Annotated in this window: 48 protein-coding genes (1 of these 48 only partly in view); 7 read left to right on the top strand and 41 right to left on the bottom strand. The window is 65.8% G+C overall.

What is annotated here, in order from left to right; all coding sequences use genetic code 11:
* Positions 1 to 358 precede the first annotated feature (358 nt).
* The 5 genes from G7Y50_RS08010 to ruvC form a co-directional block, all read right to left on the bottom strand.
* A complete protein-coding gene (locus G7Y50_RS08010) occupies positions 359 to 562 on the bottom strand; it encodes a cold-shock protein (protein WP_165054268.1) in 204 nt (67 codons plus the stop codon).
* A gap of 216 nt (positions 563 to 778) precedes the next feature.
* The gene (locus G7Y50_RS08005) at positions 779 to 1,165 is read right to left on the bottom strand and encodes a hypothetical protein (protein WP_165054271.1); all 387 of its coding nucleotides are present in this window, start codon (positions 1,163 to 1,165) and stop codon (positions 779 to 781) included.
* 2 nt (positions 1,166 to 1,167) lie between these two features.
* Positions 1,168 to 2,268 (bottom strand): Holliday junction branch migration DNA helicase RuvB, encoded by a 1,101-nt coding sequence (gene ruvB, locus G7Y50_RS08000; RefSeq protein WP_165054274.1) that lies wholly within the window; start codon positions 2,266 to 2,268, stop codon positions 1,168 to 1,170.
* Positions 2,269 to 2,274: 6 nt separating this feature from the next.
* Positions 2,275 to 2,871 carry a Holliday junction branch migration protein RuvA gene (ruvA, locus tag G7Y50_RS07995; RefSeq protein ID WP_165054277.1) on the bottom strand — a complete coding sequence of 199 codons (597 nt, stop codon included), beginning with the start codon at positions 2,869 to 2,871 and terminating at the stop codon, positions 2,275 to 2,277.
* Complete coding sequence (ruvC, locus tag G7Y50_RS07990; protein WP_165054280.1) at positions 2,871 to 3,482, bottom strand: crossover junction endodeoxyribonuclease RuvC; 612 nt, start codon at positions 3,480 to 3,482, stop codon at positions 2,871 to 2,873. The genes ruvA and ruvC overlap by 1 nt, the downstream gene beginning before the upstream one ends.
* A gap of 905 nt (positions 3,483 to 4,387) precedes the next feature.
* Here ruvC and G7Y50_RS07985 point away from each other — a divergent pair.
* Positions 4,388 to 7,240, top strand: a complete 2,853-nt coding sequence (locus G7Y50_RS07985; protein WP_165054283.1) for a metallophosphoesterase — start codon at positions 4,388 to 4,390, stop codon at positions 7,238 to 7,240.
* A 178-nt stretch (positions 7,241 to 7,418) separates the two neighbouring features.
* Here the strand turns inward: G7Y50_RS07985 and G7Y50_RS07980 are convergent, their stop codons facing one another.
* The 5 genes from G7Y50_RS07980 to G7Y50_RS07960 form a co-directional block, all read right to left on the bottom strand.
* On the bottom strand, positions 7,419 to 7,910 hold the full coding sequence (locus G7Y50_RS07980; protein ID WP_165054285.1) for a hypothetical protein: 492 nt from the start codon (positions 7,908 to 7,910) through the stop codon (positions 7,419 to 7,421).
* Positions 7,911 to 7,964: 54 nt separating this feature from the next.
* The gene (locus tag G7Y50_RS07975) at positions 7,965 to 8,750 is read right to left on the bottom strand and encodes a carboxypeptidase regulatory-like domain-containing protein (protein WP_165054288.1); all 786 of its coding nucleotides are present in this window, start codon (positions 8,748 to 8,750) and stop codon (positions 7,965 to 7,967) included.
* Positions 8,751 to 8,755: 5 nt separating this feature from the next.
* Complete coding sequence (locus G7Y50_RS07970; protein ID WP_165054291.1) at positions 8,756 to 11,374, bottom strand: molybdopterin-dependent oxidoreductase; 2,619 nt, start codon at positions 11,372 to 11,374, stop codon at positions 8,756 to 8,758.
* Positions 11,375 to 11,611: 237 nt separating this feature from the next.
* Positions 11,612 to 12,514, bottom strand: coding sequence for a LysR substrate-binding domain-containing protein (locus G7Y50_RS07965; protein ID WP_165054294.1), 903 nt, complete (start codon positions 12,512 to 12,514; stop codon positions 11,612 to 11,614).
* Between the two features lie 356 nt (positions 12,515 to 12,870).
* Positions 12,871 to 13,725, bottom strand: a complete 855-nt coding sequence (locus G7Y50_RS07960) for a DegV family protein (protein ID WP_165054298.1) — start codon at positions 13,723 to 13,725, stop codon at positions 12,871 to 12,873.
* A gap of 190 nt (positions 13,726 to 13,915) precedes the next feature.
* Here G7Y50_RS07960 and G7Y50_RS07955 point away from each other — a divergent pair, with 190 nt between their 5' ends.
* Positions 13,916 to 14,536, top strand: a complete 621-nt coding sequence (locus G7Y50_RS07955) for a DUF1836 domain-containing protein (RefSeq protein WP_241156490.1) — start codon at positions 13,916 to 13,918, stop codon at positions 14,534 to 14,536.
* A gap of 257 nt (positions 14,537 to 14,793) precedes the next feature.
* On the opposite strand, the gene G7Y50_RS07950 is transcribed toward G7Y50_RS07955, so the two are convergent.
* The 11 genes from G7Y50_RS07950 to G7Y50_RS07895 all read right to left on the bottom strand — a co-directional run bounded on the left by G7Y50_RS07950 (position 14,794) and on the right by G7Y50_RS07895 (position 29,237).
* A complete protein-coding gene (locus G7Y50_RS07950) occupies positions 14,794 to 15,594 on the bottom strand; it encodes a YebC/PmpR family DNA-binding transcriptional regulator (protein ID WP_165054301.1) in 801 nt (266 codons plus the stop codon).
* Between the two features lie 226 nt (positions 15,595 to 15,820).
* Positions 15,821 to 17,272, bottom strand: a complete 1,452-nt coding sequence (pyk, locus tag G7Y50_RS07945; protein ID WP_165054304.1) for a pyruvate kinase — start codon at positions 17,270 to 17,272, stop codon at positions 15,821 to 15,823.
* 271 nt (positions 17,273 to 17,543) lie between these two features.
* Positions 17,544 to 18,050, bottom strand: coding sequence for a cyclic pyranopterin monophosphate synthase MoaC (gene moaC, locus G7Y50_RS07940; RefSeq protein WP_165054308.1), 507 nt, complete (start codon positions 18,048 to 18,050; stop codon positions 17,544 to 17,546).
* A gap of 48 nt (positions 18,051 to 18,098) precedes the next feature.
* Positions 18,099 to 19,100, bottom strand: a complete 1,002-nt coding sequence (gene moaA, locus G7Y50_RS07935; RefSeq protein ID WP_165054311.1) for a GTP 3',8-cyclase MoaA — start codon at positions 19,098 to 19,100, stop codon at positions 18,099 to 18,101.
* 360 nt (positions 19,101 to 19,460) lie between these two features.
* On the bottom strand, positions 19,461 to 20,237 hold the full coding sequence (locus G7Y50_RS07930) for a hypothetical protein (protein ID WP_165054314.1): 777 nt from the start codon (positions 20,235 to 20,237) through the stop codon (positions 19,461 to 19,463).
* A 992-nt stretch (positions 20,238 to 21,229) separates the two neighbouring features.
* The gene (locus G7Y50_RS07925; RefSeq protein WP_165054317.1) at positions 21,230 to 22,342 is read right to left on the bottom strand and encodes a sulfate/molybdate ABC transporter ATP-binding protein; all 1,113 of its coding nucleotides are present in this window, start codon (positions 22,340 to 22,342) and stop codon (positions 21,230 to 21,232) included.
* Between the two features lies 1 nt (position 22,343).
* The gene (gene modB, locus G7Y50_RS07920) at positions 22,344 to 23,816 is read right to left on the bottom strand and encodes a molybdate ABC transporter permease subunit (protein WP_165054339.1); all 1,473 of its coding nucleotides are present in this window, start codon (positions 23,814 to 23,816) and stop codon (positions 22,344 to 22,346) included.
* Between the two features lie 129 nt (positions 23,817 to 23,945).
* Positions 23,946 to 24,842, bottom strand: a complete 897-nt coding sequence (locus G7Y50_RS07915; RefSeq protein WP_165054342.1) for an extracellular solute-binding protein — start codon at positions 24,840 to 24,842, stop codon at positions 23,946 to 23,948.
* Between the two features lie 209 nt (positions 24,843 to 25,051).
* On the bottom strand, positions 25,052 to 27,352 hold the full coding sequence (gene ligA, locus G7Y50_RS07910) for an NAD-dependent DNA ligase LigA (RefSeq protein ID WP_241156491.1): 2,301 nt from the start codon (positions 27,350 to 27,352) through the stop codon (positions 25,052 to 25,054).
* Positions 27,353 to 27,449: 97 nt separating this feature from the next.
* Positions 27,450 to 28,157: an HdeD family acid-resistance protein gene (locus tag G7Y50_RS07900; protein WP_165054345.1), complete on the bottom strand. Its 708-nt coding sequence runs from the start codon at positions 28,155 to 28,157 to the stop codon at positions 27,450 to 27,452.
* 192 nt (positions 28,158 to 28,349) lie between these two features.
* A complete protein-coding gene (locus tag G7Y50_RS07895) occupies positions 28,350 to 29,237 on the bottom strand; it encodes an NAD(P)H-hydrate dehydratase (RefSeq protein ID WP_165054349.1) in 888 nt (295 codons plus the stop codon).
* Positions 29,238 to 29,327: 90 nt separating this feature from the next.
* Between G7Y50_RS07895 and G7Y50_RS07890 the strand changes: the two genes are divergently transcribed.
* Together G7Y50_RS07890 and G7Y50_RS07885 are read left to right on the top strand one after the other, a co-directional pair.
* Positions 29,328 to 29,552, top strand: coding sequence for a hypothetical protein (locus G7Y50_RS07890; protein WP_165054351.1), 225 nt, complete (start codon positions 29,328 to 29,330; stop codon positions 29,550 to 29,552).
* A gap of 196 nt (positions 29,553 to 29,748) precedes the next feature.
* A complete protein-coding gene (locus tag G7Y50_RS07885; protein ID WP_165054354.1) occupies positions 29,749 to 29,967 on the top strand; it encodes a helix-turn-helix domain-containing protein in 219 nt (72 codons plus the stop codon).
* A gap of 33 nt (positions 29,968 to 30,000) precedes the next feature.
* Here the strand turns inward: G7Y50_RS07885 and G7Y50_RS07880 are convergent, their stop codons facing one another.
* The 14 genes from G7Y50_RS07880 to glmS form a co-directional block, all read right to left on the bottom strand.
* Entirely contained in the window at positions 30,001 to 31,077 is a 1,077-nt protein-coding gene (locus G7Y50_RS07880; RefSeq protein ID WP_165054357.1) for an NAD-dependent epimerase/dehydratase family protein, read from the bottom strand.
* A 75-nt stretch (positions 31,078 to 31,152) separates the two neighbouring features.
* Positions 31,153 to 32,541 (bottom strand): lipopolysaccharide biosynthesis protein, encoded by a 1,389-nt coding sequence (locus G7Y50_RS07875; protein ID WP_165054360.1) that lies wholly within the window; start codon positions 32,539 to 32,541, stop codon positions 31,153 to 31,155.
* A 7-nt stretch (positions 32,542 to 32,548) separates the two neighbouring features.
* Complete coding sequence (gene menD / locus G7Y50_RS07870; protein WP_165057023.1) at positions 32,549 to 34,348, bottom strand: 2-succinyl-5-enolpyruvyl-6-hydroxy-3-cyclohexene-1-carboxylate synthase; 1,800 nt, start codon at positions 34,346 to 34,348, stop codon at positions 32,549 to 32,551.
* A 66-nt stretch (positions 34,349 to 34,414) separates the two neighbouring features.
* The gene (locus G7Y50_RS07865) at positions 34,415 to 35,524 is read right to left on the bottom strand and encodes a polysaccharide pyruvyl transferase family protein (RefSeq protein ID WP_165054366.1); all 1,110 of its coding nucleotides are present in this window, start codon (positions 35,522 to 35,524) and stop codon (positions 34,415 to 34,417) included.
* A complete protein-coding gene (locus G7Y50_RS07860) occupies positions 35,514 to 36,629 on the bottom strand; it encodes a glycosyltransferase (RefSeq protein ID WP_165054369.1) in 1,116 nt (371 codons plus the stop codon). Before G7Y50_RS07860 ends, G7Y50_RS07865 begins: the two co-directional genes overlap by 11 nt.
* A complete protein-coding gene (locus G7Y50_RS07855) occupies positions 36,626 to 37,882 on the bottom strand; it encodes an O-antigen ligase family protein (RefSeq protein ID WP_165054374.1) in 1,257 nt (418 codons plus the stop codon). The genes G7Y50_RS07860 and G7Y50_RS07855 overlap by 4 nt, the downstream gene beginning before the upstream one ends.
* 1 nt (position 37,883) lies before the next feature.
* On the bottom strand, positions 37,884 to 39,086 hold the full coding sequence (locus G7Y50_RS07850; RefSeq protein ID WP_165054377.1) for a glycosyltransferase: 1,203 nt from the start codon (positions 39,084 to 39,086) through the stop codon (positions 37,884 to 37,886).
* Positions 39,083 to 39,850: a sugar transferase gene (locus G7Y50_RS07845; RefSeq protein WP_165054380.1), complete on the bottom strand. Its 768-nt coding sequence runs from the start codon at positions 39,848 to 39,850 to the stop codon at positions 39,083 to 39,085. The genes G7Y50_RS07850 and G7Y50_RS07845 overlap by 4 nt, the downstream gene beginning before the upstream one ends.
* Before the next feature lie 205 nt (positions 39,851 to 40,055).
* On the bottom strand, positions 40,056 to 40,724 hold the full coding sequence (locus G7Y50_RS07840) for a transcription termination/antitermination NusG family protein (protein WP_165054383.1): 669 nt from the start codon (positions 40,722 to 40,724) through the stop codon (positions 40,056 to 40,058).
* A 179-nt stretch (positions 40,725 to 40,903) separates the two neighbouring features.
* Positions 40,904 to 41,476, bottom strand: coding sequence for a transcription termination/antitermination NusG family protein (locus G7Y50_RS07835; RefSeq protein WP_165054386.1), 573 nt, complete (start codon positions 41,474 to 41,476; stop codon positions 40,904 to 40,906).
* 316 nt (positions 41,477 to 41,792) lie between these two features.
* Positions 41,793 to 42,899, bottom strand: a complete 1,107-nt coding sequence (locus tag G7Y50_RS07830) for a macro domain-containing protein (protein WP_165054389.1) — start codon at positions 42,897 to 42,899, stop codon at positions 41,793 to 41,795.
* Between the two features lie 18 nt (positions 42,900 to 42,917).
* Positions 42,918 to 43,547 carry a DUF4433 domain-containing protein gene (locus G7Y50_RS07825; RefSeq protein ID WP_165054392.1) on the bottom strand — a complete coding sequence of 210 codons (630 nt, stop codon included), beginning with the start codon at positions 43,545 to 43,547 and terminating at the stop codon, positions 42,918 to 42,920.
* A 155-nt stretch (positions 43,548 to 43,702) separates the two neighbouring features.
* Complete coding sequence (acpS, locus tag G7Y50_RS07820) at positions 43,703 to 44,350, bottom strand: holo-ACP synthase (protein ID WP_165054396.1); 648 nt, start codon at positions 44,348 to 44,350, stop codon at positions 43,703 to 43,705.
* A 381-nt stretch (positions 44,351 to 44,731) separates the two neighbouring features.
* A complete protein-coding gene (glmS, locus tag G7Y50_RS07815) occupies positions 44,732 to 46,603 on the bottom strand; it encodes a glutamine--fructose-6-phosphate transaminase (isomerizing) (RefSeq protein WP_165054399.1) in 1,872 nt (623 codons plus the stop codon).
* A gap of 413 nt (positions 46,604 to 47,016) precedes the next feature.
* Here glmS and G7Y50_RS07810 point away from each other — a divergent pair, with 413 nt between their 5' ends.
* The 3 genes from G7Y50_RS07810 to G7Y50_RS07800 all read left to right on the top strand — a co-directional run bounded on the left by G7Y50_RS07810 (position 47,017) and on the right by G7Y50_RS07800 (position 48,888).
* Positions 47,017 to 47,472: a PadR family transcriptional regulator gene (locus G7Y50_RS07810; protein ID WP_165054403.1), complete on the top strand. Its 456-nt coding sequence runs from the start codon at positions 47,017 to 47,019 to the stop codon at positions 47,470 to 47,472.
* Positions 47,473 to 47,627: 155 nt separating this feature from the next.
* On the top strand, positions 47,628 to 48,320 hold the full coding sequence (locus G7Y50_RS07805; protein ID WP_165054406.1) for a flavin reductase family protein: 693 nt from the start codon (positions 47,628 to 47,630) through the stop codon (positions 48,318 to 48,320).
* Positions 48,321 to 48,336: 16 nt separating this feature from the next.
* Complete coding sequence (locus G7Y50_RS07800; RefSeq protein ID WP_165054409.1) at positions 48,337 to 48,888, top strand: methylated-DNA--[protein]-cysteine S-methyltransferase; 552 nt, start codon at positions 48,337 to 48,339, stop codon at positions 48,886 to 48,888.
* 112 nt (positions 48,889 to 49,000) lie between these two features.
* On the opposite strand, the gene G7Y50_RS07795 is transcribed toward G7Y50_RS07800, so the two are convergent.
* From G7Y50_RS07795 to G7Y50_RS07770, 6 genes are all read right to left on the bottom strand, one after another.
* Positions 49,001 to 49,450: a GNAT family N-acetyltransferase gene (locus G7Y50_RS07795; RefSeq protein WP_165054412.1), complete on the bottom strand. Its 450-nt coding sequence runs from the start codon at positions 49,448 to 49,450 to the stop codon at positions 49,001 to 49,003.
* 157 nt (positions 49,451 to 49,607) lie between these two features.
* Positions 49,608 to 50,633: a DUF169 domain-containing protein gene (locus G7Y50_RS07790; protein ID WP_165054415.1), complete on the bottom strand. Its 1,026-nt coding sequence runs from the start codon at positions 50,631 to 50,633 to the stop codon at positions 49,608 to 49,610.
* A gap of 151 nt (positions 50,634 to 50,784) precedes the next feature.
* Positions 50,785 to 52,107: a radical SAM protein gene (locus G7Y50_RS07785; protein ID WP_206214807.1), complete on the bottom strand. Its 1,323-nt coding sequence runs from the start codon at positions 52,105 to 52,107 to the stop codon at positions 50,785 to 50,787.
* Between the two features lie 100 nt (positions 52,108 to 52,207).
* Positions 52,208 to 53,071, bottom strand: a complete 864-nt coding sequence (locus G7Y50_RS07780) for a DUF2064 domain-containing protein (protein WP_165054418.1) — start codon at positions 53,069 to 53,071, stop codon at positions 52,208 to 52,210.
* A 12-nt stretch (positions 53,072 to 53,083) separates the two neighbouring features.
* The gene (locus G7Y50_RS07775) at positions 53,084 to 55,387 is read right to left on the bottom strand and encodes a molybdopterin-dependent oxidoreductase (RefSeq protein WP_165054421.1); all 2,304 of its coding nucleotides are present in this window, start codon (positions 55,385 to 55,387) and stop codon (positions 53,084 to 53,086) included.
* A gap of 4 nt (positions 55,388 to 55,391) precedes the next feature.
* Positions 55,392 to 55,394, bottom strand: partial view of a heterodisulfide reductase-related iron-sulfur binding cluster gene (locus tag G7Y50_RS07770; RefSeq protein ID WP_165054424.1) — the end only. The gene runs 927 nt beyond the window's last position; only the last 3 of its 930 coding nucleotides appear in the window; the start codon falls outside the window, past its right edge; its stop codon occupies positions 55,392 to 55,394.

Genomic DNA, 55,394 nt, shown 5'->3' with positions numbered 1-55,394 from the left:
ATCCTCGAGACAGCCCTCGGGCGTCGGACACAGTGCGAGCCACCGCGCCGTCCCCGCAACGTAGGTTACCGCCCTTCCGGCTCGGTGGAAGCGGAAGGGCGAGACCCGTAACGATTATCAGTGACACAACGCAAACGGCCCGCGCCTGCACGGAGCACACCCGTGCCCCACGCGGCACCACGCACGCACCACACCGCATGGGTGAAAGCATCGCACCCCCGCGTCATCCTAAGCGAGCAGCCTCCCCCCCCGTGTCATCCTGAGCGAGCGAAGCGAGTCGAAGGATCTGGCCCCGAGCGCAAAAAAGCGGGCCTGCGACTTACCGCAGGCCCGCTTGCGTCTGTGATCGAACTTGAGTTTACAGCTTGACGACGTTGCTCGCCTGGAGCTTGCCGTTCTGACCCGTCGTTACGTCGAAGGACACCGCAGCACCCTCGTCGAGCGTCTTGAACCCGTCCATCTGGATCTCAGAGAAGTGGACGAAGAGATCCTCGCCGTCTGCCTGAGAGATGAAACCGTAACCCTTCTCCGGGTTGAACCACTTAACAGTACCTTCCGCCATCTTTTCCTCTTTCCTCTCCCCGGAATTGGGGAGATATGTACACGTGCTGCATGGCGGCAACACTTGTCCTCTCTTCTTTTGGACATGCTCTCACTATACGCTACTTCGACTCGTTTCCTGCGGGGAATCATCGTAAACAATATGTGTTTTTTTGCGAAGCCTCCGGGGTTTCTCGACTCCCCAAAATGAGCGTCTGACGTGGGTCTTTGAGCAAGCTTAAAGTTTGATGTCAGCCTCGAAGTCAAACGCTGCGGAGAGGTCGTGGCCGTAGGCGTCGGCGACGGCGAGCGCCTGCCCGCGGCGCAGCTCAGCGAGCTCCGCCTCGCCTGCCTGGGCATGGTATTCGGACGCGAGCAGAAGCGAGCGCGCCACGTATTCGGTGACGTGCGGGTCAGTCCCCGACACCTCGAGGATGCTCGCGATGGACTCCGGCGAGAGCGACAAGAGCACGCCGCCGTCAATGTCGACGGCGCTGCCGATCGCCTCCTCGAGCATGCGCGCCGCGCCGGACGGGTCCTGCTGGCCGCCTGCGCGCTCGATGGAGCGGCGGATGGCCGCCGCGAAGTCCACGAGCATGCGAAGCAGATAGTCTTGCTCGAACATGGCTACCTCCCCTCCCCGGGCGGGATGAGCCCGAGGTGCTCCCACGCGCGTGCGGTGGCCTGGCGCCCCTTCGGCGTGCGCATCATGAGGCCCTGCTGCATGAGGTAGGGCTCGTAGACGTCCTCCACCGTGTCGGGGTCCTCCGAGAGCGCCGAGGCCAGCGTGGTGAGGCCCACGGGGCGTCCCGAGAACTGGACGCAGAGGATCTCCAGGATGCGGTTGTCCACTGCGTCGAGGCCCAAGTTGTCCACTTCGAAGAAGCTCAGGGCCTGGGCTGCCACGTCTTCGGTGATGACGCCGTCCGCGCAGACCTGCGCCCAGTCGCGCACGCGCTTGAGCATGCGGTTGGCCAGGCGCGGCGTACCGCGGCTGCGGCGTGCGATCTCGAGCGCGCCCTCCTGGTCGATGTCGACGTCGAGGATGGCCGCCGAGCGGCACACGATGGCGCTGAGCTCCTCAGGCGTGTAGTACTGCAGGCGGAACGAGATGCCGAAGCGGTCGCGCAGAGGGCCGGTGAGCAGGCCCGTGCGCGTAGTGGCGCCGATGAGCGTGAAGCGCGGGATGTCGAGGCGGATGGAGCGCGCCGCCGGGCCCTTGCCCACCACGATGTCGAGCGCGAAGTCCTCGAGCGCGGGGTAGAGCACCTCCTCCACCATGCGATTCAGGCGGTGGATCTCGTCGATGAACAGGACGTCGCCCTCCTCGAGGTTGGTGAGGATGGCCGCGAGGTCCCCCGTGCGCTCGATGGCGGGGCCGGAGGTGGTCCGGATGCTCGAGCCGAGCTCGTTGGCCACCACGGTGGCGAGCGTCGTCTTGCCGAGGCCCGGCGGGCCCGAGAACAGGATGTGGTCGGCCACGTCATGGCGCGCCTGCGCGGCCTCGATGAGGATGGCCAGCGACTCCTTGACCTTGGTCTGGCCCAGGTAGTCCTCGAGGCGCTTCGGGCGCAGGGAGCGGTCGAGCGCCAGGTCGTCCTCCACGAGCTCGGGCGTCACCGTCCGCGCGCGCGCGTCAGCACCCGCCGCAGCCTCGCCGCGCGCACCGTCCGAACCGCCTGCCGCGGCCTCGAACACCATTCCCTCTATGCGTACGCTGTCGTCCATAAACCCCTATCGGCTTCCCAATCGCTTCAACGCATATTGTAGCAGCACCGCCTCGGTGGCCCCCTCGGGCGCTCCCTTGAGCGCGAGGTCCGCCTCGGCCGACGTGAAGCCCATCGACAGCAGCGCCTCGGCAGCCCCGCTCAGGCGCGCCTCGACCACCGACTTCTCATCAGATGCCGTGCTGAACAGGCTCTCGGCCCCCGCGTCGAGCGAGCCCTTGAGCTCGAGGATGATGCGCGAGGCGGTCTTCTTGCCCACGCCGGGAATCTTCGCCACCAGCGAGGTGTCCTGGGCGGCGACGGCGTCAGCCAGGGCGCGCGGCGAGAAGGTTGACAGCGCCGCGAGCGCCACCTTCGGCCCCACGCCGCTCACCGTGATCAGCCGCTCGAACAGCGCCTTCTCCTCCTGCGTGAGGAATCCGAAGAGCGCCGCCCCGCTCTCGCTCACCTGCAGGTAGGTGAGCACGGACACGCTCTCGCCCACGTCAGGCAGCTTCGCGAGCGCCGCCGCCGACATGGAGACGGCGTATCCCACGCCGCTCACGTCGACATACGCCATGCTGGGGGTCTTCCCCGCCAGCCTTCCGCTTAAAAAGGCAATCATCACGCCCCACCTTCCCCGCCTGCCGCGCCGCTGCGCTGCCGCGCCCGACGCGCCTGCGCATCGCGCGCCGCCTGCGCCGCCTCCGCCTTCACCACCAGCTCGTCGAAGCGCCTCTCGGCGCGCGCGAACCCGTCGTGCGTGGTGTAGCAGATGGCGGCCGCCAGCGCGTCGGCCGCATGGTCGGGCTGCGGCGCCTGCTCGAGCTGCAGAAGCTGGCGCACCATGTACTGCACCTGCTCCTTCTCGGCCGAGCCCGTGCCCACCACCGCGAGCTTGATCTGGCGCGGGGTGAACTCCCCCACCGCGAGCCCGCCTTCCGCGCACGCCACGAGCGCCGCGCCGCGCGCCTGCCCCGTGGCGAAGGCCGCCGTGATGTTCTGGCCGAACCACACGGTCTCGATGCCCACGCAGGTGGGGCCGAAGCGCCGCACCACCGCCCCGACCTGGTCGTGGATCTTCAGGAGGCGCTCCGCGAGCGGCTGGCTCGCAGGCGTGGAGACGCACCCGTACGCCACACAGGAAAGCCGCGCGCCGCGCTGCTCGACGATGCCCCAGCCCGTGTTAGCCAGACCCGGGTCAATGCCCAGTATGACGCGCTCAACCGACGCCACGATCACAACCCCGCTTTCTCAACAAGTGAGGCTATGATAGAACAAGCGTTTGCCAAAAGCAAGGGCGCGAGCAAACAAATGTTTCACGTGAAACATTTTGCACATTCCCTGATGCTTTCGTTCTGCGCTCGGGGGTGAATCCCTCAATGCTTTCGTTCTGCGCTCGGGGGTGAACCCCTCAATGCTTCCGCTTTTCGCCCGGGGCCAGATCCTTCGACTTCGCGCCCTCCGGGCGCTCCGCTCAGGATGACACGAGAGGGTGCTTCGCTCGCTCAGGACGACACGAGAGAGGAGGCTATTCGCTCAGGATGAGAGGAGAGGCTACTCGCTCAGGATGAGACAGCCCTCGGGCGTCGGACACAGTGCGAGCCACCGCGCCGTCCCCGCAACGTAGGTTACCGCCCTTCCGATTCGGTGGAAGCGGAAGGGCGAGATCCCGTAACGATTATCAGTGACGCAGGGAGGGTGCTTCACTTGCTCAGGACGACACGAGAGGAGAGGCCACTCGCTCGGGATGGCGTAGGACGGGAGGTTCGCGCGCTCAGGACGGCATGGAAGGAAGGTTCGTGCGCTCATGATGATACGGGAAGGCGAAAACGTCGAAGAAGCTGAGGCGGACGACAGGCGCTTCCTGCTCCTCTTACGAGAACCCCACGCACGGCACGCGCTCTTTACGCGAACTTTGCCCCTGCCTTGGAGCGTATTTTCGCTCCCCTGAATTCACCCTGACGTTCCCTCCCTACGATGTTTCCACGCTGCGCGAAGGCGAGGCAGGCGCGATCAAAGCGCCTGAGGCGCACGCGTTTGGTGCCTCTGCCAGAACACGCACGGCAGACTCATCCGACATCCCGTTCGAAGAAAAGAGAAGAGCAAAGGAGACGCACGTGAAGGAGAAGGGCACTGCCATGAATGATCTCGAAGCTGCATACGATCAGGGAACGTTCGGCGTGTCACGCCGAACGTTCCTCAAGCTGGCCGCCGTCACCGGCGTTTGCGCTGCTGGGGGACTCTTGGTCTTCCCCGACCAGGATGCCGCAGCTGCGTTCACGGCACCGAGCTCACCACGATGGCCGACGCTCTCCGGCAGCAAGGTGCGCTTTACCGTACACAGCGACACGCATGTGGGCGCTGAGGTGGAAAACGCCTACTCCGAGAAGGTGCCCGCCGCCTTCAGCGCCATCTACAGCATGGCACCGCAGTTCAACGGCCACTTCTTCGTGGGCGACTCGGCAGACCGAGGCAAGGCGGGCGAATACGACGAGCTGGCCAAGCTGCTGAACGCGCATGCGAAGAGCCCGGTGGGCATCGTCATGGGCAACCACGAGTACTACGAGCATGAAGGCGACAAGGAGAAGGCTCAGGCAGAGTTCAAGGAGTTCCTGTCGTCGAAGCTGAAGGTGACGGGCTCGTTCCAGATCCCCGGCGGTGCCAACGAGGGCCAGATAGATTGCGACTTCGTCGTGGGCGGCACCGAGGCTCCTGGCAGTGGCTACCATGTGATCGCCCTCTCGCCGTCTCCGGGCGGCGCTGACAACAGCTGGTACGGCGACCGTCAGAACTGGGTGCGCGAGCGCGTTGCCGCCGCAGTGGCAGAAGATGCGAACAAGCCCGTCTTCCTGATGACGCACCACCCCTTCGGCAACACGGTCTGGTACAGCACGGGCGGCAGCTGGAACGGGCAGTTCGGCACCGACAGCTCTGACGGAAGCGGCGACGACAACGCCTTCTACCAGGAGCTTGCCGGGAAGTACCATCAGATCATCCACTTCTCGGGGCATACGCACATTCCGATGGCCGACCCGCGTTCCATCTACCAGGACGACGGCTTCACGCTCATTCAGACCGCCACGTTCTCGAACAACTTCTGGATGAGCGGCGACGGTCTGGACGAGATGGGAGACGGCGGCGGACACCCCGCCGCCGGGCAAGACGCCAGCCAGTGCGAGCTGGTGGAGATCGACACGACAACGCATGCCGTCACGATCCACCGCCTGGACTTCCGCAACGGCGCCGCCCTTGGGCAGCCTTGGGTGATCGTTCCCTCCAAGGGCCGCGACGGCTTCCAGTACACGCATGCCGGCATGAAGCAGGCGGCCAAGCCGCCCCTGGTAAAGGAAGGCGCCTCCGTCTCGGTACCCGAGGAGACCATCAGCGACAAGGGCGCCTCGTTCGCGCTGACAGCTGACAAGGTGTCCGCCGACGCCTCGGGCGTGAGCGACGACGTAATCATCTCCTACCGCGTCACGGTCGCGAGCGCGTCTGCCCCGGACGCTCCCGTGTTCGACGCGCGCTTCATGTCCGACTACTACAAGGCGGACGTCAACCAGCCGGCCGTGTTCGAACGTCCGCTGTTCGGCGCGGAGCTCGAGGAAAACACCGCATACGTGCTGCGCGCCTACGCCGTCAGCGCGTTCGGAAAGGAATCGCTTGTCGGCGAGACGGAGTTCACGACCGCCGAGAAGGTCGTGTCCGCGCTGGCCGCCCCGCTGCTTCACCTTGACTTTGCCACCGGCGCGCACGATGACCGTGCCGCCAAGCCGCATGCCGCCGTGCCCTTCGGCAAGCTGACCTACGAGACAGACAGCGCCTTCGGGGTTCCGGTTGCGCTGTTCGACGGCGAGTCGGCCGTAGGGTATGAGTTCGCCGACAAGGACTACGCCGCCATCGCGCAGACCGAGACCATCGAAGTGCTGTTCCAGTTCACGGCGAATCCGACGAACGGCTACTTCGACCTGTTCTCCAGCGCGTCGGACGTGGGACAGGACTTGAGCTACTACGCCCCCAAGCTTCAGCACTACACCAACGTGGGAAATGGAAACAACTACGTCTGCACCGAGGGAGAGGTGCCGCTGAACACGTGGACGCACGTGATGGCGACCTACGACGGCGAGACCATGAAGTACTACCTGAACGGCCAGCTGGTATCGCAGAAGCGGAATGTGGGCTCCATCCCCGCGCCCAAGGCCGACATCAAGCGTTGGTTCGTGGGGGCCGACGTGAACGCCACGGGCGCCATGGAGCACCCGATGGTGGGCAAGGTCGCCTTCGCCAAGCTTACGCCCGACATTGCCAACCGGAAGCAGGCAGCCCTGCTCTACATGGCCTCGGCTCCCGTAGCGCAGGCCGCGGAGGCTCCGAGCGCCGAGGAGATGGGCACCGCCACCGTAGGCCAGGCCTACCTTGTGCCGGACGTACTGTTCACCGATGCTGCCGGCACGAAGCTCCAGGCAGTGCCGGAAGTGACGGACCCCAACGGGCAAGCAGTTGAGTTGATGAGGACGGCGGCTGGAGCTGCTGCGATTGCCGAGGGTGCGCTGCTGGCGTCTGTCCATGCAAGCTACCGCTTCGTTCCTGCCATCGAGGGCACCTACGTCGTGACGTACCTTGCCGGATACGCTCAGCGGCCGACCGCCGAGGTCGTCGTTTCCTCAGCTTCTGCGCCCGAGCCCGGTGAGGGCGGCGACGCGGGCGGCGGTAATACGGGCGGCACGGGTGGCGGCGGCAGCACGCCCGATACCGGCACGACGCCCGATGCTGGCACGACGCCCGACACCAACTCAGGCTCGGGTGCGGGTGCGAACGGCGGCAAGGAGACGGTGACGCTCAAGCCGGCCGGCACGAAACTCGCCAAAACCGGCGATGAGCTCCCCGTCGCCGCCAGCGCCCTGATCGGCCTTGCGGCAACCGCCGGCGCTGCCGCATGCGTGGTGCGAGGCTTCCTGAAGGGCGAGTTCTCCGAAGACGGCGGAAACGCGTAGGCAACGACGGCGTCGGCGCGGCGGCAGGGCGCGGACCTTGCCAAAAGGCGCCCCGCTTGCAAACGCGCCCTCACGCACGAGGCGGAGAGCCGGTGAGAGAGAAAGCGAGCCCGAGGGGGCTCGCTTTCTCGTCGGGGCTTTTGCCGCAGCCCCAGCCGCCTTGCTTCCGAGCCCGATGCTACTCGGCCTGAGGGGGCATCTTCGTGGGATCGAAGCCGCTGATGGCAGCAGCGGCCTTCATCGCCAGCGGCACGCACGTGGCTATCGCCACGAAAGCCGCCGCCAACACGATGGGATAGCCCATGACGAAGAAGCCGAGCACGCCCTGGATGCCGCCGACGGACAGCACGTTGACCAGCGAGCAGAAGAACAGGATCAGGGTGCCCATGAAGAAAGCCAGCACCGCGCTGGAAATCAGATGGGTCCCGAGGCTTCCCGGCTTCAAGCCAAGCTTCGCGGCCAAGGCCCGGCCCCAGTCCATCGCAGGAACGAGGTCGCTTACGGTATAGCCGACGGCGAAGCTCAAAACGCAGCTGGTGAGCATTCCGTCTACCGTAATGGGAGCATGGAGCACCAGCACGTTCAGACACACGGTGATGACGATGCCCATGACGACGTTCATGATGATGTAGACGATACGCTGGAAACCGGCAGGACCTTTAAAGACCATTACGATCACTCCTTCTCATGGGGTGCGGTCGATGCCAACCGCACCCGTTCGCCTTTACGCGCTCAGATCAATAGTGCCGAGATTGAGGTCCAGCGCGCGGACGTCGGCATCAAGGGCCCTCTTGCTGAACCCGTGCGCCTTTACCTCCACGCGATAAGCCTCGGGCTCCACCTGCTTGAAGATGAAGTCGCCGAAATCGTCGGTACGTGCAAGGGAGACGACCTTTCCAGCTTCGTCCTTCAAGTACACTTCAGCGCCGATGACCACCTCGTCTGCCTCCAGGTCGACGACCGTGCCCCCGATGAAGCGCTTCGGGAAGTTCAAGTAGTACACATGGGAGTCCTCGTCGAGCTTCGTCGCCTGCGCGATCTCATCCGCGAGGTCGTCCTCGTCGCCGAAGCGCAAGGCGTCGGTCGGGCATGCGTCGACGCAGCGAGGGACGGTCCAGCCGTTGTCCAGCAGGTGGGCGCAGCCCGTGCACCCCTGCGGAATCTGAAGCTCGGCGTTCCAGTAGACGCCTTCGAACTTCTCGGCGATGTCCTCGCGGCCTTTCGCCTTCTCGGGATCGATGACGATCAGGCCGTCTTCGCGAGGCAGCAGGACCTCGCCCGCATACTCCCTGAGGGCCTCAGTCTGGGCGCCGATGTGCGGGATGTAGCTGATCCTCGTCAGCGGCACCGTGCCGCGCACGCGCTCCTCGACGCTGCACCAGAACTGGCCGGTATCGGGCTGGGTCTTCGCATACGGCGACCAGTCGTTGCCGCAGTGCTCGTCCTTGCAGACGATCTGGCAATTGTGGCAACCGTTGCATTTCGCGATGTCGATTACAAAGGCTTTCATGCCGTCTACCCCTCTTCCTTCTCAATGCGCGCGCTGGCGACAAGGCCGCAAGCCGGGTCGTATTCGCGGCCAAACGCCTCGGCGTACTGCTCTGCGAGCTCGAAAACGTCCACCTTCTTGATGCCGACCAAGAAGCTGTTGGTGACTTCACCGGCGCAGTTCTTGGAGGTGGTGGCCGACGGGCAAATCATGTTGTTCGCGCCACCGCGGTCAAGGCCGCCCGTGCCGGGGACGATGGTGTCGACGCGGGCGCCGTGGTCCTGGTAAAGGGCGCCGGGCATGATGCGCTCGGTGACGATGATGCCGCCCAGGACGCGACCGCGCTCGTTGAACAGCTCGGCGATGTCGCCGTTTCTCAGGCCCTTCTCCTCAGCATCGGCAGGGTTGATCCAGATGGGCTCGTACGCGTAGCCGTCGGGGCCGACGACCTTGCAGGTCTGGATCTCGCGGAGCCAGATGCAGTCATCATGCTGGGCGTGAACGCGCCAGCGAGGATGGTTGGACATGAGCAGATACGGATACTCCTGGGCGCGGTCGGAGGTGATGCGCTCGTGGTGGAGCGGGCTCTCCTCCACCCAATGAGGCACGGGGCCGCGCTCCACGTCATCGGGGAAGTTGTCGGCGATCAGCGAGGAGTAGATCTCGATCTTCCCGGACGGCGTGGAGAAGGGATGGGCCTCGGGGTCTTCGTAGAAGCCGATGAGGCCAGCGGGCTCGTCCTCCCAGCCCTTGACCGTAGGGGAGATCCAGAGCTTCTGCTGCTTGAACTTCTCCCAGGGCATCTGGTTCAAGGGAATGCCCGACATCTCGTAGCCGCGCTTGATGAGCTCCTCGTCGGTGAGGCCCTCGGTGATCTTGTCGTGCAGGCCGGCGTAGATTCCGCCGAAGCGCTCAAGGCTCTTCGCGACCCCGCAGACGATGGCGTAGTCGCTGCGCGCGTCGCAGAAGGGCTCGATGGCGGGCTCTTCGAGGTACATCATGTTGAACTGGCCGCTCTCGATGTCGTTGTTCAGGTCGTATTCCTCGACCTTGGTGGTAACGGGCAGGATGAGGTCGGCGAAGTTGGTGTCGTTCTCCATCCACTGGTGCTGGACGATGTAGCACTCAACGGCCTCGGAGCGAATGACGTCTTGGAATCGGAAGCCGCCGTTCCAGCAGGTTTGCCAGCAGGGGCCCGTGGACCAGACCATGTGGATGGGCTGGTTGCCCGGGTTGGGGAACTGGAAGGGCTTGAGCTGGTCGGCGATGCCGAAGGTGCACATGGTGTGGCCGTACCAGTCGAACTTCTCGCCGCCGATCGCATTGGGGATGAGGGTCTGCGGGACGAAGTTCTTCCCGAGCATCTGCTCGTCGAGCAGAGCGCCCTTGAAGCACGCGAAGGTGGAGGGAATGACCTCGGGGCGCGGATAGGGGTTCACCGTCGGGTCGTAGAACAGGGACTTCTCGAGGAACTTGAACTGGTTGGCGCCCGGCTTGCCGACGCCCTGCATGGCCAGCAGGCAGATCTCGAGGCGAGCGGGCTCATGGGAGAAGCACGAGCGGATGTAGCCGCCCCCGTTGCCGTGGCCGATGGATACGCTGTGCTTCGCCCAGTAGCGGGCCAGGGCCTTGATGGTGTACGAGGGGACGTGGCACTTCTCCTCCGCCCACTTCGGGGTCTTGGGGACGCCGTCCTCCTCGCCCAGGACGTAGCGCTCGAGCTGGTCGTAGCCGACGGTGTGCGTCTCCAGGTACTCGCGGTCGAAGGTGCCCTCGGTCATCCACACGTAGGCGATGGCCAGCTGCAGCGCAGCGTCGGTGTTGGGCAGCACGGGAATCCACTTGTCCGCGTGGATCGCCGCAGAGTAGTTCAGCTCAGGGCAGATGAAGATCTGCTTGATGCCGATCTCGGTGAACCAGTACGCGGTTCGGCTCGACAGCTGGCCGCCCCAACCCCAGGGGGTCGTCTCCAGGTCGCAGCCCCAGTGCAGCACGGCGTCGGAGTTCTCGGCGATGTCCTTGAGGACGTTGGTCAGCTGGACCTGCTCGCCGACGGGGTCGTTGCCCCACACGTACTTGCCGCCCCAGTACCAGCCCTCCCAGCTGTCGGCGTTGCGCGCCTGAACCACGCAGCCCGTGCCCAGCGTGTTGAACATCGCGGTCTGAACGCCATGGGTCCCCGTTGCGTTCTTGGTCTCCGCATGCCCGCCGCCTTGGCACAGGATGGACGCGGGGCCGTACGTGTCGTGGATGCGCTTGATCTCATCGGCGACGATGTCCAGGGCCTCGTCCCAGGAGATGCGCTCGTACCCTGACTCGCCGCGCGTCTCCGGATGGCGCTCGCCGCTCGGATCCCAGTCCACGCGCTTCAGCGGGTAGGGAACGCGGTTCTTGGAGTAGATCCTGTTCTTGTAGGTCAGGGACAGAGGCGGAAGCAGCGATTTCATCCCCGGCTCAAACTGGGAACCGCGAGCCTTGATGGTCCAGTAGTTGAGCTCTTCCTTGGTGTAGAGCTCGTCGTAGTGCACGGGCCTGATGCGAACCACCTTGCCGTCTTTCACGTCAATGTTCGCGATATTCGCACCGTCGCCAACTCCGCAAAAGCCCATGGACTTATAGACGGTCTTGTCCGCGATAAAGCTCATGACTCTCCTTTCTCGCTTGCTCTCAACAGAGATCTCGAGCGATTTCGGGCGCGCATCCGGCACCAGGGCAAAGCAGTCCCAAGACCGCAGGTGCGCGGCCGAATTCGTTGTTGAGCTGTCACGTGACTTCCCCTCGAGTAGTCTCATTATAGGAGCGTCTGATGGCATTCTGCATTTCGGCCCGCTGTTCCCTTTTGGAAACAACGGGCCGAGAGCAGCGCGGTTTTCGAGAAAGCCCTATCGATCCTCTTGGCATCGCTCGAATCGGGACTTCATGCAGCGCGTGAACTCGAGCAGCTCGCTCGTCTCGTTGTCCTTTCGCCACGCGAGAACCACCACGGGCTTCTCCTCCACGTCGGCGAGGGGAACGAAGGCGAAATGCTCCCCGAGGCGGCGGGCGATATGCCCCACGGAGAAAACCGCGTCCGCGCCCATCGCAAGCGCCGGGCAGATCGACCCGATGTCCCTGATCTCGGGCACGACCTCCAGATCGCCGCCATGCACGGAGAAGTACCTGCTGACGATCTTCTCGTGCAGCGGAAGGTAGCGCGGATGAGGCCCGAAGAGCGACATGCCCCTCAGGTCGTCATAGGTCAAGCTCTCTCGCTGGGCATACGGATGCGCGGCGGTCACGACGATGCCGAACCGATCCTCGAAGAGCTCGATGTAGTTGCACTTGTGGGGAATGCCGTCAGCCATGCTGATCGTCAGGCCCAGGTCGATCTCGCCCTTCGTCACGCCCCTCCAGATCTCCTCCACCTCCATCGAGCGCAGCTCCAAGCGAACGTTGCTCTGGGTCCCGAAATCGGCGCAGATCTGCGGGAATATCTCCCCGGCGGTCGCGAAGAGGTAGCCCACCTTGAGCTTTTCGACGTCCTCTGCCGCCACGGACCTCGCCGTCTCCACGGCTTCATGGTACGCGAAGAGAACGGCTCTCGCCTTTTGCAGGAACGCCCGCCCGGCGCGCGTCAGCGAAACCGACCGGTTGTTCCTCTCGAGCAGCTGCACCCCCAACTCGCTCTCCACCGCCTGAATGTGCTTCGTGAGCGAGGAGCGCGAGAGAAACAGCCTGTCGGCCGCAGTTGTGTAGTTCAGCTCTTCAGCGAGGACGATAAACTCCCTCAGATCGCCTATCTCCATCGCATCCCCCTAACGACTGGTTGCCCCATAAACATAGCATCATCGGGCCTCCAAAACGCTCTTCTGCGATTTCAATAATCGAAACACAGCCGGAAACAACGGCCTGCCAGGGCCTTCTGCCCAGCCGTTGCGGCTGACGGGCGCACGCACCTGTCAGCCGCAACGGCTGCTGCGCTCAGCCGGCTGAGCTTGCAAGATGGGGGTTGCGCGGCGTCTGTTTCACGTGGAACATTTCGCACCTTCCCTGATGCTTCCGTTTTGCGCTCGGGGCCAGATCCTTCGACTCGCTTCGCTCGCTCAGGATGACACAGGAAAGCAAGGAAGGCGAAGGCGCCGCGCTGGGAGAGGCTGAGGGCTTAGGCGCCTTGCACGCCGATGCCGATGAGGCCGGGGCCGGTGTGGACCACGAGGGCGGGGCTCACGTTCCCCTCGTACCAGATGGTCGCGTTCGCGATCTTCCCCTTGAGCTCGCGCAGCACCTCGGCGGCCTCGGACGCCGCGTCGCCCTCCACCACGGTCATGACGCACTCGTCGAACTGCGCGGCGAACTTCTCGGCGCAGCTCATGGCGCGCTTGAGCGAGAGCTTGCGGCCCTTCGCCTTCGACACGGTGTAGTACACGCCCTCCTCGTTGCAGCTGATCACGGGGCGCATGTCGAGCAGGCTGCCCACCCGGTAGGTGACCTTGCCGATGCGCCCGCCGCGCAGCAGGTAGTCGAGCGTGTCAACGCAGAAGAACACCTTCGTGTTCGCGACGATGCGGTCCGCCGCCGCCTCGAGCTCCTCGAGCGTGGCGCCCGCCTCCACCATGCGCGCGAGCGCGAGCACCACGAGCCCCGCCCCCATGCCGATGTTCTTCGTGTCGACCAGAAGCGTGCGCAGGCGGGACATGCCCGACGACACCGAGCGCAGCAGGTCGTGCGTGGACGACAGCCCGCTCGAGATGGTCACCACCACCGCCTGCTCGTAGCCGTCGGCCACCACGCGGCCCAGCACCTCGGAGACGATGGCGGGCGTCGGCGTCGAGGTGCGCGGGACCTCCACGGCGAGGCGGTCGTAGACCTCCTGCGGCGTGATGTCCACCTTGTCGAGGTAGCTGCCGTCCTCGTAGTTCACCTGCACCGGCACCACGTACATGCCGTAGCGCTCGATTTCGGCCGGCGGCACGTCCGTGCACGAGTCGATGACGATGGCGATGTCCTTCTTGCCCATGGTCCCCCGCTTTCGCTGTGTCCCAGCTATGCTCTAGCTGCGCCCTATCTCGTATTGAAAACCAGATTATGTATTATTCGGCATTTTGTCAACTAGTTGAAGTATTTGACCATCAAGCGTCAATCTGCTATTTTCTTGCCTGTATAACCACCACATCGCGCAACGCGCAGAATCGAAGGGAGGGGCATCCGTGCAGCCAGCCGAGCAGAACGCGTTCGCCCAGAACATCGCCTCGCTGCGCCTGCCGCGCTACGCCGAGATCCCCCACATCGAGCTGTACATGGACCAGCTCGTCGGCTACCTGCAGGGGGCGCTGCGCCCGCTGTACCAGCCCGACGACAAGATCATCACGCCCTCCATGGTGAACAACTACGTGAAGCTGGGCGTGATCGCGCCGCCGCGCGCCAAGAAGTACACGCGCGAGCAGGTTGCCCAGCTCATCGTGATCGGCATCCTGAAGCACACGTTCTCCATCGGCGAGATCACCCACCTCATCGAGCAGCAGATCACCAGCTTCGAGACGGACGTCGCCTACGACTACTTCTGCACCGCGCTCGAGAACGCCTGCCGGGCGCTCTTCTCGCCTGAATCCGCCGCGCCCGCCACGCTCACGAGCGGGACCGAACCAGGCGACTTCGAGCGCGACCTGGTGATCGCCTCGTCGGCGGCCGTCGCCTACACGCTCTACCTGCGCGCCTCCATCGCCGCGACGTCCGGCGCCGCGCGCGCGAGCGGCGCGGAGGCGGACACGGGTCGCGCGGGTCGCGCGGGCGCAGACGGGAGCCGCAAGCGGGACAAGCGCGGCAAGTAGCGGGCGCAGGTCGCGCGGGCGCGAGCGCGGCAAGTAGCGGGCGCGGGCCGCGCGGGCGCAGGCGCGGACCGCAAGCGAGGCAGATGCGGCGCGCATCACGGGCAATCCCCATTCCCCAGGCAGCAAAAAAGGAGGGCGAGGAACAGAGTCCTCGCCCTCCCGTAAATCTCCCGCAAGCTTGCCCTCGCGCAGCAGGTAAAGCCAGCACAAGGCCCGGTCGCACCCCGCCCGCCTCCTCGAGGGCAGGCGAAGACGAGCTACTCGTCGAGCGCCGCGGCGATCTCGTCGGTGATGTCCATGGTGTGGTAGACGTTCTGCAGGTCCTCGAGCTCCTCGAGCTTGTCGATGAGGCGCATGACCTTGCGCGCGTCGTTCACGGTGACCGTGGCGGGCGTGGTGGGCTCCATGGTCATCTCGGCGCCCTTCGTCTCGATGCCCTGTTCCTCGAGGCCCTTCTTCACGGCCATGAGGTCAGACGGCGCGGTGTAGACGATCCACTCATCGTCGGCGTCCTCGTAGTCGTCTCCGCCGGCCTCGGCGACGGCCATCATGAACTCCTCCTCGTCAGCGGCGGCGCCGTTGGGCTTCACGGGGTTCTTCTTGTCGCCGGTCTCGACCTCCTTGGCCACCACGACCTGGCCCTTGCGCTCGAACATGAACGCGACCGAGCCCGAGGTGCCCAGGTTGCCGCCCGCGTGCGAGAACGCGCTGCGCACGTCGGCGGCGGTGCGGTTGCGGTTGTCAGTCAGGGCCTCGCAGTACACCGCGATGCCCGCCGGGCCGTAGCCCTCGTAGATGACCGTCTCGTAGCTCGCGGCGTCCTTGCCGCTGCCGAACGCCTTGTCGATGGCGGTCTTGATCTTGTCCTTCGGCAGCGAGTTGGCCTTGGCCTTCTCGATGGCGGCCGCAAGGGAGGCGTTGTTGTCGGGGTTGGGGTCGCCACCCTCCTTGGCTGCAACGGTGATGTTGCGCGACAGCTTGGAGAACAAGGCGGAGCGCTTAGCGTCCTGCGCGGCCTTGCGATGCTTGGTTGTTGCCCATTTTGAGTGCCCTGACATATACGTCCCTTCCAGATGTTGTAATACCAACCGCACATGTTAGCACAACAGTCAAGATGCAAGGAGCCGCTCCGGAAAAAGCTGCGGAATGCGAGGGCGAGCGCCCGAAGGTGCCTGCCGCCGCAGGCGCGACGCGGGCGAGAGCCGAAGACGCCCGCCGTCGTAGGCGCGACGCAGACGAGCGCGAGAGGCACCTGCCGTCGCAGGCGCGACGCGGCCACGAGCTCTACTTGAACTCCACCACGTACAGGGCGTTGGTGGGGCCCATCGCCGACTGCCCTCCCCCGACGTCCTCGAGCGGGCTCGTGTGCGGGTCCCCCACCGTGAGCACGCCGACGTCGCCGGCGTCCACCAGGCCGTGGGCGCGCACGGACTCGCGCGCCTGGTCGATCACGCGGCGCATGTCGCCCTGGGTGTCGCCGAGCAGCGCCGTCACGCCCCACGAGAGCTGGAGCTGGCGCATGACGTGCGGATGCGGCGTGACCGCGTAGATGGGCACGCGCGGGCGCAGGTTCGAGATGAGGCGCGGGGTGCGGCCCGACAAGGTGGGCGTCACGATGCACGCCGCGTCGAGCGCCTCCGCCGTGGTGACCGCGGCGATGCCCACGGCGAGCGAGGGCCGCGCGTGCGTGCGGCTGCGGTCGGGGAAGCACTCCTCGAACAGGTGCGCCTCGTTCTCGCACGCGATGTGCGCCATGGCGCGCACGGCGCGGACTGGGTGCGCGCCCACTGCCGTCTCGCCGGAGAGCATCACGCAGTCGGTGCCGTCGTAGATGGCGCCGGCCACGTCAGCCACCTCAGCGCGCGTCGGGCGCGGGTTGCGGACCATGGAGTCGAGCATCTGGGTGGCCGTGACGACCGGCTTGCTCTCGCGGTTGCACGCGCGGATGATCTGCTTCTGGATGTGGGGGATGCGCCACGCGGGCACCTCCACGCCCAGATCCCCGCGCGCGACCATGACGGCGTCGGCAGCGTCGATGATCTCGGCGGCGTTGCGCACCGCGTCGGCGTTCTCGATCTTGGCGACGATGCGGATGTCGCCCCCGCCGTGCTCGGACAGAAACGCGCGCACGGCGCGCACGTCCGCGCCGTCGCGCACGAACGACGCCGCCACGTAGTCGAAGTCGTTCTCGATGCCGAAGAGGAGGTCGGCGCGGTCCTGCTCGGTGATGGCGGGCAGCGGCACGCGCACGCCGGGGACGTTGACCGACTTGCGCTCGCCGAGCAGGCCCGCGTTCGCCACGCGGCAGACGATGTCGTCGCCCTCCACGCGCTCGACGGAAAGCTCGATCAGGCCGTCGTCAAGGAGGATGGAAGAGCCCGCCTGTACGTACGAGGGAAGGATCGCGGCCGTCTGCGAAACGCGCTCTGCCGTGCCCGGGCACTCCTCGGCGGTGAGCGTGAAGAGCGCGCCCTCCTCGAGCGCCACGGGGCCGCCGCCCGCGAGCGTGCCGGTGCGGATCTCGGGGCCCTTGGTGTCGAGCAGGAGCGCGCACGGCACGTCGAGGCGCTCGCGCACACGCTTGAGGCGGTCGATGCGCACCTGGTGCTCCGCATGGCTGCCGTGGCTGAAGTTCAGGCGCGCCACGTTCATGCCCGCCTCGATGAGCTCGACGAGCGTCTGCTCGTCGTCGACGGCCGGTCCTAGCGTGCAGATGATCTTCGTGCGCTTCTCCATGGGACGCTCCTCGGGCTCAGATGGACTCAAAGGGGCTCAACGGGCTCGGAACAGCCGCTCATCTCATGATAGCGTTATTCAACCGCGGGAATGATACCGTTCGCTGCCAATTCACGGGAAACGAAAAAGAGGGGCGCGGGGCGCGTGCGGAGCACGCGGGCAGGCAGCACGCGCAACGCATGCGGGCCGGGCGGCGCGGGCGGGCCGGGAGCGCGGAGCGCCCCGCGCCGGCAAACCCGCCAAAAGCGCCGGGCGCCTGGCACGAAACAGCCTACTGCTCCTCGCGCAGCCAGAGGCCCGTCTTGCCACCGTCCTTCTTCAGCAGGCGCACGTCCATGATCTCCATGCCGCGGTCGACCGCCTTGCACATGTCGTACACCGTGAGGCACGCCACGCTCGCCGCGGTGAGGGCCTCCATCTCGATGCCCGTCTTGCCGGTGACGCCGCAGGTGGTGGTCACGTGGATGCCCACGCGGCCGTCGGCGCGCTCGCCGGCGAACACCGGGGTACACTCCACCTTCGCCTTCGTGATGTTGAGTGGGTGGCACATCGGGATGAGGTCGCTCGTGCGCTTGGCGGCCATGACGCCGGCCACGCGCGCGCAGGCCAGCACGTCGCCCTTCTTGGCCGTGCCGCCCGCGATCATCTCGAGCGTGGCGTCGTGCATGGCGATGAAGCCTTCGGCCACGGCCACGCGCTCGGTGTCGGCCTTCTGCGACACGTCCACCATGCGGACGTCGCCCTTCTCGTCGATATGGGTCAGCTGCTGGTCAGTCATCGGTATCTCCTTCGTAGGTGAATGCAGGCAGGACGGGCGAAGCCGGAGCTACCCTCCGATTTGCGACATGCCGCGCTCGGTCCCCACCTTGTCGTGGTGGTCGTCAGGCTTGGCGCCGAGCGCCTCGAACAGCACGGCGCGCACCGCCTCCTCGCCGCCCTCGCGCAGGGCCGCGCGCACGTCGTACTCGGTGTCGCTGAACAGGCACGGGCGGATCTTGCCGTCGGCCGTCAGGCGCAGCCGGTTGCACTCGCTGCAGAAGTGGCGGGACAAAGGCGAGATGAAGCCCACCGTACCCTGCGCGCCCGGGAACTGGAAGTAGCGCGCCGGGCCCCAGCCGAGCGGGCGCCCGCTCCCCGCGTCCACGAGCTCGGGCAGGCCCTGCGCCCGCGCGCGCTCGTTGATGAGGGCGTAGAGCTCCTCGCTGGGGATGACGTCGTCCTTGCCCCAGCCGCAGCCGTCTGCGCCCGAGCTTTCGCCCACGGGCATGTACTCGATGAAGCGCACGTGCAGCGGGCGGTCGACGGAGAGCTTGGCATACTCGAGGAAGTCCTGGTTGAGGCTGCGCACCACCACCGCGTTGATCTTCACCGGGTTGAGCCCCGCGGCGAGCGCGGCCTCGATGCCCGCGAGCGCGTCGTCGAGGTTGCCGCAGCGCGTGACCATGCGGAACTGGTCGGCGTCGAGCGTGTCAAGCGAGATGTTCACGCGCGAGAGGCCCGCCGCCTTCAGGTCGTCCACCATGCGCGGCAGAAGCACGCCGTTGGTGGTCATGGACACGTTCTCGATGCCGGGGATCTTGGTGATGGCGCCCACCAGGTCGACCACGCCCTTGCGCACGAGCGGCTCGCCGCCCGTGAGGCGGATGCTCTTGATGCCGATGCCCGCGGCGATGCGCACGAGCTCCTCGATCTCCTCGATGCGCAGGATGTCCTCGTGCCTCAGCTGGCTCACGCCGTCTTCGGGCATGCAGTAGATGCAGCGGAAGTTGCAGCGGTCCGTGAGCGATATGCGCAGGTAGTCGATGGTGCGGCCGTGTGAGTCCTTCAAGATGCTTCCCTTTCCCGTTCTATCGCCGATCATTATACACGAACGCGATTAGTTCTCACACGGGATCATCCCGCACCCCGGGAGGGCAAAGGGAAGCGCAGGCAGGTGGCAAAGCCAGCGCGCTCGTGGTCAGAAGCCTCCACATGATGGCGCGCCGCCCCCGATCGAGTCGCGCAAGCGAATGGGCGCACGTCACCTGCACGCTGCTCGCGCCTTCGGCAACCAGTATGCGCGCCACGCCCAACCTCCTCGCACGTCCCAAAAGAGTCGCAAGCCTCAAGCTCCGGCTCACCGCGACCCATTGTCGCACGAGCGTGTCACGAATCTGTCATGGCACAGGAGGACAAGGCAAGCGGCACGTCAGATCAGGTGCATGCCTGCTCTCGCGCTCCTGCCGCGGCGTTGGATGTCAGCCAAGCTCGTCCTGAGCGCCAGCTTGCGCGCATCATAGTCATCGAGCGACACCCTCGTGCGAACGCCGAGCCGCCGCGCAATGCTCGAGGCGATCCGATCCGTCTCGCGGAGAGACTTGAGTTCCGCGTTCGTCACCGTCACGACATCGTACCCCAGAGCCTTCAAGTCGTTTCGGCGACGAGAGTCGCGCACGAACCTCTCGTCCCCCGAATGCCACTCGTCGCTTTCGTATTCCAAGGCAAGGCGCGCACCCCTCCAGAGCATGTCAGGGGTGATTGCCTCCCGCCCGATCAGCTTCTTCTGAGGCTCGGTGAGCACGATATGCTCGTTCAGCGCGGGCTTCGGCAGGGCGTATCCGCCCATGCGCAGAGGAAGCGTGAGCATCATGTCGACGTCCGTCTCTCGAGGCGAGGCCGACCTCTCGGAAGCGCGACCGACCAGCAAGCGCATCTCCCGAACGCCGCGCATGCCCGAGGCGCTTTTCGCAAAGCTGCTCACCCGCGACAAATTCGTGATCGGCTGACAACCGCTGAATCCGCGCGCGTCATTCTCGTTAAGCACGTAGCAGCCACACAGCTCGTAGAGCAAGCGAAGGAACTCGATCCTCGTCAGACGCGCCGCCATTCTGAGCGCCAGGTACTCGGGGGAAGCCACGTACACGCCCTCATTGAGCCGGACGAAAGAGCCCGCCGGCAGGACGCCGCCGAAAACCCGATACGACACGTCGCAAGCCCTTCGAACGTCAGACGCACGCGCCACCAAAACGCAAACCGGCTCGTCGGGCACACGAAAATAGTCACACGCCGCCACTATGTCACCTGGGGGCGGTGACCCTTCGGGAACGGCCTTCAGGCGCGCCGGGGCAAACTGGCTGAGCTGCGAACCGCCACTCGCCCTCCAACGCCAAAACCACATCGCTGTGTCGTCTGTGAGCAATATCGCCATGAGGGCACTCTACTCCTCGCGAGCCGCACGACGATGCAGAACTTCTCGGGATAGGATATCCCTATCGAAACCCTGTGCGATTTAGCGCCCCCGCGCAATTCGCAGTCTCCTCCGCACGCTCCGAGGGCCCCCCATACACACGGCTTGCAGACCCCCTCGCAGCCTGCGGATCTCCCTATGCAAAGCTGCGCCCAAGCCCGCGCCCGCGCCCGCGCGATTTTCGGGCATCCCACGTAGCATCGCGTTTCCCCTCGCATGTTTTTGGGCTCTCCATGGGGAGCGTGCAAAAAACTGAAGCAATTTTGGCAGAAATCTTCAGATATTGGTCAATCCAGGTGCTCAAAAAACCGCCCAGAGCCGCCATCGAACACTTCTCGAGAAACGACAGCAACAGCGACCAGGCGTTTTGCGCAAAGACACGCTGTCGCAACCGGTCAAGCAACCCCTAACACCCCACGAAAAGACAAACAACTGCAGATTTCTGCCAAAATCACCCGCGTAATCTGCACGGCCCGCGAAAATGCCGGGAAGAAGCGGCATTGCGAGCCTCAGCGTGCCCTGGCGCATGGGCGGGACCGCGAGGCACGAGAACGCAGGGGTGCGGGGGTGCGGGAGTGCGGGGGTGCTGGAGGGAACGGGAGGGTACGGGAGCCCGCGAAGGTGGGTGCGGAGGGCGAAAGGGAGGCGCAGGCGGGTGGCGAAAGGGCGAACCGCGAGGCGCCAAGCCCGCCACCCGCTTGCCGCCCGCCCGCGCCCCGCCGCCCGGGCGGCTACTTCGTCACCAGGTAGATGCGATCCTTCGGGATGTGGACCCAGACCTCGTCGCCGGCGTCGAGCAGCCGGGCCGGGCTCACGTCCACCTTCCCCACGCGCCAGAACATGTGCTGGTGCAGGTACTTCATCTCGTCCTCGGTGTGCGCCACCGTGGGCACCGCCGACTCGTCGCGGTCGACGAACCCCAAAAGCAGCGTGCGCTCGAAGCGCGAGTCGCTCGCGCGGTCGACGCGCATGCGGTAGTTGTTCTCGCCCGGCCCCTCGGCGCGCTCGACGTAGCGCGCGCGCACGCCGAGGTACTTCACGTCGGCCGGCACCTCCTCGTCGGTGGCCACGTGCACACCCCACTTCGGCAGCCACACGCAGTGGTCGCCCGCGCGCTCGGCCGGCGTGGCGTTCTTGCAGCCCGACAGCTTCAGCGCCGCGGAGGACCGCGGGCGGTTCACCAGGTCGTCGCCGGTGTCGATCTCGAGGATGTGCCCGGACTCCACCACCGCGATGCGATCGCAGAAGCGCAGCGCCTCGTCGATGTCGTGGCTCACGTACAGGATGGTGCCGTCGAACGCGTCGAACAGGCTCACGAGGTTCTGCTCGAGCACGCCCTTGAGGTGCGCGTCGAGCGCCGAGAACGGCTCGTCGAGCATGAGGATGCCCGGGCGCGCCGCGAGCATGCGCGCGAGCGCCACGCGCTGCTGCTGGCCGCCGGAGAGCTGCGCGGGGTAGCGCGCGTCGAAGCCCTCCAGGCCGAAGCGCTTCAGCTCGCTCTGCACGATGGCCGCCGCGTCGGGCTTCGGCACGTCGCGCCCGATGCCCGCCGCCACGTTCTGCGCCACCGTGAGGTTCGGGAACAGCATGTAGTTCTGGAACAAAAGCGCGGTCTTGCGCTGCTGCGGCGTGAGGTTGATCCGCGCCTCGGAGTCGAAGAACACCTGGCCGTTCACCACGATGCGCCCCTCGTCGGGCTTCTCGATGCCCGCGATGCAGCGCATGGTGAGGCTCTTCCCGCAGCCCGACGCGCCCAAGAAGCCGAGCGTCTCCGACCCGGCCTCGATCGACACGTCGAGCATGAAGGACGGGAAGCTCTTCTTGATGCTGACCTCCAGGCTCATGCTAGTCCTCCTCAGCGCGACGGCGGTACTTGGTGGTGCGCGCGCTCCACCAGTTGATGAACAGGATCACCACGAAGCTGAACGCGATGATGACGGCCGTCCAGAACCACGCCACCTCGCCGTTGCCGTTCATCCACTCGAAGTAGATGGCGATGGGGATGGTCCGCGTGACGCCGAGGTAGTTGCCCGCGAGGAACAGCGTGGCGCCGAACTCACCGAGCGCGCGGGCGAACGCGAGCACCGTGCCAGCCGCGATCGAGCTCCACGACAGCGGCAGCATGAGCTTCACGAAGATGCGCGCGTTCGACCAGCCGAGCGTGCGCGCCGCGTCGAGCATGTTGGGGTCGAGGTTCTCGAAGGCCCCGAGCGCGTTGCGGTACATCAGCGGGAACGCCACCACCACGGCCGCGATCACCGTAGCCGGCCAGCTGAAGATGAGCGGGAACCCCACGTCGATGAAGAACTGCCCGAACGGCGTGTTGCGCCCGCACAGCCACAGAAGCACGAAGCCGCACACCGTCGGCGGCAGCACCATGGGAATGGTGAAGACGGAGTCGAGGATGTTCTTGGCGCGGGCGGAGACGTTGAGGCAGAAGTACGCCGCCAGAAGGCCCAGCACGAAGATGATGACGATGGCCACGCCCGTGGTCTTGAGCGTCACCCACAGCGGGCTCCAGTCGAGCGTGGCGAGAAACTCGCCCGCGGCCGCGAGCCCCGTGGCCTCCTGCGCGATGCTCACGTCAGCGGGGCTGGCCAGACGCGCGAAGTCAGCGAAGGAAGGCTTGGCGAAGAGGGGGTTCTCGTTGTCCGTGACGTCAGAGCCGTCGGCGCCGATCACGAACGCGTACACGTTGCCGTCGAACTGCTGGTCGAACTGGAAGCGCACGCCGTCCACGTCGTAAGTTGGCTCCGCGGTGAAGTGCCAGGCGGGGATCTCCGCGAGCTCGAGCGAGCCGGCGGCGTGCTGCGCGTCGAGCGTGACGAAGTAGGACTTGAGGAGCTGCTGATCCTGCTCGTCCGCTACGTCAACGCCGAGCGTCTGCGCGAGGGCGGCCGGCACGTAGGCAACCGCGTAGTCGCGCATCGCCACCACCTGGGCGAAGGCGCCCGCCTCCTGCCCCACCAGGTAGGAGTAGCCGCGGTAGGCGCCGTCGACGGGGCGGTTCGTGCCCTTCTGCGCGCGCGAGAAGTCGCTCATCGCGAAGCTCGCGCCTTGCACGAGGGCCGCGTCGCCCTCCGCGCTCACCTCGACCTCGGCCGCAGCTTCACGCCCGGCCTGTCCGGCCTGCCCGGCCGCGTCCGGCTCGGGCGCCGCAGCCGACCCGTCTGCCGACCGCCCGGCCTGCCCGACTGCGGCCGAGCCCGCAGCGGCAGCCGCCTCGTCGGCGTACGCCAGCATCCCCGCCGGAAGCAATCCCGCCGCCAGCGCCAACGCCAGCGCAAGGCCCGCGATGAACGTTCTTGCGCGCATCATGTCCTTTCCCCTCGTCCCTCAAGCTCACCCATTATATAAGAGAGGATGGACGCGCGCGCCCATCCTCTCTCAATTCAGTATGATCTCATGCGAGAACCACTGAGCCCCGCGGTCAGCTGCGCCAGCTGCCTACGCCAGCTCGAAGCCCCACTCGGCCCAGATCTTGGCAGCCTTCTCGCTGGTCAGGCACCAGTCGAGGAACGCGGCGGCCGCCTCGGCGTTCTTGGAGTCAGCCGTGATGGCGCCCGGGTACACGATCTTCTTGTGCGTGTCGCCCGGCACCTCGCCCACGATCTCGACGCCGCCGAAGCGGTACACGTCGGAGGTGTACACGAAGGCCACGTCGACGTCGCCGGACTCGGCGTGCTTGCACACGTTGCCCACGGAGGTGTCGAGGACGGGGGTGTAGCCCTCGGCGAAGGAGCCGCCCTTGCCGGAGATGTCCTTGCCGGTCTTGCCGGCCTCGTCACCTGCGGGGACGTACACGCCCACCGTGGAGAGCGCCTGGCAGGCGTAGTTGCCGGCCGGGACCGACTCGTCGCCCACGCAGAAGGTGTACTTGCCGTCGGCGATGTCCTGCAGGGTGACGTCCTTGAGGCCCGAGCCCTCCTTCGAGACTATGACCAGGTCGTTCACGAACATGTCAACGCGCGTGGCCTCATCGACGTAGCCCTTGTCCACGGCGGTGTCCATGGAGCCCTTCGAGGCGGTGATGAGCAGGTCGGCGTAGGAGCCGGCGCCGAGCATCTCGTTGAGCTCGCCGGAGCCCTTGTACTGCGTGTCAAGGAAGGTCACGTTGTCATGGCCGTCCTCGACGTAGGCCTTCTGGACGTCCTCCATGGCCTTCGACAGCGAGTTGGCGGCGAACACCTGCAGCTCGACGGGCTCGGCGGCCTGGGTGGCGGCGGAGCTGCTCGCGGAGCTTGCGGAGCTGGCCGCGTTGCTGCTCGAGCAGCCGAACAGGGCGAACGCGCCCACGAGCGACAGCGCGAGCACTGCCGCGGCTATCTTGCGAGTCTTCTTCATGAAACAATCCCTCCTTGACAAAGCAATAGACAAGCGCCTACGCGCTGGCATGTATATTATTCTTACAATAATATATTGTCAATGAAAGATTATTACTTTTTAAGGATGATTGACGCGAGCGGCCGCCCCACCTCGGGAGCGCGGAAGCGGTCACGAGAGCTGCCGGACGGAAGCGGAAGCGAAGAAGCGAGCGCGGAAGCGGACCGTGCCTACCCCACCTCGGGAGCGCGGCCCGTCTCGTAGATCGCAAGCAGCTGGGCCTCGGTGAGCACGGGCACGCCGAGAGCGACGGCCTTGTCGTACTTCGAGCCCGCGGCCTCGCCGGCCACCACGAAGCTCGTCTTCTTCGAAACGCTGCCGCTCACCTTCGCGCCCATCGCCTTCAGGCGCGCGCCGGCCTCGTCGCGCGTGAGGCCGCTCTCCGTGAGCGAGCCCGTGAGCACGAACGTGAGCCCCGCGAGGGTCTGGGGCACTTCCTCGCCGGGCGCCATCGCCTCGTCGGCCATGGTCACGCCCGCCGTGCGCAGCCGCTCGATGACGGCCAAGTTATCAGGCGTGCGCAGAAACACCCACACGCTGTGCGCGATCTTCGGGCCGATGCCCTCGACCTCGGCGAGCTGCTCCTCCGTGGCCTGCGCGAGCGCGTCCATCGACGGGAAGGCCGCCGCAAGCGCCTCGGCCGTGGTCTTGCCCACGTGCCGCATGCCGATGCCGAACAGCACGCGCGCGAACGGGCGCGCCTTGCTCGCGGCGATGGCACCGACGAGCTTCGCCGCCACCGTGTGCCCGAGCCGGATGGGATCGCCGTCCTTGTTCACGCGGCCCATGTCGAGGCTCGCGAGCTCTGCCTCGTCGAGCGTGTAGTAGTCCGCCACATCGGTCACGCGACCCGACTCCACGAGCCGGCTCACGATCTCCTCGCCCATGCCGTCGATGTCGAGCGCGCCGCGGCTCGCCCAGTGCAACAGGCGCTCGAGCGCCTGCGCCGGGCAGTCGATGGAGATGCAGCGGAAGGCCACCTCCCCCTCCTCGCGGATGACGGGGCTTGCGCAGCTCGGGCACGTCGCGGGCATCTCCCACGCCTGCGCGCCGTCCGGGCGCAGCGAGGCCACCGGCCCGAGCACCTCGGGGATCACGTCGCCCGCCTTGCGCACGATCACCGTGTCGCCCACGCGCACGTCCTTGCGGTGCACCTCGTCGAGGTTGTGCAGCGTGGCGCGCGCCACCGTGGAGCCCGCCACCACCACGGGCTCGAGCTCGGCCACGGGCGTGAGCACGCCGGTGCGGCCCACTTGCACGGTGATGTCGCGCAAAAGCGTGGTCTTCTCCTCGGGCGGGAACTTGAACGCGATGGCCCAGCGCGGCGCGCGCGCCGTGAAGCCGAGCGCCTCCTGCTGCGCGAACGAGTTCACTTTCACCACCACGCCGTCGATCTCGTAGGGCAGCTCGTCGCGCCGCTCGACGGCGCGCTCGCAGAACGCGCGCACCTCCTCGCGCGTGGTGCAGCGCGCCACGTCGGGGTTCACGTGGAAGCCCGCCTCGCGCAGCCACTGGAGGAGCTCCCACTGGCCGGGCAGGTTGAGCGCGGCCTCGTCGGCGATGGCGTACATGAAGGTTGACAGGTCGCGCGAGGCCGTGACGTGCGGGTCCTTCTGGCGCAGCGAGCCGGCGGCGGCGTTGCGGGGGTTGGCGAAGGGCGCGCGCCCGTTCGCCTCGGCGGCGGCGTTCAGGGAGTCGAAGCTGGACTTCGGCATGTACACCTCGCCGCGCAGCTCGAGCGGCTCGACGGCGGCGGGGGTGGTCCTGGCGCCGGCTGCGCCAGGGCCGGCAGCAGCTGCGCCGGCGGCGTCGGGGCCGGCGGCAGCTGCGCCGTCGGGGCCGAAGTCGGTCCCGGCATCCCCGCCAGCCCCCGCCCCGCGCATCCCGCGCACGGCCTTGAGCGCGCAGGCGCGCAGGCGCAGCGGCACGTCCTTCACCGTGCGCATGTTGGCCGTCACGTCCTCGCCCGTGGTGCCGTCGCCGCGCGTGGCGGCGCGCACGAGCACCCCGTCGGAGGCGGCGTCGTAGGTGAGCGCGATGGACGAGCCGTCGATCTTGAGCTCGCAGCACAGGGGCGGCAGGCTGCCGTAGGCCTCCACGATGCGGTCCATCCACGCGTCGAGCTCGGCGAGGTCCATGGCGTTGTCGAGCGAGTACATGCGCCGCGCGTGGCGCACGGGCGCGAACTGCTCGCCGACGTAGCCGCCGACGCGCTGCGTGGGGCTCGACGGGTCGACGAGCTCGGGGTGCGCCGCCTCGATCTCGCGCAGCTCGCGCATGAGCGAGTCGAACGCGGCGTCCGAGATCTCGGGCGCGTCGAGCGCGTAGTAGCAGTAGGTGTGGTGCTCGATCTCGCGGCGCAGCGCCTCGGCGCGCGCGGCCGGGTCGGTGGCCGCGGCCGCAAGCGCCTTCTCGTCGAAGAGGCTCTCCTGGTCGCCCGTTCCCCTCATCTGCGCCTGACCGCTGCCCATGATGCACCCTTCCCTTCGCGTGAAAAGAGCCTGGCTCGCATCCGCCCCAGGCTCTCGATTCTCATCTGCGTATGTTATCACGTCGGCGCGCGAAACCTCACACGTAAGGCACGCTCTTCGGCGCGATGAGGCCGAAGGCGGCCATGGTCACGCCGCGCATCGCGAGGAACACGCCGAGGAAGATGGCGAAGGCGACGGGGAGGAAGACGAACATGATCCCGCACAGCACCGACACGATGCCGTTGGCGAGCATGAGGCCCCAGCCCGGGCCCACCTTGCGCAGGCGCACGGCCGACACGATGGCGATGACGCCGTAGCCCACCACGAACGCGCCGGCGACCCACGGGATGACCGCCGCCGTGATGATCGGGTGGAGCAGGAACATCAGGCCGAGCACGAGGTTGCACAGCGCGTTCACGAGCGCCCAGCCCGAATGCTCCATCTTCTTGCGGAAGCGCACGTAGGCGACCATGTCGAACACGCCCGCGATCAGCATCATCACGCCCACGAACGCGGCGATCGTCACCAGCGTGAGGCCCGGCCAGAAAGCCACGATGAGGCCCGCGATGAAGAGCGCGACGCCCGAGAAGAACAACCCCCAGTCGCGCTTGCCCTTGGTGCCGTGACCACCCGAGCCCGAGCCGCCCGAGCCGGGATGACGGCCCGCCGCGCGGCGGCTCGCCGAGCCCCGAGAGCCAGAGCCCCCGTCCGGCGCCGCTGCGTACCTGCGGTGCGCGGCAGCCTCCTCGCGCACGCCGCCTGCCGCAGCCTGTCCCTGAGAACCGTTTGCAACCGTTGCACTCATGCCAGCACGCTCCTTCCAAAACACCCGCATCATCCTCGAAAGCCCTTAAAAGCCACTATCGTCATTGTGACCCAACCGAAGGGCCGCGAGCGCGAGAGAATGTGAAAAGCGGGTAAAAAAGTACCCGCCCGCAACCTGCTGGTTGCCGGGCGGTTGCGGGGCGGCGCGCCTCAGTCGAGGCCCCGTCCCGCCTCAGCCGACGCCATGCACCGCCTGAGGGATCGCCTCGATCACGTCCTCGGGGGTCACGCATATGTCGGTGAGCTCCGCGGCGGCAGCGCGCCCCGCCTCGGCGTGCAGCGTCACGCCGAGCACGCAGGCGTCGAGGGCGCCCAGCCCCTGCGCGAGCAGCGCCCCCACCATGCCCGCGAGCACGTCCCCCGTGCCCGCCTTCGCAAGCGCCGGCGTGCCCTGGCGCACGGCCACGACCTGCGCGCCATCGGACACGAACGTGTCGGGGCCCTTGAGCGCGACCACGCAGCGCCAGGCTCGCGCGAGCGCTCGCACGAGCGCAGCGGGCTCGAGCGCCCGGTCCACCTGCGCCGCGCGCGCCAGGCGCGCCGCCTCTCCCCCGTGCGGCGTCATCACGAGCGCACGCGCGTGCTGCGCGCGCACGTGCGCCGCCGCAAGCCCCGCTTCGGTCGAAAGGATCGAGAGCGCCCCGCCGTCGACGAGCACGGGAGCCGCTACCTGCGCGACCGCGCGCAGCACGAGGTCGGCCTCAGCGGCACCGGAAGCGTCGAAGCCCGGCCCGACCACGCAGGCGCATGGATGCCCCTCACGTGGCGCGATCTCGCCGAATCCGTCCCAACTGTCCCACGAACGTACCACTAACGAAGGACGGCTCGCACGCACCGCGCCCACGCTCTCCGGCGCGCACGCCACCTCCACGTACCCCGCGCCCATGCGCTGGGCGGCCACAGCCGCCAGAGACGCCGCACCCGAATATAACGCCGAACCTGCCACCAGCGTGAGCTTCCCGCGTGTATACTTGTTAACATCACGAGCCGGCCATGGCAGAAGCGCCGCCAAGCGCCCGCCGTCATATTCGGAAACCTTGAAGACCCCCGAAGCGCTCATCGCATCTCCCTTCTCCCCGTCTTCATGCGCCGATGGTACCACAGCATTACCAGGCAGAAGCAAAGTCAACCATGAGAGCGAGGCCAAGCCATGACCCTCAGCGAGACGCCCCATCTGCACGTCATCGACCGCATCAGCGCCACACGCGACGACCTCGAGGGCCTCGCCGCCCTCGCCCTGTCGCTCGGGGCGAGCGACATGCACGCGCCCGAGGCCGTGAGCTTCATCGCGCGCACGCTCGAGCGCTGCGTGATCGAACTCGACAGCATCAAAGACGCGCTCAGCGACGGCGGCGGGATAGCGTCGCATCCTTGAGCATGCGTGACAGCGGGGTAAGCCCCCTTGTCAACGCCCCTTTACACTCACAGCCTGCTTACTGCTCCACGCCCCGGCCCATCAGCCCCAAACCACGTACCGCACACCGTCTGCTCCGCACCAAAGCCCGTGTATACGGTAAAATGTTGTACGTAGTCCGTTGTTATATATATAACAAACACCCTAATCTGCCTGCATGTCTAGTTCTCTGCAAATACAAGTGGGCCTCCGCATCAAGGATCTGCGGGAGGCCGAAGGCGTCAGCCAGGAGACCTTTGCGCTCCGAATCGGCATGGATCGCTCCTACCTCGCCTCCATCGAGACGGGCCGGCGCAACCTCACGCTGCAGAACCTCGCCAAGATCGCGCAAGGCTTCGGCATGACCCTCTCCCAATTCCTCGAGGGAATCGAGTGACGCCCTGAGCGACCGAGCCGCCCCTCAATGCGATCACCTTCCGCATCGATCCAATGCAGGCAGCCTTCTGACGACGTAGCGAGCCAGGCCGTTCACGCCGACATGCGACCTGATCAACGGCGGGATCGACGGCACTCCTCCTGTCAGGCGATCCATTCGCGCGTTATCGCCATAACGAGGCTGCATGCCTGCGCCAGATTCGAGAAACCCTGAGACGGCCGACGCAAGGCCCTTCTTGGGATCGACCAAGTCCTCCTGCCTGAGGTCAGCGGCCTCAAGAACCTTCGAGTTGTCGATGATGCGGTCAAACATCCGGTCGTACCTAATCTGATATATGTCGCCCTTGGCCTTTTCGAACACGTCAAGAGGACATATCTCAAGATCGAAGGGAATTGCGCGCTGATACTCCTCGGCCACTTCCCTCCAGCTAATGTGCGAAGCTGTTGCAGCCGTATACGCCTCCCCCAAAGATCGCTCTTTGCCGAGAATTCGCTCAATCATCAGAGCGACGTCGCCGCCCCACGTCATTGTGGCTCGCCTGTCAAGCATTTCTTCTGGAAAGGGAACGGGGATACCCTGCAGCGCCCGCCACAACCATACGCTTGACGCGAGAACCCCCAGGTCAAAGCGACCAGACTCATCGTATGCGATCGAAGGCCGCACGATCGTCCATGCCCTGCTTGCCTGAGAGAAAAGAACGTTCTCACAACGAGCCTTCTCGAGGGCGTAGTCATCTGTCGCCAGAAACCCCTCGTCGTTTGACGAGTCAAGCAGGCGAGGGCTGCTTTCCGCGATAACAGAAGCGTCATCGTAAACGCGATATGTCGAGATGAATACATATTGTCTGGTTGACTCCAAGAAGAGGTCAGCCTTGGACATGAAATCCCCCACGGGCCACACCATGAAGTCAACGACAGCATCCCAGCCTCGAGTGAGAAGCCCCTCCAAGAACCGAGTTTCCCTGGCATTTCCCTGGATGTAGCTGAGGTTTGAACGGTTCGACGAGCGAGCTCGCCTGCTAGTCACCACAACTTCATGTCCGGCCTCCGACAGCGATCGAGCCAGATTGCGCCCAATCGCGCCCGTGCCTCCCAGCAAAAGAACCCGCATATCAGCCTTCCTGCATTGTCTCGCCCATCTGCTGCCGAAGCATCCAAGCCGCTTTGTCCGTCGTGTGCCGCAACGCTAGCGACGATGCGCTTTGCGCCAAAGGAGCCCCGCAAACTCCCTGCTATAGAGCAACGCCGCAACGATGCAGACCGGCAGCAGCGCCGCCGAGCCGAGCGCGCCTAGATGAGGAACGCACAGCGCAAGGGCTATGCAGCCCGCAAGCCCTGGCAGAAGAGACTTCCACTCTATGCTTATTCGAAAGTAGCGCTTGCTCTGGCGCACCCTCACGAGCCATAAAGACGCCTGCCCCAGGAGCATCCCGATCGTCACGCCGTAGAGACCAATGACGTTAATCGTCGCCAGCCCGAAGCCACAGCTCACAATTGAGCCAAACACCGTCGTCGACGCTGCGCCCTTGGTGTCCTTGCCGCAGAAATAACCCGTTCCGAAAAACCCCGAGAATGCGTTAAACACGCCGCTGAGATACAGAAAGCCCATGTATCTGTTCGCATCCGCATACTCCGCGCAAAGGGCGAGATCGATGAAGAGCGCTGTTGCCGGCACCAGAACGAACACGAGGGACGTCATGGCCTTGCTGTAAAGGCTGAAGATCTTGGAGAAGTAGACATCCCTGTCTGCCGAGCTGAGCTCACCCACCGCCTGCTCCGTCCACGCCTGCTGGAATATACCAGAGATGGTGGTCAGAGCGGCTGGAAACCGGGAGGCTATTGCGAACACCCCGTTTGCCGACGCGCCGAGGGCGCCGACCACAAGGACCCTGGAGAAGCCGTTTATGAGCCACCAGCACAGCGTGTTGGGCAGAAGAAACGCGGAGTACCTGAGCATATTGCGGAGAAGGGCGGAATCCCGGCCCTTCAAGGAAAGCGGGAGCTCTCTATGTTGAGAAAAGAGCATGAGGGCGCTCGCCGCGCAGTTTCCCACCAAGATGCCAAGGAGCATCCCCCGATACCCGAAGCCGAGCAAAATGACGAAAAGCAGGCTCGACGAGCACATGGCGACGGAGTAAACGACGCCCTGGGCGGCAAAGAGCTTGTTGTTGTGCAGGCCCCTGGTTGCGAACTGGAGACCAAGGTAGCAAACGCCCGTCACCACGAGAGAATACATGAGCCCCGCATCCGCGAACCGAAAGACCAGCCACGTCCCCCAATAGACCACCGTGAAAACAGACAGCAGCGCAAGAAACAGCACAGACCAGCTCGCGAAGACCTTGCGTCGATCCGCATCCTTGTCCAAAAGCCATCGGAACAGAGCCTCGGGCACGGCAAGAACCGCCACGGGCTTGAGCACCTCGAGCAATGTGTACAAAAGGTCGTAAGTGCCAATTCCCGCCTGATCGATGTAGTACGTGCAGAACGGCAGCAGCAGCAGGACGAGAACCTTTGACCCCACGTTGCCCACGGCGAAGATCGCCGCGTTCTTGGCCAAGGCGCCTTCCCTGCTCATGCCGCGACTAGCGCCTTCCGAGCGACAGCAGCCGCTTTGCCGTGTCCTTCGCCATGCTTTTCGCCCGCTCGGCAGAGGTCGCGCCCGAGTTGTCTGCGTAGAAGGAGTCGAGCAGCTCGGAGTCAGAATAGCGGCTTGTGAACACCTCCATGAGGATGGGGCCCGCACCGGGCCTTGCGAATTCGCCCATCGCCTCCGAGAGCGCCGACGCCTCGCGTATGCCGATGTAGGAGAAGCCGCATTGACGAGCCCAGCCTTCAGCCGACTGCTCATGCCCGGCTGCAAGGTAAACGTCCAGCACGTCTGGATAAGCCTTGGCCATGCCGTTGATGTGGAACTCACTTGCGCCATTGTTGTTAACGACCAAGACGTGCAAGTTCGATCCCGCATATCGAATGCCCAGCGCGTTCATGTCGTAGAAGAAGCTCAGGTCGCCTTGCATGATGAAAACCTCTCGCTCCGCAGCGGCAGCAACTCCCACCGCCGTGGAAAGGCAGCCGTCGATGCCGAGCGCTCCGAGGTTTGCGCTCACGGTAACGTCCGGAGAGATGTCGAAGAATTGCGCAACTCTCACGGAATTCAGGATGCCCAGCTCGAGGAAGCTTCCCTCAGGAAGCCTCCTTGCGAGCTCCCGAGCGACGGAGAAGTTGGTGAGGCCCTCAGTCGGGGGGTCGACAGCGTCGACGGCCGTCTTCCACTTGCTGAGGTATTCGCGGTCGTTCGCGCTTCCAGCCGGCGCGAGGCACGCCAGCTTGTCGAAGAAGTAGCCCGGATCGCACCAGAACACGTCAGTCAGAGAGAAGAAGCCGTCACGCACGCTCCCATCCTCCCGCACCGACCAATGCGCGAAACGACCTGCTCGCTCCCTGAGATGCGCTTTGAGCTTGACGGTCGCCACATGCCCGCCGAAGTCGATCACGAGGTCAGGGCAGAGCGCATCGAACGCTCCCGAGGCCATTGCCTCCGTTGCGCGATAAGTCATGACCGTCCCGTCGATATGGCAATTGGACATATGCTCGACGGAGAACATGCAGTTATAGGACGCGAAGAAGCGGGACATGGCGTCAAGCGTACGCTCACTGATGCCGACGTTCTCCCCGACGATCACCATGACCTTCTCGTAGCTTGCGAGGCTTCGGGCCAACATGGCCCAATCGGCGTCGGGGTCAGTCGGCAGGTGGCGATGGATGGTCTTCGTATCAGGGAGCTTGGCGGCATAGCAACCCGAGCGCCCCATGACGGGAACGTTGAGATGAACCGGACCCCACATCCCGCTCGTGAGCTCCAGCAGAGCCTCATTAACCAGTCTGTCACAGTACCTGGCCTGATCGTCATTGTCCACAAGCGGGAGATCCGCCTCGTACTTTGCGCAATTCGAGAAGATCGCGCGCTGGTCTATCTTCTGAATCTCAAACTGATCGAGCAGATAAGGACTGCGATCGGCGGTGATGGCAACGATGGGGACCCCTTTGTAATACGCCTCCGCCATGCCGGAGGAAAGGTTCGAGACGGCCGTTCCCGATGTGCACACCACCGCCACCGGCTCCCTGTCGCCTGCGAGGGACATGCCGATTGCGAAGAACAGAGCGCTACGCTCGTCAACGACGGAGTAGCAGTCGAAGAAGGCGTCAGTGTCGAAGGAGATGCCTATCGGGGCGTCAGAGCCTCCAGGGCAGTGAACGACTTTCTTTATGCCGTGCGCCTTGAGAGACGCTACGACAATTTGGATATTCCTGAGCATTGAGTACATGCTTAATCCCTTTCTTTGGTCCGGAAGAAGAGAGACCCTCTGCTCCTCGCTGTGCATTTCCTGGAACGAATAACAGCACATATGACACAACCTGCGCATTTTGTTGACGGAGCCTTTGCGATGCTAGACACCGTTCTCCCCAAAGCCCAGTGCAGAGGACAGCCACACCTTATCTTCAGCTCTCCGCTGCGTCAGGCTCTCCCTAGCCACGCTGAAATCAATCTCTTCCCATGCACAGGACCTCTCATCAGGTTGGCGCATCCTGGAGGAAAGGCCAGAAAGCCTTGCCAATTCGAGTAGTCTGACGTTGTTGCCCTCGTTTGGCAGCAGAGTAAATGAAGTCTCCATATTGATCGAAAAAGCGAGCCCATGAAATGAATCCGTAAGTACATGCGCAGCATTATCTATGAGCCACACCAACTCAAAGGGAGTCGCTGGGATCACATGATCTACAAGTGCTGGCTTCTTTGAGTTCAGCCTTACTTGCACAATCGGAAGGTGGAGGGCTCCTTTAATATCTCGAATCATGGGAGCCAGGCGCGATAAAGTACTTGCAACGGAAAAAACGAGAATGTAGGATCTCGGCTCCAACCCATCGACCCCTTCCGCAAAGCGCCTCCACTCGTCTCCGTGCAACTGCAGGGTTGGATCCGCACCAACATGCACTGGAACATCGACAAGGGGCTGAATCTGGCCTTTGGCAAAGTCTTCCCTGACGCATATCGACGTAAACCGCGACAGATAAGAGGCCACCTGAGAAAGTTCCTCAGCTCCCATCTGGTATGACCCAACACTTGAGGCAAAGGACACGCGTCTCTTGGCCTTGCCGAACTGCAGGAAGAATACGGGGTCAATCCCTCCGGTAATCTTCGGGTTCCACACTTGATCCGACCCAACCAGCAAAGCATCAGCCTCTACGGTATCTAATCCGTCTATGCTCTTGCAGCACTCCTCAGAGAGCGGCAGTGATGCGGCGAATGAGGAAAAGGCCCTTCTGTGGCATTCCTTCTGGTTGTACAGTAGCCTCTTGGCCAGCACTGCCACCCTCTGTCTCGGCGACCCGTGTCGGAGCGCCTCCGAGGACTTCGCCCGCGCCTCGTAAGGGTTTTCGTAGTCTACAAAAAAAGGAGAGCCTCCGAGCCTTCTGATCACTTCCATTGTTGCAAATGCCTGGAGACAGCCACCGTAACTAAGAGATTTATGATAGGTAACTACTCCGACGCTACAGCCCATAGGAAACCTCCCGCCCCCTGTCCATGCGTTCGCGATAGAAGTCGAGATACCCTCGAACCGCGCCGTCTACCCCATAGCGCTCGGCGAAGCCCCCGGGAAGGGCAGGATACCCTTCCAGAGCCCCCTCCATCGCCCGCGCGTAAGCGCTGACGTCGTCCTTGGGGACGAGGAAGCGCGCAAGGTCTCCCGTGAGGATCTCGCGCGGCCCCCAGTCGCAGTCGCCGGCAACGACGCGAGCCCCGGAGACGAGCCCCTCCACGAGCACCATCGGGAACGCCTCGGACGACGACGTCATGACCATCGCAGAGGACCTCGCCATCCACGCATAGGGGTTCGCCTGAAAGCCCATGAGGTAGACCCGACCGCCCAGCCCCCTCGACCTCGCAAGCTCGCGGAGCTCTCCCTCGAGCGGCCCCTTGCCGAGAAACACCAGGTCGTGCGTTTCCCTGAGCGAGCTCGCCTCGTACGCCTCAAGCATCAGCCCGGGCCGCTTCACCTCCACAAGCCTCCCGACGAAGAGCACGAAGGGGCGCTCGAAGGATATGGGCTCCCGGGAGCGCGCCCTGATCTCGTCGACCGGGACGGGGTTGAGCACAACCCGCACGTCCCCATCCGACAGCCCATAAGCCCTGACGAGATCCCCTTTCGTCCCCTGAGAGACCGCCACGACGCCCTCGTCGCGGTACATCGCCCTGAACGCGACGCGAGAGAGGGCGCCCGCTCCCTCCTCGATGGTCCCGACGGAAGCGTGGTGCGCGTAAAGGCACCGATGCCGCACGCACGACGCCCTCGCCAGCATGTGGGACGCCGTGAGGTGGGCCGTGATGAGATCATAGCCTCCCTCGAGCTCCCTCTCGCGCACGAAGGCGTCCAGCCTCCTGCGCGCGCCGAGCAGCTGGGCGAGGCGCGCCGCCTTGCCCGCGCCCGGGTCGACCCCCATGTCGGCAACCGTCACCGAGGACGGCAGCCGGTAGTCGACCTCCACCCCCGCGTAGACGGTGGCTACGTCGACCTCCGACTCCCGAGCCATGCGCTCAACCATATTGAGGACCACGCGCTCTGCGCCGCCCCCCGAGAGCGAGTTGATGACGAACAGCGACCTCATGTCCAAACCCCTTTTCGAATCGAACAGGAACGTACTCTCGCCGACGGTCGCGACAGGCGCCCTACGTGCACGAGCGCCGCGGGCTCGACGGCGAATACGAGGGGAAGGGCGCAGGTGATGTACACGAAGAACTGCTGGTACATCGTCTCGGTCGTCATGCAGAGCACGACGAGCTGGGCGACGACGAAGACCTGCCACCACGTCCTCGCGGCGGCGAGGCGGCGGGAGAGAAGGATGCACAGGAGGACGAGGGCGGGAAGGCCGTGCTCCGAGAGAACCTGCCAGAACGTGCTGTGGCACTGGACGTACCACCCGCTAGAGCTGGCGACGTCTATTGCGGAGCGCACCGACGAGAGCCCGCCGCCGAGGACGGGGTTGTCGAGGAAGAGGCCCCTCGCGACGTCCCAGAAGTGAAACCGCGTCGCCATGGACAAGTTCGACTGCAGCAGGGGTATCTCGCTGAGCGCGAAGAGCGACAGGACGGCGGCCGCCACGACAGTCGCCCACGCCCAAGCGCCCCATGACTCGCGAGCGCAGGCTCTCGCGAGCAGAACCACGACGCAGAAAGCAGTTCCGAACAAAAGCGTCTTGGAGAAGGAGATGGCATACCCGAAGAGGAAGAGCATGAGAAGGCCGCCCCTCATGAGGGTCCCCGGCCCGTAGTGGGCGCACGCGAGCGCCGCCCCGATCATGCAGAAGAGGGAGGCGTAGTTGGCGTCCTCCGCGAAGCCCGCCGACCGGCTCTCTTGGCCGAACAGGTTGACGTGCAGCTCGCTGCCCACGTTGCCGGCCCTGACGCCCGCGTCATGGAGGAAGGCCGGCAGCTCGTTGCCGACATACACCCACAGCATGCTCGCCACGCAGATCACGGCGGAGAGCAGCGAGGCCCTGATGACCTTGACGGGGTCTATCGCGCCTCGGTAGCGCCAGAACACAATCGAGTACAGCAGGTTGCTCAGGTTGAGGATCATCAGGTTCAGAAACTGGTCCTGGTTCAGCGGAAGGCCGTTCCACAGCCAGCTCACGTTGCTCGCCAGCATGAGCGCATAGAGCAGCCACAGGTCCCAAGGCCGAACGACTCCCGCGGCCGGGCGGTCGCCCTGGGCCGGCCCGCCCCTCCTGAGTGACCGCACGATCAGGAGCACGGCGAGCGCGACGACGACGTAGCGCAGGTCGAGGCCGAACAGGCGAAGCTCCCTGTTGAACGTCGTGAGCGCGAACAGCGCCACGAAGGCGTCCAGCGCCGAAGGCACCTCACCGACCCCCTTCCAGGAGCCACAGGAACTCCCTCACCCCGGCCTCCCTTGAGAGCGGAGGCTCGCTCGACGCGATCTCCCTCCTGTAAGAGTCGAGCACCTCCTGGTTCGACATCAGCGAGCGGAGCCCCTCGCGAATCCCCTCCGTCGAGTTCTCCACGATAAGGCCGCGCTCGGAGTCCCCCAGGAGCTCCCTCATGCCCGAGCAGTCGGTCGCGAGGACGGGCACGCCGAGCGCAAGGGCCTCGGCCACGGCGGTGCTCAGCCCCTCGGCGCGCGACGGCGCCACGAAAAGGTCGGCTGCGGCGACCAGCGGCAACGGATTCTTCCGGTACCCCAGCAGCTCGACTGTCCCTTGCAGGTCAGCTCCTTCGATGAGGGACGTCAGCTCGTCCCTCGCCGTGCCCGTCCCCACTATCTCGACGGAGAACTCAAGGCCTTCGCGCTTGAGGCCCGCCGCGGCTTCCACGAGCCGGTCGTATCCCTTCTGCCGGTTGAGGCGGCCGACCGAGCAGATCCTGAGCCCCTTCCCCTTGCGAGCCCGACCCTCGTCGTCCTCCCCCGAGAGCAGACGGCACTCCTGCACGTCCAGGATGTTGTGGCAGACCGCCGTCTTGCCCGCCTGAGACGGGAACAGGCCGCAGAAGCTGCTCCGCACGTGCTCAGACACCGCCACGATCCTGTCGAACGCCTCCCAGCCATCCTCCTCGTCCCGCAGGGAGCGCCACACGGAGTGCGACTTGCGCTGCTCGGAGATGTCGACGTGCACCCACCCGAGCTTGAGGGCGTCGCTGGCAGAGCCGGAGATCGCCTTCGCGCATATGCCCTCCAGAAAGGCAACCTCCACGTCGTAGCCGTCTTTGACGATGTGCCTGTACAGCGTCCGCGCGGAGGCGAGGCGAAGCGCGGAGGCGTAGGCCTTGGCGGCCAGGACCCTGAGCGGCCCCGGATTCGCGAGAAGCGAGCCCGAGCCGTCGCCGCTCTCCCCCTTGCTGACGAGCGGGATGCTCAACGCGGTCTCGTAGCGCACCCAGCTGGGCAACTCGGATCTGTACCTCCCCGTGTCGATGACCGTCTCGACCGTGATGTCGAACCTGTCGCGCGGAAGAGCACGGACGAGGTTGACGAGCGCCTTCTCGGCACCGCCGCCGCCAAGGGTGTGGATGAGGAAGAGGACGCGCGTCTTCTGCGCCTTGCTCATTTCGCGCCTTCTCCGGTACGCAGCACGCCCAGCGTGCAAAACATGAGATTCAAATCCAAGCGTATGCTCCTGTTCTCGATGTACTCCATGTCGTAGAGAACCTTCTCGGCGGGCAGCAGGTCGTAGCCGCCGCTCACCTGAGCGAGGCCCGAGAGTCCCGGGCGCACCTTCGTCCTGTAGTGCCAGCCCACGATCCTCTCCTCGAACGCCTCGCAGAAGGCGGGGCGCTCCGGGCGCGGGCCTATGAGGGACATGTCGCCCCTGACGACGTTCCAGAGCTGGGGCAGCTCGTCTAGGCGGTGGTCGCGCATCCAGCGGCCGAAGGGCGTGACGCGCGGGTCGCCGTCCGCCGCCCAGCGAGCGCCGCGCGCCTCGGCGTCGACGTACATGGAGCGGAACTTGTAGACCTTGAACGGCTTCCCGCCCCTCCCCACGCGCTCCTGCGCGTAGATGACCGACCCCGGGGACTCCGACCTGACCTTGACCGCCATCGCGGCCATGGGGAGGGCGAGCACGGCGAGCGCCAGCCCGCACGCGCACACGTCGAACGCCCTCTTGACGAATCGGTACCCGAGCCCGCCCGCGACCTCGGGCTCCTCGAGCACCAGCACGTCGTCGCCAGGCAAGAGCCTCTCCAGCACGTCGGCGGGGATGCCCCTCTCGCGGAGGCCGGGCTCGTGCTTGCCGGCCGCGTCCACCGCGGCCGCGGCCCTGCGCTCCTCGGGAGTGACGCAGGCGTCCTCGATCTGCGCGGCGAGGCTCATGCGCGAACCCTCGCGATCCGCTGGGCCAATTGACCTAGCAAACAGGAGAGGCCAGAACGAGGGTCTTCCGCAGATAAGCGAGGAATGAGAAACGCTTCCATTGCGATAAACTGTACTATAAACGGTACAGATGAATCCATGTGAACACCTGTCACCACATCATCTCCCGCGTCCCTCGCCCCGTCTTCGATTATGAAACTTCGCTTCAAACCCTTTTTCTTTTCACTTTCAGGCCTAGCTGGGCTTTTATCGTCCTGCCGAACATCTGCATCTCCAAGTACGCCACCTTCTTGCGGTGGTTCACCTTCCGCACCCAGGCCTCCTTCCCCAAGAGGGGGCCGCTGGTGATCCTCAGCCTGCCGCCTTCCAGGCAGCCCTCCGACATCTCCACGACGCGATCGGACTGGGAGGTTGACGCCTCGAGCCACGCCACCTCGCTTGCGTCGAGGGGAGTGAATGCGTTGTCGTTTCCGAGGATGCGCGTGAGGTCAGGCACGCGCCTGAGCACCGGCTCAAGCTGGTCAGCCCGCGCGGTCACGGCGATCAGGTAGCCGGGCAGCAGCACCCTCTCGCAGGGGATCCACTTGCCGTCGACCTTCTGCGCCACGCACGCCTTGGGCACGAAGCACTCTCGCAGGATGCCCGCGGCGCTCGCCGCGCGCAGGCCACTTGCAGCCTCCTTAAGACCCGCGGCGCTCGCAGCGCCTTCGAAACCCACGGCGCTCGCAACGCCCGCGGCATCCGCAGCATCCGCAGCGAGAAAGAGCCCGCCTTCCGCGGCCTGGGCAGCAGCTTGGCTGATGAGGGCGCGCGCACGCTCCTCGTGGCCCGTGCGCACCTGGATCACGTACCACTTCGACCTGATTTCCGGCATGGCTTCGCCCCTGACCTCTCGGCTCGCTCAATCGAAAACGCATTCACTCCCCTGACGCCAACGAGCGTCGAGCGCGACGCTGTTCAGGGCATCCGGGTATGTTCGGCGCAGTTTCCTGCGCGCAGGCCGGCCTCCCAGCTGGTCTGCGCGCAACAAGCTGCCTGGCGGGCACGCCGCCTTTAGGTGCGGCTCGTCACCGCGAGCCCCGCGCGCAAGAGCACCGCGCGGTCGGGCATGTCAACCTGCACCAGCGCAAGCGCCTTGTGCCGGTTGAGCTTCTTGACGCGCTGCTCGAAGCCGCGCAGCGGCCCCTCGCGCACGACGAGGACGCCGTCCTCGATGACGCCCGCGCTCGTCCGCAGCATGCGGCCCTCGTCGAGCACCGCCTCAAACCAGCGCTGCTCACCCGTCGCGAGCGGCACGTACGAGCGCTCCTGCCGCCCTACCAGATGGACGGGAAACGACAGCGCGCCGAGGCGTCGGTCGAGCCCACGCGGGTCACTTGCGATGGCGAACACGTAGCCGGGGTACAGAAGCCGCTCCACCAGGTGCCACTCGCCCTGGCGCTTCTGCATGAACTGCACGCGCGGCACGAAGCAGTCGTGCAGCAAGCCGGAGTCAACAAGCTTGCGGCAGTCGCGTGCCGCCGTCTCCTCGCTCCCCTCGCGCACGCGCGCCACGTACCACGCGGGCATGCGCGCCGCCGAGCTGCCGCCCCGCCGCCTGGGTGAAAGCGTCTCCGCCAGAACCAACCTCCTCCGCCTCTTCCCGCACGCCGAAAGCTTCGGCAGCCCCCCTGCCATCCACCTCGCCCTGTATGTTGCGTATATGCAACATACAGGGCAATAGAAAAGACGGCCTCGGTCATCCGCCAACTGCCGCCATCACTAGGTTGTATTTATACAACATAAAGGGGTGCCTGAGAAGGCACGATCGGCGAAATGATCTTTTCCTGACACAACTAACGCATATGAGGCTGGGGCGCCACCTTCGCAGAAGAGTGAGGGGCTCTCAGGAGAAAATCGTCGCGCAGGGTCCGAGCCTCCTTGAGCTGGCGGTGATCAAGCACTAGAAAATATCATCGGGAACGTAGGTCAAACCCGAGACGTCAGTCCACCGAAACGCCGTCAGGTAAAACAGTTCCGAAGCGAGAACCCGTTTTTGCTCAGCCGTATTCCAATGGGGCTTCCATTCGACAACGGAGCCGATCACGTCCTGCTCGCAAATCGAGGCATGCGCTTTTCCCTGGCTACGCGCCAGCTCGTCATAGGCGAACATGAGCGTAGAGAACTCTTCGGCTTGGCGGGTGTCGCTGAAGCGGCTGAAGAGGTCCACCGTTGCCATCGCGGCGCCCATGTCCTCAACGCTGAACTTCCCCTCGTCGAATGCGAAGGAGGGATCGACCGTCATCCTTATCAACCTGCCCTGAACCTCCTCCTTGATGAGGTTCCTGTTGGCTATGACCGCCAAGGATTCCTTCGCCTCAAGCGAGTAGGGTCCATAGTCGCCGCGCGCGAACGTGAACCCTGTCGACACGCCGGACCTCGTCAACACATAGCAGATCTTCTGGTATACGGTGCGTCCCACCGGCAAGGACAGCGGATCAGAGTCAAGCGATCTGATGACGTAGAGGATGAGGTCCCATGCGTCGTTGTACCGCATCCGCATTCGTCCGGCCTTCTCCCCCAAGCCGGCGCCCTTCGAGAGGAACTCGTCCGAGAGCTGCTCGTCCGGCGTTCCGTACGGAGCATAAATCTCGATCTCAACGGGAAGGTCCTTCAGCTTCTGAAACATCAGAGGCCCCACGTCCTCCCAGTCGAGGCCCCCGTTTCCGCATCCGAGCGGAGGAAACGCCACCGACCTGACGCCCAGCCTCTCGCAATTGCCCGCAAACCAGTCAAGGCCCTTCTCGATATACGACAACCGAGAGGGTGACCGCCAATGATCTTTCGTGGGGAAGTTGATTACCGACGTACCCAAAAGGTCCGTAAAGAGATAGGGCTCACCCGGCCTCACCTCGCCGTTTCGACATCGCAGCCGATAGTCCCTGTAGTTATCCGGATATCTGTCCTTGAAGATTTGCGCGATCCCCTTGCCCATGACGCCCACGCAGTTGACCGTGTTGACGAGGGTGTCCGCCGAGCTTTTGAACATGTCCCCAATGAGAACTCTCATACTAGCCTCCGAAAAGCCTCAGGCAAAGAATACGTCCGGATAAACTTCGACGGGAAGGTCAGCTTCCCCTTCGCGCAAAAGCGCACTGAGCTTCGCAGCCGCATCGCGGCTGCACACGAGGGCGCCCACGATGCAGCTCGGAGGGACCCTCTCCCACACCAGCACCTCGGCGCATTTCTTCGACTTCCCATCATAATAGGAAATCGCATCGTTGGCATTCCAATCCCTGGCGAATACCTTGGCGAAGTCGAGGTGATCGACCGCATCGTCCGGGCTGTAGAAACGCACATAACTCGACGAGGCGTTCCTGTCGGAGACGACCGTTCCGCCCAGTTCGAGAACGTCATAGCTGACGCAGAGAACGCAAAGATCCTCTCTTTCGCTTCGCCGTGCATACATCATGGGATTTCGCGCGTCAAAGTAAAGATTAGCGTACTGGTGAAGCCGGGTGACGCCCTTCACGACCTCGACCTGGTCTCGCCTGTGCTGAACCTCTTGCATCGATATGTCCCGATGCGGAACCCGGTCAGCAAGATCATGGGAGAGGATGCCGTTTCGCGCTATGGACGGCGCATTCGAGATAGAAGTGATGTAGTAGAGCGACTGGTGCCGCGTCTTTTCATAATAGCGCATGGACAAATCTTCCAAGGAGCCTCCCCTGCGACAAAAACGACCGGATCCGAAGGCGTCTTCGCATGAACCTGTTCCTCAGGATTATTGTATGCCTCTCCTAAAAAGAAAACAAGTGTTCTTATGATAGGGCAGATGCCGCGACAAGGACGCGACAAGGACGCGCCCCTTCCCTACAGCAGCTTGCCTTGGAGCACTTTGGGCTTGGGGGCGGCGGCGCTCGCAGCGCCCGCAGCCCCCTCGCCCTCGGCGCCCACAGCGCCCTCGGAGGTTGCAGCGGCGCCTGTCGCGGGGAGGTCGTCGAGCAGGGCCCGGGCCTCCTTGAACTGGGCGGCGAGCTCCTCCATGGGGTCGACGCGCTTCTTCGCCGCGCTCACCGCGTCCTCGGTGATGGCCATGGCGCAGGCCACGGCCTCGGCGTGCGTGAACGACAACGACAGCGGGATCTCGCGCACGCCCTGCTCGCGCGCCACCTCGCGCGCGCGCCCGGTGAGCACCACGTAGGGGCGCCCCTTCGACGTGCGGCGCACCTCGATGTCGCACACGCCCACGCCCTCCGCGAACCCCGTGCCGAGCGCCTTCACCACGGCCTCCTTCGCCGCGAAGCGCGTGGCGTAATGCACCGCGGGATCGGCCTTGCCGTCGCAGTACGCCTGCTCGGTCTCGGAGAACACGCGGCGGGCGAACGACGGCGTGCGGGCGAGGATGCGCCGCACGCGCTCGATCTCCACGATATCGACGCCGAGGCCCACCTGACCCTCGACCCCTTGCATGCCGAGCACGCCGTCAACCGTCTTCTGTGCTTTCTTGCTTCGCGCCATAGCCTGCCTTGAAATCTCCTCGCGGGGGTTGCTATAATACGACTCGACGGCTGCCTCGCATGTGGGTCAGGCAGCGCCGTTGTTGGTACTGGGCCGCAAGCTGCTACTTGCGGCCTTTCCCTTTCCGAACGATACCTCGCGCTTTGGACAGAAGTACCACCACCGCTGTAACGAGGCCGAGCAACGCAGTTGCCAGCCTCACCACTTCGATAGCAAGCTCCATGGGCAATCACCTCCTTCATAAAAGAAGGCGCTGCCAACGCAGAGGACTTACGCCGTCAAGTCAAGAGGTTATTGTAGCAGCATGGATCTTGCTCTAACGTGCAAAACTTTCCTTTTCCCCAACGGCATCAAACAAAACGTACGAGCCTGCCCTGCCGCCTACTCTACCGTCACGCTCTTGGCGAGGTTGCGAGGCTGGTCGACGTCGCAGCCGCGCGCGAGGGCGATGGCGCGGGCGAACAGCTGCAAAGGGACGCTCGCCGTGATGGCGGAGAACGCGTCGCGGACCTTCGGGATGTAGATCACGTGGTCGGCGTGCGCGCGGATGTCCTCGTCGCCCTCGGTGGCGATGGCCACCACCATGGCCCCGCGCGCCTTGGACTCCTGCAGGTTCGACACCACCTTGTCGTACACCGGGCTCTTCGTGGCGATGGCGATCACGGGGAAGCCCTCGTCGATGAGCGCGATGGGGCCGTGCTTCATCTCGCCGGCCGCGTACGCCTCGGCGTGCAGATAGCTGATCTCCTTGAGCTTGAGCGCGCCCTCGTAGCTGATGGCCGCACCCATGCCGCGCCCGATGAACAGCGCGCTCGCGGCGTCCTTGCACGCGAGCGCCGCCGCCTCCACCTCGGGCGCGCACTCGACGAGGATGCGCTCCACCTGCTCGGCGGTGTCGGCCAGCTCGCGGAACAGCAGGCGGATCTGCGCGGTCTTGAGCTTGCCCTTGCTCTGCGCTAGCAGGAGCGCGAGCAGCGTGAGGCTCACCACCTGGCCGAGGAAGCTCTTCGTGGAGGCCACGGCGATCTCCTTGTTGGCCTTCGTGTAGATCACGCCGTCGCTCTCGCGCGCCACGGGGCTCCCCACCACGTTCGTGATGCCGAACACCTTGGCGCCCTTCACGCGCGCGTCGCGGATGGCCGCGAGCGTGTCGGCCGTCTCGCCCGACTGGCTCACCGCCACCACGAGCGTGGTGGGCGTGATGATGGGGTTACGGTAGCGGAACTCGCTGGCCACCTCCACCTCGCAGGGGATGCGCGCCCAGCCCTCGATCAGGTTCTTCGCGATGAGCCCGGCATGGTAGCTCGTGCCGCAGGCGATCACGTAGACGCGGTCGACGAGGTCGAGCTCCTCGGCGGTCATGTCGAGCTCGTCGATGGTGAGCGCGCCCGCCGTCAGGCGGCCCGCCAGCGTGTCGCGGACGACGCGCGGCTGCTCGTGGATCTCCTTCAGCATGAAGTCGGGGTAGCCGCCCTTCTCCGCCATGTCCACGTCCCAGTCGACGTGCGTGACGTGCGGCTCGATCGAAGAGCCGCTCTCGTCGAAGAAGCTGACGTCCTCGGGTGTGAGCAGCGCCACCTGCCCGTCGGCGAGCACCACCACGTCGCGCGTGGCGTCGATCATGGCGATGATGTCGGAGGCCACGTAGCTGCCGCGCGCGCCGCGCCCCACCACGATGGGCGAGTCCTTGCGCGTGACGGCGATGACGCCCGGCTCCTGCTCGCACACCACGGCCAGGCCGTACGCGCCCACGAGCCGCGACGCCGCCTCCACCACGGCCTCCACGAGCACGCTTCCGCCCGCAGGCTCCCTGCCCTCCGCCGCGCGCGCCGCGCCGCGCGCGTACGCCTCCTCCACCAGGTGCGCCACCACCTCGGTGTCGGTCTCGCTGGCGAAGACGTGCCCGCGGCCCTCGAGCTCCTCGCGCAGCTCCGCGAAGTTCTCGATGATGCCGTTGTGGACCACCGCGATGTCGCCCTTGCACGAGGTGTGCGGATGCGCGTTCACCTCGGAGGGGCGCCCGTGGGTGGCCCAGCGCGTGTGCCCGATGCCGCACGTGCCCGTGAAGTCGAAGTGCGACAGCGTGTGCGCCAGCCCGCTCACCTTGCCCTTGCGGCACACGACCTGGAGCTTCCCGCCGTCTTGGACAGCCACGCCCGCCGAGTCGTACCCGCGATACTCGAGGCGCGTGAGCCCCTCGATCAGAATCCCCTGAGCTGCGTCAGCTCCCGTATATCCCACAATGCCGCACATGGCGAGCCTCCTTACCTCCAGGCGTTCCCCCGGCGTCTCCCAGGCACTCTTGCCCGGGTGCTTTTGCCCGGGTGCCCTTCTCCGGGCGCTCGGCGCTCGGGTGAAGCGAAAAGCGCTCCCGCTATTGTAGGGCAACTTTCGCGAGCACCGCGCCACCCCTCGCTATATCCACGTTCACGTCGGCGAATTCCCCTCCCCTGCAACGGCGGCCGACTCCGCAGCGACGGCCCTTTCCCGCGGAGGCGGCTGGAGTCGGGTGGTGCCCTCTCTCGCTGGATCGGCCGGGGCGCGAACGGCAGGCCGCAGTTGCGGATTCCTTCTTTCCTTCTCGGAAAATATTTGTATCGTGAAAATAGTTATGGGATGATGTAAGCGTGTTCAAGACCACGACCTAGGAGAAAGAGGTCCCACCCATGTGGAGCAGCTGCCACCCGCAGTCCGACGAAGACCTGAAAGAGTGCGCTGAGCTGGGCAAGTCGCTGAACCGCCTGTCCCAGCCCACCATCCTCACCCTGCTCGCCCAGAACCAGGAGCCCATGCACGGCTACATCATCGTGCAGCAGGCGGCGAACTCGCCGATGTTCGGCGGCAAGAAGCCCGACGCCACCGGCATCTACCGCGCGCTCAAGCGCATGGAGGAGGCGGGGCTCGTGACCTCCAAGTGGGACACGCCCGCCGAAGGCTCGGCGAAGCGCCTGTTCACGCTCACGGACAAGGGCTACCGCTGCCTGCGCCGCTGGATTGACGCGCTGGCCTGCTACGAGCTCACGCTCGAGGAGCTGCGCGGCCAGGCGGCGTACGCGCTCGGCATCGACCTGCCCGACGCGCCCGTGTGCTCCCACGGCGCCGCCGAGCAGGACGCCGAGTAACGCGCGAACGCCGGGCGACGCGGGCTCCGCGAACGCGGCGCTCGTAGCACCCGCGCCTGCGGCACCATGAGCCTCGCAACTCCGACAAGGGCGCGCAGCTGCAGACGCAGGTGCGCGCCCTTCTTCACGCGAGGAACCCCTCGAAAGGACACGCCATGAGACACGCTGACCCAAACCCCCTTGACTTCGAGCTGGTAGACGGCCGCGACGTCGCCGCGCTGCAGGACCCGCGCCCCGCCGTGCTCGTGGGAGCGCGGTCAGACGCAGGCGAGATATGCTTCGCCACCGTCATCTGGGTGACGCCCGTCTCGCACAACCCCGCCATGGTGGCGTTCGCCCTGCGCGCGAAGTCCCACACCATGGGCATCATCCGCGCGACGGGGCGCTTCTCGCTGGCCGTGCCCCCCGCGGACGCGGAGGGCGTGCGCCTCGTGGAGTTCTGCGGCGGCAACACCGGGCGCCTCGTGGACAAGGGGGCTGCCGTGGCACACGCGCTGGTGAGCGCGAGTCCCGCCGCGCCGAGCGATGACGGCGGAAACGCTGAGGGCGGGAAAGCCGAGACCGACACGGCGGCTGCCGCACGTTCGACGTTCGCACCCGCCGCGCCGGGCGAAGCCGCCGCCGAGGACACTGGGCGCACGGACCTCGTACCCGTCCCTCTGCACAGCTACTCGTGGGAGGTCGGCGTGATCGAGAGCATCCAGGAGGCGGGCGACCACCTGCTGGCGGTCGGCACCATCACACGCGCGGGCACGCGGGCGCCGCGCGACGAGCGCGGGCAGCTCACCCCCTACGACAGCCTGCTCTGCGTGCAGCACGGCGCCTACGCCGCCGCGCAGCGCCTCTAGCGGAAGGAAGAGAACCATGGAACAGGAAGGCGCATCCGTCACGCTCGTCAAGAAGGTCGGCTCCCCCGTCGGGGAGCTCTCGCTCGCCGCGAGCGCCGAGGGGCTCACGGGCCTCTGGATCGAGGGGCAGAAGTACCACGGCCGTACGCTGGGCGATCACATGGAGGGGACCTGCGAGGTGCTCGAGCGCGCCGAGGCGTGGCTTAAGGCGTACTTCGCGGGCGCGCGTCCCGAGATCGACCTCCCCCTCGCCCCCGCGGGCACCAACTTCCAGCAGGAGGTGTGGGCGGTTCTGCGCTCCATCCCCTACGGCGAGCTCACCACGTACGGCGAGATCGCCCGCCTCATCACCGCGCAGCGCGGCGGCGTGCGCACCGCCCCACTCGCCGTCGGCGGCGCCGTCGGGCACAACCCCATCTCCATCATCGTGCCCTGTCACCGCGTGGTGGGGGCCGACGGCAGCCTCACCGGCTATGCGGGCGGGCTCGGCGTCAAACGCGCGCTGCTCGAACTCGAGGGCGTCGACCTCAGCAGGCTCTACACCCCCACGCGCGGCACCGCGCTCTAATCTGGGCGCCGCGCGCGGCGCAATCTGCTCACGGCCAGATCCTTCGACTCCGCGCCCTACGGGCGCTCCGCTCAGGATGACAGGGAAAGCGGAAGCGCCTCTTCTTGGGAGCTTAGGGGCGGGTGGGGATGGCTGCGCGGCGCATGGGCTGGGGGTTGCACTCGTCGCTCAGAGGGCAGCCGTCGCAGTCCTCGGTGACGCTCACGTCCACCTCGTCCCACGCGCAGCACGTAAAGCCCAGCGCGTCGTAGAACGGCTTCGACGCGCCGCGCGCCACGAGCCGCAGCTCGCCGAACGTGCGCTGCGCGTCGTCCACGAGCGCGCGCCCCACGGCGTGCCCGCGCCAGCTCTCGTACACCACCACGGGGTTCACGTGCGCGAACCCGTTGGCGCCCTGCGCGATGCGGATGAAGCCCACCGGCTCGTCGGCGTCGTTCGCCGCCACCGTCACGTTCTCGAGCGAGGGCAGGTAGTCCATGCCCTCGGCGTAGGTGTACGAGTCAAGGTAGGCGCGATCCCGCTCTTCGGCGGGGCGCAACGTGAAAAGCTGCCCAGATGCCATAAAGCCTCACCAATCACTCAAGTCGTCCGCATGCGCGAAACGCAAACTGATGTTTCACGTGAAACACCTCACGGTTCGCGGCGAAGCCGGCAGGCATCGCCGCCAAATCCCTGCCGGGAACGCCCCGCGCACCCGCTAGGACGCGCGGGACGAGGCGCTACATGATGGGCGGGACGTAGATCTTCATGCGGGAGTGCGGGATGGACTTCTTCGCCAGCTCGGTCAGGCCCTTGACCACCGTGGGGAGCACCGCGGTGGGCACGCCCATGAACATCATGTCCTCGCTCAGGTCGGTGGCCGCGCGGCAGCCGTAGCAGCCGAACGTGATGTTGGGCTGCTGCTCGAGCAGGGGGTAGAGCACCGCCTCCACGCACATGGAGTTGTAGCCGCTCGCGTGGAAGTCGAAGCGGTGGCCCGTGTAGTAGCTCATGGACATGCACAGCCACATCATCTGCTCGGGCGTTCCCGTGAACACCACCACCTCGGGCTCGCGCACCGTCTTGTCGAGCGGCGCCACGTAGGTGGCGCGGCGGCTCTTCGGCTCGAGCGTGGGGCGCTCGGCCACCATGCGCGCCGCGGCCTCCGCGTTCACCAGCTTGTGGAACAGCACGTAGATCTCGCCCGTGGCCAGCTTCTCGGGCACGCCGGTCATGCCGAAGATGGACGTGCCGTCGGGGCAGGCGTGGCGATACGGCGGCATGAGGATGGACGTGCCGCGGCGCGCGGCCATCATGGCCTGGCAGAAGCGCAGGTTCTCAGGCGGCAGAGGGGCCTCGGGCAGAGGCTCGTCCTTGTCGATGAGGCTCACCGCCACCGGCTGCCAGCGCAGCCCGAGCTTCTCCATGATGACGCGCTGCCACTCCGCGTACTGCGCGCGCAGCTCGTCGGAGATCGGCTCGGCGCGCGGCTCGTCGGCGAGCGGGTCGAAGGTGGCGTCGCCCTGCGCCTCCACCAGAAGCGCGCGCTGCGGGCAGTTCCCCGCGCACGTGGTGCAGCCCACGCAATTGTCGATGTGCGCCGCGTAGGGGTAGCCCTCCTCGTCAAGCTCCAGCACGTCGCACGGGCAGAACGCCACGCACAGGCCGCACTGCACGCAGCGGGTCGGGTCGTTGGTCACCGCGTAGGCGGTCTCGCTCGCGATGTCTTGCGCGTCCCACAGCGCCTTCTGCTCGTTTTTGTCCATAGCGCCTCTCGTCTCGTCGCTCTGCCGTCGAATTCCTGCCGTTGCGCCGCCGAGGCCCTGCCGCCCCAGGCGGCGGGTCGAAGCCCGAGCGCCGCGCCTCTCCGCGGCCCCCGGGCGCGCTCACGTTCGCACCGGCCCTAGTGCCAGTCCCCTAGTGCCGGTCCCCCACCCCGCGCAGCTCCTCCTTGCACCAGGGCGGGTACACGCGCTTGCCGGCGGCGTCCGTCAGGTGGTAGGAGCAGAACGGGATGGCGCGGCCGTCGGGCACCGTCACCATCATCGAGCACTCGCGCAGACGCTGCGTGTCCATCGACACCGCGTCCATGTAGTTCATGATGATGACCGACAGGCCCGTCTTCACCTCGACGCCCTTCTTGTACAGGATGTCCTGGAACACCGAGCCCTGCGGGGAGTCGGGGCTGTAGCCCTCTGCGTACTCCTCCATGGTCATGCGGCGCGTGGCCGGGTAGAAGCCGCTCCCGTGCTCCGCGTCGTCGCTCTTCACCAGGAAGACGCCTGTGTCGCACAGCGGGTTCGAGCAGCCCAAAGGCCAGATGTCGCGCACCTCGAGCAGCCCGTCGGACTGCTCGGCCAGCGAGAAGATCACGTCGCCCGCGCTCATGGGCAGGGCGCGCTCGGCGTCGAAGCGGCCCGAGGTGAACGCCGGCTGCAGGGCCAGCCCCGCGACCACGTCGGAGTTCTCGAGCGCGAAGCGCAGAAGGTCGCCGAGCTGGCCGTCGTTCACGCCCGCGACCACCGCCACGGAGAGCACCACCTGGATGCCCACCTCGCGGCAGCGCTCGATGGCGCGCAGCTTCATGTCGAGGATGTCGCGCCCGCACGTGGCCTCGTACACGTCGCCGGTCAGGCCGTCGAACGACAGGTACACGCCCGTGAGGCCCGCGCCCACGAGGTCTTCCAGATACCCTTCCCGGTTGGCGATGACCAGGCCGTTCGTGTTGACCTCGATGCCCCAGAAGCCCTTCTCTCGCCCCTGGTAGATAATGTCGACCAGATCCTTGCGGCACGTGGGCTCGCCGCCCGTGATCTGCACGGCGCCGTCGGTCCCCACCGCGCGCGCGATGACGTCGTACATCGCCGAGATCTCCTCGAGCGTGGGGTCGTCCTCCCCGCCCTCGGCGCTCGCGAAGCACACGGGGCAGCGCAGGTTGCAGTTGCGCGTGACCTCGATCTCGAGCAGCGTGCCGCGGCGCTCGTGGCGCGCGCACGTGCCGCAGCCGAACGGGCACGGCCCCTTGACGGGCTCGGTGTTCACCGGCTTGGTCTTGGGAAATGCCTCGGAGCGCAGCCACTCGTAGTGCGCGGCGTCGGGCCACATGCGCGTGTCGAGCCGCCCGTGCTCGGGGCAGGTGCGGCCCATCCACACCACGCCCGCCTCGTCGGCGTACACCTCGGCCGGCAGCTCCTTCAAGCACGTCGGGCACAGGGCCCCGGTTTTGTGAAGTAGTTTCAACTTGCTGTTCCTTGTCCTCTCAACAAAGCACTCGCCACAGGTTGGCGCACGAAGCCGCGGCGTCGAGCCGTTTCGCCTGTTCTTTCAGGCCAAGCGGAGCCTATTCGTCGATGTACTGGCGCGGGTCGTGCTCGTCGTTGGGCGGCGTGGACACGCGGATGCCCATGATGTTCACCCAGTCGAGCACGCGCTGCGGCACGAAGAGCTCGTTCTGGAACTTCGCCGCCTGCTTGATGGCGTTCATGCACGAGATGGCGTGCGCGAGGTCGGTCTTCTCGTCGATGTCGGCCACGGGCGAGAAGTACGCCGTGGGGATGTTTGCCGCCTCGGTCTTCTCCATGTAGGCGTCGAGCGCCGGCTTGCCGTCGAGGTTGTAGTACACGCCCTGGTGGTTGATGGGCGTGTTGTAGCTGAAGCCCACGAGCGACGTGCCGCACTCCTGGCACGGCGCCTGCACGAAGCCCGGCGTGCCGAGCGACTGGAAGTAGTCGAGCCACTGGAACGCCTGCGTGATGTGCGACTTCGGCATGGTGGGGATGTCGCCGCCCACGGACACGATGTGCTCGTAGCCCAGGTCGAAGATCTGCTTGAAGGCGTCGTCGAAGTGGTCGTCGAACGTGGCGCCCGCGTCGGTCAGGTAGTGGATCTCCATGGGCCACGGGCCGATGGCGTCGAACGTCTCCTTCATGAGCTCGACGTTCTTGGCCGGCGTGGTGGACACGAAGAAGTCGTAGGTGATCTTGTCGGCGGTGGGGTCGGCCTCCACGAGCGCGTCGTTGGCGCGCTGCATCTCGATGAGCGCGTGCATGGACGCCTCGCACACGTCGTACAGGCTGCGCCTGAAGAACTCGGCGGCCTGCTCGTCGGTCAAAAAGCCGCCGTGCTTCACGGTCAGGCGCGTCTTCACCATGCCCGGGATGGGCGGCTTGCTGAACACCAGCAGCGCTTGCTTTTTCTCTGCCACTTGCTATGCTCCTTAATCCTCGAGACGCTGCGCCCCGCAAGCGGCATCCTCCGGCGTGAAGCCGGGCTGCCAGCTCAGGCGCGCGTCGTCCTTCCTTATCATGCAGTCGATCGCGTTGTAGGACCACGTGCCGATCATGGGCTCGCCTTGGTCGAGCGAGCACGAGGTCAGGCAGTTGATGTTGGACTCCCACATGCCGCCGAACGCAGGCGCGCCCGGCGTCCACTCGGGATGCCACCATCCGTAGTCCGCATTTAGTAGACCATCGCGCATACGTATTGTATCAGCCACGAAGCGCGCCTCGCCTTGATCCGTCGCCACGACCACGCAATCACCCTTCTCGATCCCCAGGTCGCGCGCCGTGGCCTCGCTCATCTCCACCACCGGGTAGGGCGCCTTCTCGCGGAAGGCGCGGTTGTTGAAGTACATGGAGGCGTTGTAGGGCTGCTTGCGCGCGCCCGTGGTGAGCGTCAGGTGCGTCCAGCCCTGCGCCTCGTGCGCGGCGACGAACTCAGGGCTGCACAGGCGGCGCGGCTCGCCCGGCTCGGGCAGGCGCGGCCCGCCGAGCTCCTCGAGCGCGACGCTCGCGAGCTCGATCTTGCCCGTCGTGGTGGCGAAGCCCTGCGGGGCGCCGTCGGCGCCGGGGATGAGGTGCTTCTCGTAGGCGGGCGGCACATAGCACAGGCCCAGCAGGCAGTACGTGTCCCAGTCCATGCCCGTCGGCGCGAGCGTGCGCGCGATGGCGTCCTCGAACGTCTCGTCGGGCCAGGACTCCTCTTGCCCGAGCGCGCAGCCGAGCAGGCGGAAGATCTCGTAGTCGCTCTTGCGCTCGTAGTAGGGGTCCGTCGCCTTCGGGCCGCCGTAGGCCATGTTGGCCACGCCGCCGTGCGCCTGGAAGAGCGAGCGCTCGATCGCGCCCGCCGCCGGCAGCACGTAGTCGGCGATGGAGGCCGTGGAGGTCAGGTAGTAGTCGAGCACCACGATGAGGTCGAGCCCCATGAGCGCGTCGAACACGCGGTGCGTGTCGGCGTAGGTGAGCAGGGGGTTCGTGGCCTCCACGACAAGCGCGCGCACCGGGTAGGGCTCGCCGGTCTCCATGGCTGAGAGCACCAGGTCGGGGTGGGCTGAGGTCAGGTAGCGCGCCGGGAGCTTGCGCCCGAGGCGCTCGGTGAGCGCGGCGACGTGCGCGTAGCCCTCGTAGCACTGCAGGGGCGTGTGCGGCGTGTTCAGGCAGCGCGCGGAGAGCTCGTCGGCGTGCTCGAGCGTGAGCTCGAGGTCGACCTCGGGGATGAAGTCGCTCCCCTCGGCGAGCACGCATGCGCCCGGCCGATCCACGTTGCCCGTGATGGCACGCAAACAGCAGATGGCGCGGTGCGTCGGCGCCACCGAGCGCCCCACCTGGTCGATGCCGCGGCCCGACACGAGCGCCGAGGGGTAGGCCCCCTCGCCGCGCGGGCCCGCGAACAGGCGCGCCGCGCGCACGATGTCGGCGGCCGGCACGTCGCAGACGCCCTCCGCGTACTCAGGCGTGAAGCGCGCCACGTGCGCGGCCAGCTCGTCGAAGCCGTAGCACCACGCGTCCACGAACGCGCGGTCCACCAAATCCTCCGCGATGATGACGTTCAAAAGCCCGAGCGCGAGCACGCAGTCGGTGCCGGGGCGCGGGGCGAGCCACAGATCGGCCGCGCGCGCCGTGCGCGTGAAGCGCGGGTCGATGACCACGAGGGCGGTGTCCTCGGACTTGCCGATGTAAAGGAGACTGCGCCAGAACAGCGAGTTGTCGGACTCGGCCGGGTTCGTGCCCCAGATGAGCACGCAGCCCGTCTCGGGCCGGATGTCGGCCTCCACCGTCCAGCCGAAGGTGAGCACGTCCATCCAGATGCGCGGGTTCCAGCAGATCTGCCCGATCCCCATGTTGTTCGGCGAGCCGAACAACGTCATGAAGCGGTGCAGCGGCCAGAACGACGTGTGCGGCCCGCCGATCATGGACGCGAGCGTGCCCGGGCCGTGCGCGGCGGCGAGCGCCTTCAAGCGCGCCGCGATGTCGGCGATCGCCTCGTCCCAGCTCACGCGCTCCCATTGGTTCGCGCCGCGCTCCCCCACCCGGCGCAGCGGGTAGTTCACGCGGTCGGCCCCGTCGAGCACGTCGAGGTTCATGCGCCAGCGGCGGCACCCCGCCAGGACCTGCGGGTCGTACGGGTAGCGCGTGGGGTCGGGCTCGAGGTCGACCACGCGCCCGTCCTCGTCCACCGTCGCCGTGAAGGCGCAGCAGTAGCCGCAGAAGTGGCAGTTGGTCCTCTTGCGTTCCCGTGTCATGGCGCTA

The organism is Adlercreutzia sp. ZJ176 (assembly GCF_011038975.1).
Taxonomy (GTDB): domain Bacteria; phylum Actinomycetota; class Coriobacteriia; order Coriobacteriales; family Eggerthellaceae; genus CAAEEV01.
Note: the sequence above shows the minus strand (reverse complement) of the source record. Positions and strands in the feature narration are given on the sequence as shown.

Excerpts from the sequence above, each read along its gene's own strand:
- G7Y50_RS08010 (WP_165054268.1), bottom strand. The coding sequence starts at position 562 with ATGGCGGAAGGTACTGTTAAGTGGTTCAACCCGGAGAAGGGTTACGGT.
- G7Y50_RS08005 (WP_165054271.1), bottom strand. The coding sequence starts at position 1,165 with ATGTTCGAGCAAGACTATCTGCTTCGCATGCTCGTGGACTTCGCGGCG.
- ruvB (WP_165054274.1), bottom strand. The coding sequence starts at position 2,268 with ATGGACGACAGCGTACGCATAGAGGGAATGGTGTTCGAGGCCGCGGCA.
- ruvA (WP_165054277.1), bottom strand. The coding sequence starts at position 2,871 with ATGATTGCCTTTTTAAGCGGAAGGCTGGCGGGGAAGACCCCCAGCATG.
- G7Y50_RS07985 (WP_165054283.1), top strand. The coding sequence starts at position 4,388 with ATGAATGATCTCGAAGCTGCATACGATCAGGGAACGTTCGGCGTGTCA.
- G7Y50_RS07980 (WP_165054285.1), bottom strand. The coding sequence starts at position 7,910 with ATGGTCTTTAAAGGTCCTGCCGGTTTCCAGCGTATCGTCTACATCATC.
- G7Y50_RS07975 (WP_165054288.1), bottom strand. The coding sequence starts at position 8,750 with ATGAAAGCCTTTGTAATCGACATCGCGAAATGCAACGGTTGCCACAAT.
- G7Y50_RS07970 (WP_165054291.1), bottom strand. The coding sequence starts at position 11,374 with ATGAGCTTTATCGCGGACAAGACCGTCTATAAGTCCATGGGCTTTTGC.
- G7Y50_RS07965 (WP_165054294.1), bottom strand. The coding sequence starts at position 12,514 with ATGGAGATAGGCGATCTGAGGGAGTTTATCGTCCTCGCTGAAGAGCTG.
- G7Y50_RS07960 (WP_165054298.1), bottom strand. The coding sequence starts at position 13,725 with ATGGGCAAGAAGGACATCGCCATCGTCATCGACTCGTGCACGGACGTG.
- G7Y50_RS07950 (WP_165054301.1), bottom strand. The coding sequence starts at position 15,594 with ATGTCAGGGCACTCAAAATGGGCAACAACCAAGCATCGCAAGGCCGCG.
- pyk (WP_165054304.1), bottom strand. The coding sequence starts at position 17,272 with ATGGAGAAGCGCACGAAGATCATCTGCACGCTAGGACCGGCCGTCGAC.
- moaC (WP_165054308.1), bottom strand. The coding sequence starts at position 18,050 with ATGACTGACCAGCAGCTGACCCATATCGACGAGAAGGGCGACGTCCGC.
- G7Y50_RS07925 (WP_165054317.1), bottom strand. The coding sequence starts at position 22,342 with ATGAGCCTGGAGGTCAGCATCAAGAAGAGCTTCCCGTCCTTCATGCTC.
- modB (WP_165054339.1), bottom strand. The coding sequence starts at position 23,816 with ATGATGCGCGCAAGAACGTTCATCGCGGGCCTTGCGCTGGCGTTGGCG.
- G7Y50_RS07915 (WP_165054342.1), bottom strand. The coding sequence starts at position 24,842 with ATGAAGAAGACTCGCAAGATAGCCGCGGCAGTGCTCGCGCTGTCGCTC.
- ligA (WP_241156491.1), bottom strand. The coding sequence starts at position 27,352 with ATGGGCAGCGGTCAGGCGCAGATGAGGGGAACGGGCGACCAGGAGAGC.
- G7Y50_RS07900 (WP_165054345.1), bottom strand. The coding sequence starts at position 28,157 with ATGAGTGCAACGGTTGCAAACGGTTCTCAGGGACAGGCTGCGGCAGGC.
- G7Y50_RS07895 (WP_165054349.1), bottom strand. The coding sequence starts at position 29,237 with ATGAGCGCTTCGGGGGTCTTCAAGGTTTCCGAATATGACGGCGGGCGC.
- G7Y50_RS07890 (WP_165054351.1), top strand. The coding sequence starts at position 29,328 with ATGACCCTCAGCGAGACGCCCCATCTGCACGTCATCGACCGCATCAGC.
- G7Y50_RS07885 (WP_165054354.1), top strand. The coding sequence starts at position 29,749 with ATGTCTAGTTCTCTGCAAATACAAGTGGGCCTCCGCATCAAGGATCTG.
- G7Y50_RS07880 (WP_165054357.1), bottom strand. The coding sequence starts at position 31,077 with ATGCGGGTTCTTTTGCTGGGAGGCACGGGCGCGATTGGGCGCAATCTG.
- G7Y50_RS07875 (WP_165054360.1), bottom strand. The coding sequence starts at position 32,541 with ATGAGCAGGGAAGGCGCCTTGGCCAAGAACGCGGCGATCTTCGCCGTG.
- menD (WP_165057023.1), bottom strand. The coding sequence starts at position 34,348 with ATGCACAGCGAGGAGCAGAGGGTCTCTCTTCTTCCGGACCAAAGAAAG.
- G7Y50_RS07865 (WP_165054366.1), bottom strand. The coding sequence starts at position 35,524 with ATGGGCTGTAGCGTCGGAGTAGTTACCTATCATAAATCTCTTAGTTAC.
- G7Y50_RS07860 (WP_165054369.1), bottom strand. The coding sequence starts at position 36,629 with ATGAGGTCGCTGTTCGTCATCAACTCGCTCTCGGGGGGCGGCGCAGAG.
- G7Y50_RS07850 (WP_165054377.1), bottom strand. The coding sequence starts at position 39,086 with ATGAGCAAGGCGCAGAAGACGCGCGTCCTCTTCCTCATCCACACCCTT.
- G7Y50_RS07845 (WP_165054380.1), bottom strand. The coding sequence starts at position 39,850 with ATGAGCCTCGCCGCGCAGATCGAGGACGCCTGCGTCACTCCCGAGGAG.
- G7Y50_RS07840 (WP_165054383.1), bottom strand. The coding sequence starts at position 40,724 with ATGCCGGAAATCAGGTCGAAGTGGTACGTGATCCAGGTGCGCACGGGC.
- G7Y50_RS07830 (WP_165054389.1), bottom strand. The coding sequence starts at position 42,899 with ATGAGAGTTCTCATTGGGGACATGTTCAAAAGCTCGGCGGACACCCTC.
- acpS (WP_165054396.1), bottom strand. The coding sequence starts at position 44,350 with ATGGCGCGAAGCAAGAAAGCACAGAAGACGGTTGACGGCGTGCTCGGC.
- glmS (WP_165054399.1), bottom strand. The coding sequence starts at position 46,603 with ATGTGCGGCATTGTGGGATATACGGGAGCTGACGCAGCTCAGGGGATT.
- G7Y50_RS07810 (WP_165054403.1), top strand. The coding sequence starts at position 47,017 with ATGTGGAGCAGCTGCCACCCGCAGTCCGACGAAGACCTGAAAGAGTGC.
- G7Y50_RS07805 (WP_165054406.1), top strand. The coding sequence starts at position 47,628 with ATGAGACACGCTGACCCAAACCCCCTTGACTTCGAGCTGGTAGACGGC.
- G7Y50_RS07800 (WP_165054409.1), top strand. The coding sequence starts at position 48,337 with ATGGAACAGGAAGGCGCATCCGTCACGCTCGTCAAGAAGGTCGGCTCC.
- G7Y50_RS07795 (WP_165054412.1), bottom strand. The coding sequence starts at position 49,450 with ATGGCATCTGGGCAGCTTTTCACGTTGCGCCCCGCCGAAGAGCGGGAT.
- G7Y50_RS07790 (WP_165054415.1), bottom strand. The coding sequence starts at position 50,633 with ATGGACAAAAACGAGCAGAAGGCGCTGTGGGACGCGCAAGACATCGCG.
- G7Y50_RS07775 (WP_165054421.1), bottom strand. The coding sequence starts at position 55,387 with ATGACACGGGAACGCAAGAGGACCAACTGCCACTTCTGCGGCTACTGC.